The organism is Streptomyces sp. NPDC049040 (genome assembly GCF_043197715.1).
Classification (GTDB): domain Bacteria; phylum Actinomycetota; class Actinomycetes; order Streptomycetales; family Streptomycetaceae; genus Actinacidiphila.
This window is the reverse complement of sequence record NZ_JBICTO010000011.1, coordinates 185553-229489: the sequence shown is the minus strand read 5'-3', so window position 1 is coordinate 229489 and position 43937 is coordinate 185553. Positions and strand designations below refer to the sequence as shown.

Here is a 43937-nt window from a genome sequence, read left to right as displayed (position 1 = left end):
CCTTTTCCCCTACCCACACCCACCCCCCCCCCCAGCCCCGGGTGGGCGGGGGGGGGCGGGCCCCCCCGCCCCCCGCGCCCGGGGCCGCCCCCCCCCCCCCCCCCCCCCCCCCCCCCCCCCCGCTCCTGGTCTGTGGCTTGACGGAGGGTCAGACCTCCACGACCACAGGGAGGATCATCGGGCGCCGGCGATAGGTGTCGGACACCCATTTGCCGACGGACCGTCGGATGAGCTGCTGGATCTGGCGGGTCTCCATCACACCGTCGGAGGCGGACCTGGACAGGCCTTCCTCGATCTTCGGGATGACGGCGGCGAAGGCCTCGTCCTCGATGCCCGAGCCACGCGCGTGGATGTTCGGGCCGCCGACGAGCTTGCCGGTGGTGCTGTCGACCACGACGAAGACCGAGACGATGCCCTCCTCGCCGAGAATGCGCCGGTCCTTCAGCGAGGATTCTGTGATGTCGCCGACCGAGAGGCCGTCGACGTAGACATAGCCGGCCTGCACCTTGCCCGCGATCTTGGCCACGCCGTTGACGAGGTCGACGGCGACGCCGTCCTCGGCGATGACGATGCGGTTCTTGGGGATGCCCGTGAGCTGCCCCAGGTCGGCGTTCGCCCGCAGATGGCGCCATTCCCCGTGGATCGGCATCAGATTGCGCGGCTTGCAGATGTTGTAGAAGTACAGGAGCTCGCCGGCCGAGGCGTGTCCTGAGACATGCACCTTGGCGTTGCCCTTGTGGACGACGTTGGCGCCCCATCGGGTGAGGCCGTTGATGACGCGGTAGACCGCGTTCTCGTTGCCCGGGATGAGGGAGGACGCGAGGACGACGGTGTCGCCCTCCACGATGCGGATCTGGTGGTCGCGGTTCGCCATCCGGGACAGGGCGGCCATCGGCTCGCCCTGGGAGCCGGTGCAGACCAGGACGACCTTCTCGTCCGGCAGGTCGTCGAGGACCTTGACGTCCACGATCAGGCCGCCGGGGACCTTGAGGTAGCCGAGGTCGCGGGCGATGCCCATGTTCCTGACCATCGAGCGGCCGACGAAGGCGACCTTGCGGCCGCGTTCGTGGGCGGCGTCGAGCACCTGCTGGATGCGGTGCACATGGCTGGCGAAGCTGGCGACGATGATGCGCTTGTCGGCCTTGGCGAAGGTCTGCCGCAGCACCTGGGAGATGTCGCGTTCCGGCGGTACGAAGCCGGGCACCTCGGCGTTGGTCGAGTCGGCGAGCAGCAGGTCGATGCCCTCCTCGCCGAGCCGCGCGAAGGTGGGCAGGTCGGTCAGCCGGCCGTCCAGCGGGAGCTGGTCCATCTTGAAGTCGCCGGTGACGACGACCATGCCTGCCGGGGTGCGGATGGCGACGGCGAGCGCGTCGGGGATCGAGTGGTTGACCGCGACGAACTCGCAGTCGAAGGGGCCGATGCGCTCGCGGTCGCCCTCCTTGACCTCCAGGGCGTACGGCCGGATGCGGTGCTCCTGGAGCTTGGCCTCGATGAGCGCGAGGGTGAGCTTGGAGCCGATCAGCGGGATGTCGTCCTTCTCCCTGAGCAGGAAGGGGACGGCGCCGATGTGGTCCTCGTGGCCGTGGGTGAGGATGACGCCGACGACATCGTCGAGGCGGTCCCGGATGGAGCTGAAGTCGGGCAGGATCAGGTCGACGCCCGGCTGCTCCTCCTCGGGGAAGAGGACGCCGCAGTCCACGATCAGCAGCTTGCCGCCGAATTCGAAGACCGTCATGTTGCGGCCGATCTCACCGAGGCCGCCGAGCGGTGTGATGCGCAGGCCGCCTTCGGTGAGAGTCCGCGGGGGGCCGAGTTCAGGGTGCGGATGGCTCAAAAGTTTCTCCCTATCACGCACGCCGGAAGGGCCTTCCTGGGCCGTGGCGCGCGGTACTGTATGTGACTTTTCCGTTGGCGCACCGTCATTCGGGCGGTGCGTATGCGTTCGGGTACTGCGTATTCAGTTGTGAAGTCTGTGTTCAGAGGTGTACCCCGCCGGCGGCGAGATCCTTCCTGAGGCGTTCGGTGGCCTCCGGGCCCAGCTCCGTGAGCGGGAGCCGGAGCGGGCCTGCGGGCAGTCCGCGCAGCGCGAGGGCGGTCTTGGTGGTGATGACGCCCTGGGCGCGGAACATTCCGGTGTACACCGGGAGCAGCCGCTGGTGGATCTCGGCCGCCTTCGCGACGTCGCCGCCGGTGTACGCGTCCAGCAGGGCGCGCAGCTCGGGGGTGACGAGGTGGCCGACGACGGAGACGAAGCCGGTGGCGCCGATGGAGAGCAGCGGCAGGTTGAGCATGTCGTCACCTGAGTACCAGGCCAGGCCGCTGCGGCCGAGTGCCCAGCCGGCCGCACCGAGGTCGCCCTTGGCGTCCTTGTTGGCGACGATCCTGGGGTGCTCGGCCAGCCGGACGATGGTCTCGGTGTCGATGGGGACGCCGCTGCGGCCGGGGATGTCGTAGAGCATGACGGGCAGGCCGGTGGCGTCGGCGATGGTGGTGAAGTGCCGGTACAGGCCCTCCTGCGGCGGCTTGCTGTAGTACGGCGTGACCGTGAGCAGCCCGTGGGCGCCGCCGCGCTCGGCCTGGCGGGCGAGCTCGGTGCTGTGCCGGGTGTCGTTGGTGCCGACGCCCGCGATGACGAAGGCACGGTCGCCGACCGCTTCGACCACAGCCCGTACGAGCTGGTCTTTCTCCGTGTCGCTCGTGGTGGGCGACTCCCCGGTGGTGCCGTTCACGACGAGTCCGTCGTTGCCCGCGTCCACGAGGTGGGTGGCGAGCTGCTGGGCGCCGGCGAGGTCGAGTGCGCCGTCCGTGGTGAACGGCGTGACCATTGCGGTCAGTACCCGCCCGAAGGGGGCCTTGGGGGTGGAGGTCGGAGCCATGGGTCCCACGCTACTCGGTGTGTATGGGGGCACGCAGCCGTGGGACCTGCGCAAAGGACTCCGGCGGTGTCTGCTCGGGGGTTCAGGCACCGCCGGAGTCCGTTTCTGAAGCGTAGATGAACCTCGCGAATGCCTGCAATCCGAACACTTCGGACATTCGGCTGCCGCGAGGCCGGCGGCCGCTCCGCTACGGGGCGACGCGTCCGTTCGCGTTGAAGGCCGCATGGGTGAGCGGCATCAGCTCCGCCCAGGCCGTCTCCATCCGCTCGCCGACCATCTCGATCTCGCGCTGCGGGAAGGACGGCACCGTCGCGAGCTCGTGCTGGGTGCGCAGGCCGAGGAAGTGCATCAGCGAGCGGGCGTTGCAGGTCGCATACATCGACGAGTACAGGCCGACCGGAAGGGTGGCCCTGGCCACCTCGCGGGCGACGCCGTCGGCGAGCAGCGCCTGGTACGAGGCGTACGACTGCGCGTAGGAGTCCTCCATCGCCGCCACGGTCTGCTTGTGCTGCTCCGGTGTGCCGTGCACGAACTCGTACTTCCCGGGACGGCCCTGCTGGACCAGCTTGCGGTCCTGCCCCGGCACGTAGAAGACCGGCTGCAGCTCGCGGTAGCGGCCGGACTCCTCGTTGTAGGACCAGCCGACGCGGTGGCGCATGAACTCCCGGAACACGAAGATCGGCGCGGTGATGAAGAAGGTCATCGAGTTGTGCTCGAAGGGGCTGCCGTGGCGGTCGCGCATCAGGAAGTTGAGCAGTCCCTTGGACCGCTCCGGGTCCTTGGTGAGCTCTTCGAGTGACTGCTCGCCCGCAGTGGAGACCCGAGCCGCCCACAGGACGTCGGAGTCCGACGCGCTGTGCTTGACGAGGTCGACGGTGACGTCGTCCCGGAACTCGACGGGGGCCGGGGAGTCGGGGGTCCCGGTGGGGAAGTCGGTCGGCACCGGAGTGTCCTTCCTGTGGGCGGCATTGCGGCGACCAGCCTAGGCGCTGGCAGGGCCGCTGCCCGGCACCGGATCGGCAAGGGAGACCGGAGCGGCCGGTGGCGGCCGATCGGCCGACCCGAAGTAGCCGTGGGGCCACTGTGGCGGCTAGCCTCACCGGATCGGGGCGCAGCCCGCCCCGCACCACCCCGCCGGAACCGGAAGAGGATTCTCCGCGTGTCCCTGCCCTACAGCTCCGTGACCGACGCGCCCGACGACCTGGCGGGCCCCCGGCCGCTGCCCCATCTCGAGCAGGACCGCTGGGTGCGGCCCTACAGCCTGGGGCCGTGGCGGGTCGCCGCCGCAGCGCTCTCGCTGATGCTGGCGTCGTATCTGCTGTTCGCCGCCCTGATCATGGCCGCCGCGGGCGACACGCAAGGCGGAGGTGTGTGCTTCCTGGTGGCCGTGCTGGTGATAGTCGCCACGCTGCGACTGCTGCGGGTCGGCGTGTGGGTGAGCGGCAAGGGGCTGCGGCAGACCGCCTTCTTCGGCACGGTGACCCTCCCGTGGCGCAAGGTCGGCTCGGTGCGTACGGCGCAGCAGCCGGTCCGGGTGCTGGGGCTGCCGCGCAGCGTCCAGGGGCAGGCACTGATCATCACCCGGAAGAGCGGCGAACCGCTGCGCGCGCAGCTCACCGACCACAGCGCGGACTTCCTCGGCCGGGTCGAGGCGTTCGACCTGGCCGCCGACACCATCGAGGGCTGGGCCGCGGAGCAGCGCTGAGCCGGCCCGTCCCGCGGCCCTGGGCCCCCTACCGCTGGGGCCTGCCGTCGTGCAGGGCGATGGCGCGCTGCATGGCCTTGCGCGCCCGCGGCGTGTCGCGGGCGTCGAAGTAGGCGACGGCCAGCCGGAACCAGTTGCGCCAGTCGTCCGGCGCCGCCTCGGTCTCCGCCTGCCGCTTCGCGAAGACCGCGTCGGCCGAGTCCCGGTCGATACGGCCGCTGGGTGTGCGGACGAGCTCGTCGACCGGCAGCCCGCCCTCGGCCTCCAGCTCCCGGCCGAGGCGCCCGGCGTGCCGGGCGAACTGCGTGGTGTGCCACAGGAACCAGGCACCGATCATCGGGAGCACCAGCACCGCGACGCCGAAGGCGACGGTGACCGGCCGCCCGTCGGCGATCAGCAGCACCCCGCGGTCGCCGACCAGCACGAAGTAGAAGAGCAGCGCGACGGCTGAGGCGGCGTAGCTGATTTTGGAGCGCATGCGGTCAGTCCTCCCGGTGGCCCGGTTCCGTCCCGTCGAGGAAGTTCTCCAGCCCGTAGGTGAGGCCGGGGACCCCGGGAACGGTACGGGCGGCGAGCAGGATGCCCGGCATGAAGCTGCTGTGGTGCAGCGAGTCGTGCCGGATGGTGAGCGTCTCGCCGGTGCCGCCGAACAGCACCTCCTGGTGGGCGAGCAGGCCGCGCAGCCGTACCGAGTGCACCGGCACCCCGTCGACGTCCGCGCCGCGGGCACCGTCGAGGCCGTGGGTCGTCGGGTCGTGCTGCGGGGCCAGGCCGGCCTCGGAGCGGGCGGCGGCGATCAGTTGTGCGGTGCGGGTCGCGGTGCCGCTCGGCGCGTCCGCCTTGTTGTCGTGGTGCAGCTCGATGACCTCTGCCGACTCGAACCAGCGGGCCGCCTGGCGGGCGAACTGCATGGTCAGGACGGCGCCGATGGAGAAGTTCGGAGCGACGAGCACTCCGGTGCCGTCTGCGGCGGCCAGCCAGCCGCGAAGCCGCGCCAGCCGCTCCTCGGTCCACCCGGTGGTGCCGACCACGGCGTGGATGCCGTGCCCGACGCAGAATTCCAGGTTGCCCATGACCGCGTCGGGGTGGGTCAGCTCCACCGCGACCTGGGCGCCGGCCGCGGTCAGCGTGTCCAGCGGGTCGTCGCGGTCGATCGCGGCGACCAGGTCGAGGTCGTCCGCGGCCTCGACGGCGGCGGCCGCCGCCGAGCCGATCCGGCCCTGGGCGCCGATGACGGCCACACGGAGCTTGCTCATCGTTTTCCGGTCCTCCGAGTCGTGCGTGAGAGGTGCTGTGGTGCGGGGCGGCCCTGCGGCCGTCCCCGCTATGCCACGGCTTCGTGCAGGCGGGCGATCTGCTTCTGCTTGAGCGGGCCGATGGCGGCCAGTGAGGGGCGCTGCCCGAGCACGTCACGGGCCACCGCGCGTACCTCGTCGGGCGTCACGGCGGCGATCCTGGCGAGCAGGTCGTCGACCGAGAGCTGGTCGCCCCAGCACAGCTCGCTCTTGCCGATCCGGTTCATCAGTGCGCCGGTGTCCTCGAGGCCGAGGACGGTCGACCCGGACAGCTGGCCGATGGCGCGGCGCAGCTCCTCGTCGGTCAGGCCGTGGTCGGCGACCTGGTTCAGCTCGTCCCGGCAGATCTTGAGCACTTCCTGTACCCGGCCGGGCTGGCAGCCGGCGTAGACGCCGAAGAGGCCGCAGTCGGCGAAGGACGAGGTGTACGAGTACACCGAATAGGCAAGGCCGCGCTTCTCGCGGACCTCCTGGAACAGCCGGGAGCTCATGCCCCCGCCGAGCGCGGTGTTGAGCACGGCGAGCGCCCAGCGGCGCTCGTCGGTGCGGGACAGGCCCGGCATGCCGAGGACGACATGCGCCTGCTCGGTGCGCCGGTCGAGCACCTCGACACGGCCCGCCGCCCGCAGCGTGCGTGCGCCGTTCCGTGGCGGCTGGGGCAGCGCGTCGGGGTCGCGCAGGGCGCCGGCCCTGTCGAAGGCGCGGCGGACCTGCCGTACGACGCTGGCGTGGTCGATGTTGCCCGCCGCGGCGACCACCAGGCGGGTGGGGTCGTAGTGCTTGCGGTAGAAGCGGGCGACCTGGTCGCGGGTGAGCGCGTTGATGGTCTCGACGGTGCCGAGGACGGGACGCCCGAGCGGGGTGTCGCCGAGCATGGCGGTGCCGAAGAGGTCGTGGACCTGGTCGCCCGGGTCGTCCTCGGTCATCGCGATCTCCTCGAGGACGACGCCGCGCTCGGCGTCGATGTCCTCCTGGCGGATCAGCGAGCCGGTGAGCATGTCGCAGACCACGTCGATGGCCAGCGGCAGGTCGGTGTCGAGCACCCGGGCGTAGTAGCAGGTGTACTCCTTCGCGGTGAACGCGTTCATCTCGCCGCCGACGGCGTCGACCGCGGCGGAGATGTCGAGCGCGCTGCGCCGCTGGGTGCCCTTGAAGAGCAGGTGCTCCAGGTAGTGGGTGGCGCCGTTGAGCACCGGGGTCTCGTCGCGGGAGCCGACCGCCGCCCAGATGCCGAAAGTGGCGGAGCGTACGGTCGGCAGCGTCTCGGTGACGACCCGCAGGCCGCCGGGCAGCACGCTGCGGCGTACCGTGCCGACGCCGTCGGAGCCGGGCAGCAGGGTCCGTGTGCGGACGGCCCGCCCCTTGGTGGAGGGGCGGGCCGTCGCAGCGGTGGAGCGAGTCGTCACTTGGCCGACTCGTCCTTCGCGTCCTCGGCGTCGCCGTCCTCGCCCTCGATGACGGGGACGAGCGAGAGCTTGCCGCGCTGGTCGATCTCGGCGATCTCGACCTGCACCTTGGCGCCGACGCCGAGGACGTCCTCGACGTTCTCGACGCGCTTTCCGCCGGCGAGCTTGCGGATCTGCGAGATGTGCAGCAGCCCGTCCTTGCCGGGCATCAGCGACACGAAGGCGCCGAAGGTGGTGGTCTTCACGACCGTGCCCAGGTAACGCTCGCCGACCTCGGGCATGGTCGGGTTGGCGATCTGGTTGATCACCGCACGCGCCGCCTCGGCCTGCGAGCCCTCGGTGGCGCCGATCAGCACCGTGCCGTCGTCCTCGATGGAGATGTCGGCGCCGGTGTCCTCCTGGATCTGGTTGATCATCTTGCCCTTGGGGCCGATGACCTCGCCGATCTTGTCCACCGGGATCTTGATGCTGATGATCCGCGGCGCGTTCGGCGACATCTCGTCCGGGGAGTCGATGGCCTCCATCATCACGTCGAGGATGTGCAGCCGGGCGTCGCGGGCCTGCTTGAGGGCCGCGGCCAGCACGGACGCGGGGATGCCGTCCAGCTTGGTGTCCAGCTGGAGCGCGGTCACGAACTTCTTCGTGCCGGCGACCTTGAAGTCCATGTCGCCGAACGCGTCCTCGGCGCCGAGGATGTCGGTCAGCGCGACGTAGTGCGTCTCGCCCTCGATCTCCTGCGAGATCAGGCCCATGGCGATACCGGCGACCGGGGCCTTGAGCGGCACACCGGCGTTCAGCAGCGACATGGTGGAGGCGCAGACCGAGCCCATCGACGTGGAGCCGTTGGAGCCCAGCGCCTCGGAGACCTGGCGGATCGCGTAGGGGAACTCCTCGCGGGTCGGCAGGACCGGGATCAGGGCGCGCTCGGCGAGGGCGCCGTGGCCGATCTCACGGCGCTTGGGCGAGCCCACGCGGCCGGTCTCGCCCACCGAGTACGGCGGGAAGTTGTAGTTGTGCATGTAGCGCTTGCGGGTCTCCGGCGCCAGGGTGTCGAGCTGCTGCTCCATCCGGAGCATGTTCAGCGTGGTGACACCGAGGATCTGGGTCTCGCCGCGCTCGAAGAGCGCCGAGCCGTGCACCCGCGGGATCGCCTCGACCTCGGCGGCCAGCGTACGGATGTCGGTGACGCCGCGGCCGTCGATGCGGACCTTGTCGCGGATCACGCGCTGGCGGACCAGCTTCTTGGTCAGCGAGCGGTAGGCCGCGGAGATCTCCTTCTCGCGGCCCTCGAACTGCGGCAGCAGCTTCTCGGCGGCCAGGCCCTTGACCCGGTCGAGCTCGGCCTCGCGGGCCTGCTTGCCCGCGATGGTGAGCGCCTTGGCCAGCTCGCCGGTGACAGCGGCCTCGAGAGCCTCGAAGACGTCCTCCTGGTAGTCCAGGAAGATCGGGAACTCGGCGGTGGGCTTGGCGGCCTTGGCCGCGAGCTCGGACTGCGCCTTGCAGAGCACCTTGATGAACGGCTTGGCGGCGTCCAGTCCTGCGGCGACGACCTCCTCGGTCGGCGCCTCGGCGCCGCCCTCGACCAGCTGGATGGTCTTCGCGGTGGCCTCGGCCTCGACCATCATGATCGCGACGTCGCCGTCCTCCAGGGCGCGGCCCGCGACGACCATGTCGAAGACGGCCTCTTCGAGCTCGGTGTGCGTCGGGAAGGCCACCCACTGGCCGCGGATCAGCGCGACGCGGACGCCGCCGATCGGGCCGGAGAAGGGCAGGCCCGCCAGCTGCGTGGAGCAGGAGGCGGCGTTGATGGCGACCACGTCGTAGAGGTGGTCGGGGTTGAGCGCCATGATCGTGCAGACGACCTGGATCTCGTTGCGCAGGCCCTTGACGAAGGACGGGCGCAGCGGGCGGTCGATCAGCCGGCAGGTGAGGATGGCGTCCTCGGACGGGCGGCCCTCGCGGCGGAAGAAGGAACCGGGGATCCGGCCGGCCGCGTACATGCGCTCCTCGACGTCCACCGTGAGGGGGAAGAAGTCGAAGTGCTCCTTGGGCTGCTTGGACGCGCTCGTGGCCGACAGCACCATGGTGTCGTCGTCCAGGTAGGCCACGGCGGAGCCGGCGGCCTGGCGGGCCAGCCGGCCCGTCTCGAAACGGATGGTGCGGGTGCCGAAGGTGCCGTTGTCGATCACGGCTTCGGCGTAGTGGGTCTCGTTCTCCACTATGGGGATTCTCCTCGTCCTTGCCCGCGGGGCGTGTCCTCGCGGGCCATCGGTGGAGGGGCGTCCTGCCGGGGGCCGGTCTTCGATCGAAGCCACCGGGGGTGGAACCACCCGGGGGCCACTACCGAGGACCGGCGTCTGCGGCGGATAGGAGGACGCTCCTCCTCATACGTTGTCAACAGCACCATTGCACCAGACGACGCAGGGGTCGCGCACGTCATGTGTGCGGCTGGTGACCTGGTGCCCGCAACTTCGGTGCATATGGCAAAGGGAGCGGCCCCCGTCGTGCGGGCACCGCTCCCCTCCACGCGTCCCTAGCGAACGCCCGCCGCGCCGGCACGGATGCCGAGGCGCTCGCGGAGCTCACGGAAGCGCGTGATGTCCTTCTTGGCCAGGTACTGCAGCAGACGGCGGCGCTGGCCGACCAGGATCAGCAGACCACGACGCGAGTGGTGGTCGTGCTTGTGGGTCTTGAGGTGCTCGGTCAGGTCCGAGATCCGGCGCGACAGCAGCGCGACCTGGACCTCGGGGGAGCCGGTGTCGCCCTCCTTGGTGCCGAACTCGGCGATGATCTGCTTCTTCGTCTCGACGTCGAGCGACATACGGACTCCTCATGGGGTTCATCGGCCGGCGAGCGTCCCCGGTCTGCATCGCGGGGAAATCTCAGGTGACTCGCACGGCATACGGTCACCGGGCGTGAACACACAGGTGACCGTCAGCCAGGGTACCAGCAGGTCGCCGGGCGGATTACCGGCGGGTCAGCGGCGCCCGCCGCCCGGTGCCGGCCACCCGGCGGCACCCCCGCAGCCTGCCCCGGCCGGGTACGTCAGTCGCTGCTCAGCCCGCGGACGGAGCCGTAGACCTTGAGCACACCCAGGCACAGCGGGACCAGCGACAGCAGGATCGCACCCTCGGCGAGGTCGAGGCTGCGGCCCCAGAACGGGGAGACCCCCTTGCGGGGCACGATCAGCCCGATCGCGACCAGCAGCACCGCGCCGGCCGCGATCGCCGCGGACAGCCACAGCGTGTGCAGGTCGAGCGGTCCGTGGTCGCCCCTGGCCAGGTGGATCAGCAGCGACACGTCGGGGTTCAGCGCGAGCCCGAGGATCAGCAGGGCCACCGCGAGGATGCCCGCCACCACCAGGCTGGCGACCTGGCTGGTGTAGCGGAAGAGCCGGGCGCGCAGCAGCGCCGCCACCCCTGCGGTCAGGGCGAGCACCTGGGCGGGCGCGGAGTCGGAGAAGCTCATCACGGCGGCGGCACCGACGACGGTGGCCGCGCAGCCGCCGACCAGGCCGAGCAGCAGTTCGTGGCCGCGGCGGGCCTGTGCGGCGACCGCCTCGTAGTCGATGGCCTGCTCGGGCTCGCGCCGGTCGCCGTAGCGCTCCATGATCTCGGCGGACGGCTCGGGCGAGCCGAAGCCGATCGGCAGCCGGGCGAAGCGCGCGGACCAGCCGGGCAGGAAGCCCACCAGGGCCACGGCCGCGACGGCGGCGACCGAGGCGACGGCACGCGGCGGGGCGTCGGTGGCGATGGCGGCGTAGGTGGCCAGGGTGCCGGCGGCGGCCAGGAAGGCGGACGCGACGAAGGGCGCGTCACCCGTGGGCAGGACCGCGACCAGGATCGCCGAGGCCAGCAGCACGGTGGCGCAGCCGACCATGAACTGGAGCCGGCCCGGACCTTGCCCGTGGTCGGGGGCGACGATGCCGGAGCCGGCGATCAGCAGGTGCGGCAGCGCGGCGAGGCCGAGGGCGACCGCGGCGGCGCGGTCGCGGTAGATGCGGGCGCGTACGGCGGCGAAGGCGACCAGGACCGTGCCGAGCACCCCGGCGACGACGCCCGGCATCGAGTGCATGTCGTGCCTGACCGGCTCGGCCCACCACAGCACGAAGCCCATCATGACCAGCAGCACCGCGCCGCCGGTCAGGCCGACGACCCGCATCAGGTCGTCGTTCCAGCGGCGGCGGTCGCGCACGACCGCGGTGGCGATGGCGTCGGCCACGTCGTCGTGGACGGCGGGCGGCAGGGACTCCGCGAAGGCCCGCAGCGCGATCAGTTCACCGTCGAGGACGCGCTGGGCGGACAGCGACAGGGAGGGGTCGAGGACGCTGCCGTCCCTGCGGACGAGGTGGAAGCCGGTGGGCTCCTCCTCGGTCTGCACCTGTCCCGACAGCCGCAGGATGTCGGGACGGAGGTCGGCGACCGGCAGGTCGTCCGGCAGTGCCACGTCGATCCTGCTGTCCGGTGCTACGACCGTGACGCGACAGAACCCGGTCGCTGAGATCGTGCTCACCGCGCTGTGCCCCCTCGTGTGCGGAGTTCCGCGAGCAGCCAACTCCCGCCTGGCCGGTGGACGGTGGCTGTAAGTAGTATCTGCGACAAAATATCAATCACAACGGGTCGATGATCCCGGGGGGCGAGCACATCAGTGAGTTCGGTCATCGTCAAGCGTCCGGCGCGGGCATTCCCGCCCGAGATGCCGTCGGAAGAGCTTGAACTGGCGTCACCGCCCGAACTGCAGCGCGGCCAGGACCAGGGCGTGATGATGATGCTGCTGCCCATGCTCGCCATGGGCGGGTCGGCGGCCTACTTCTTCATGCCGGGATCGCAGCCCATCATGAAGGTGATGGGCGGCCTGATGCTCACCTCGATGGTCGCGATGGCGATCGCGCAGGTCGTGCGGACCCGCCAGGGTGCCAGCGGGCACATGGCCGACAGCCGCCGCGACTACCTCAAGTACCTCGCCCAGCAGCGCCGCAAGGCGCGCAAGGTCGCCGACCAGCAGCGCAGCAGCCAGCTCTACACCCACCCCGCACCCGACCAGCTGTGGGCGCTGGCCGCCGAAGGCAAGCGGGTGTGGGAACGCCGCCCGGGCGACGACGACTTCGGGCAGGTACGGGTCGGGCTCGCCCCGCAGCAGCTGGCCACCCCGCTGGTCGCCCCCGACACCGCCCCCGTCGACCAGCTGGAACCCCTCACCGCACACGCCATGCAGCGTTTCATCGCCGCCTACGGCACGGTCGAGGCGCTGCCGCTGGCCGTGTCGCTGCGGGCGTTCTCGCATGTCGCGCTGACCGGTGACCCCGAGGCGGTCTACGGGCAGGCGCGGGCGATGATCGCCCAGCTGTCGACGCTGCACTCACCCGCCGACCTGGCACTCGGCGTGGCCGCCTCGCCGTCGGCGCTGCGCGAGTGGGAGTGGGTCAAGTGGCTGCCGCACACGCAGTCGCCGTCCGAGCTGGACGGTGCGGGCACCCGGCGGCTCGTGGTGGGCGACGTGGGCGAGCTGGAGGAGCTGCTGCACGGCAGGCTGGAGGACCGGCCGCGGTTCCAGCGCGACGCGGCCCCGCTGCTCGACCAGCCGCACGTGGTGGTCTTCGTGGACGGCGGCACGGTCCCGGCCACCTCCGTGCTGGCGGGCGGTGAGGGCCTGCTCGGCGTCACCGTGGTGGAGATGGCGCCCGGCGAGACCGGCGAGCCGCGCGGCGACCTGTGGCTGCGCTGCACCTCCGAGGAGATGCTGCTGCGCTCGGCGGCCGGCGGCGCCTACGGCGGCACCCCCGACCGGCTGAGCGCGATCGAGGCCGAGTCGCTGGCCCGGCAGCTGGCGCCGCTGCGGCCCGCCGACGGCGGCGACGACGAACCGCTGCTGTCCAACCTGGACTTCACCGACCTGATGGGCATCGGCGAGGCCTCCTCCTTCGACGTCGCGCGCGGCTGGGTCCCGCGCAGCCAGCACGAGCGGCTGCGGGTGCCGATCGGTGTGGGCGAGGACGGCGAGCCGGTCCACCTGGACCTGAAGGAGGCCGCGCAGGAGGGCATGGGTCCGCACGGGCTGTGCGTGGGCGCCACCGGCTCCGGCAAGTCCGAGCTGCTGCGCACCCTGGTGCTCGGCCTGGCCGTCACGCACTCCTCCGAGTCGCTGAACTTCGTGCTCGCCGACTTCAAGGGCGGTGCGACCTTCGCCGGGATGAGCGAGATGCCGCACGTCTCGGCCGTCATCACCAACCTCGCGGACGACCTGACCCTGGTCGACCGCATGCGCGACTCGATCACCGGTGAACTCCAGCGCCGCCAGGAGCTGCTGAAGTCCACCGGCAACTACGCCAACATCCACGACTACGAGCGGGCCAGGACCGCGGGCGCGGCACTCGAACCGCTGGCGTCGCTGGTGCTCGTCATCGACGAGTTCAGCGAACTGCTCACCGCCAAGCCCGAGTTCATCGACATGTTCATCCAGATCGGCCGGATCGGCCGATCGCTGGGTGTGCACCTGCTGCTGGCCTCGCAGCGCCTCGAGGAGGGCAGGCTGCGCGGCCTCGACACGTACCTGTCCTACCGCATCGGCCTGCGGACCTTCTCCGCTTCTGAGTCACGGGCCGCGCTCGGCGTGCCCGACGCCTACCACCTGCCGTCGGTGCCGGGTTCCGGCTATCTGAAGTTCGGCACCGACACGATGGTGCGGTTCAAGGCCGCCTACGTGTCGGGCCCGCACCGCAGGGGCCGGGAGGCCGAGGCCGGCGGCGGCGCGCAGGGCGGCCGGCGGGCCGCGCCGTTCACCGCGGCGCCGGTGGCCATGAGCGCCCCCGCGGTGCGGCCGGCCGTGCAGCGGGACGACGCCGTGGCCGACACCGTCCTCGACGTGCTGGTGCGGCGCCTCGAAGGCCGCGGGCCCGAGGCGCACCAGGTGTGGCTGCCGCCGCTGGACGAGGCGCCCAGCCTCGACCGGCTGATGCCGCTCGCGGTGTCGGCGGACCGCGGTCTGCAGGCGACCAGCGGGGTGGCGCTCGGCGGGCTCTCGGTGCCGCTCGGCATCGTGGACAAGCCGTTCGAGCAGCGCCGCGACCCGCTGACGCTGGACTTCAGCGGCGCGGCAGGACACGGTCTGATCGTCGGCGGCCCGCGCAGCGGCAAGTCGACGATGCTGCGCACCCTGGTGGCGTCCTTCGCGCTCACCCACACACCGCACGAGGTGCAGTTCTACTGCCTGGACTTCGGCGGCGGCGCGCTGCGGGCGGTGGACGGCCTGGCCCACGTGGGCGGTGTCGCCGGACGGCTGGAGCCCGACCGGGTGCGCCGTGCGGTCGCCGAGGTCGCGGGGGTGCTGGCCCGGCGCGAGGAGGTCTTCCGCAGCCGCGGCATCGACACGGTGGCGTCGTACCGCAGGCTGCGGGCGACCGGTGAGCTGCCGGACGAGCAGTGGGGCGACGTCTTCCTGCTGATCGACGGCTGGGGGGCGTTCAAGCAGGACAACGAGCGCCTGGAGCCGGTGGTCGCCGACATCGCCGCGCGCGGCCTCGGCTTCGGCGTGCACGTGGTGCTCACGGCGTCGCGCTACATGGAGGTCAGGGCGGCGCTCAAGGACCAGCTGCTGAACCGCCTGGAACTGCGGCTCGGCGACACCATGGACTCGGAGATCAACCGCAAGGTCGCCGCGAACGTGCCGGCCGGTGTGCCCGGCCGGGGCATCACGCCGGCGCAGCTGCATTTCATGGCGGGTCTGCCGCGGATCGACGGCAGTTCGTCGTCCGCCGACCTCACCGAGGGCGGCGCGGGTCTGGTCGAGGCCGTCAACTCGGCCTGGCGCGGGGCGCCCGCGCCAGGCATCCGGATGCTGCCGACGATGCTCACGGCGGAGCAGCTGCCCGACGGTTCGCGCTTCCCGGAGCGCGGGGTCGCCATCGGCATCGACGAGACGGCACTCGCACCGGTCTTCGTGAACTTCGAGACCGACCCGGTGCTGATCATCTTCGGCGACAGCGAGTCGGGCAAGACGGCCGCCCTGCGGCACATCGCCCGGCAGCTCAGCCAGCGCTACACCCCGCAGGAGGCCATGCTGGTGGTCGGCGACTACCGGCGCACCCTGCTGGGCTCGCTGCCCGACAGCCATGTGCTGGAGTACATCGCGGCGTCCGCGGCCATGGAGACGCACATGACCGAGGTGCAGAAGCTGGTCGAGCGGCGTGCGCCCGGCCCGGATGTCACGCCCCGGCAGCTGCGCGACCGCAGCTGGTGGAGCGGCCCGCAGCTGTTCGTGCTGATCGACGACTACGAGCTGGTCGCGGCGGGCAGCAACCCGATGGCGCAGCTGGCCGACAGCCTGCCCTTCGCGCGCGACGTCGGGGTGCGCTTCATCATCGCCCGCAGCAGCGGCGGCGCCGGGCGCTCGATGTACGAGCCGTTCATGCAGCGCGCCAAGGAACTCGCCGCGCAGGGCCTGGTCCTGTCCGGCGACCCGAACGAGGGCGAGCTGATGAGCTCGGTCCGGCCTCGGCAGATGCCACCCGGGCGGGCGATCTTCGCCGCGCGGCGCGGCGGCAGCCGACTGGTACAGCTGGCCTGGACCCCGGAGGGGTGACCGGGAGGGTTGACGGCCGGATTCCGCCGACGGCGCCGCCTGCTAGGTTTTTTGCGGGATGAGTGCGGCCGCCGACCTGCGGCAGCACTGGCGATGGGGGCACGATCATGAAGGCGGACTGGAACCGGCTCTACGGTTCCGGCGGTGACGCGGCGCCCGCCGGGGCAGGCGGCCGGCACCCGGACGGCAGGGGCGCGGGGTCCGCCGCACCGGACGGCGACGGCCCGGCGTGGTCGCGGCTGACGGAGCTGGTGGACGGCGCAGGCGGCAGCCTGCCGGTGCCGGTGGCCGCGGACTTCGGGATGCTGCCGAGCGCCCGGGAGGGCGCCCACGCCGCCCTGGTCTCGGAACTGGCCGACCTGCACGCGGGCAACGGCGACCCCGACGCGCTCCTCGACGCCTTCCGGGCGAGCACCGTGATGGTGCCGACACTCGACGGCGGCGACCTGTGGGCGACGAGCATGGGCGGCGTGCACTGGGTGTACGCGTTCTCCGACGACACCGAGTTGGCGCGCTTCGCGGTGGCGCGGGGAGCGGACGGCTCGGCCGCGGTGGACTACGTGACGGTCCACGGGTGGCGGCTGCTGGACGAGGTGGTGCCCGCGGTCGGCGAACCGGCCGGAGTGGCACTGGACGTGGCGGGCAGCCGGCCGATGATCTTCCCGCCGGTGGCGGGTGTGGTACCTGACGAGGCCGCGGTGGACGCCGCGGCGGTGAACGGGGAGGAACGATGACCGGAGGCGGCGGGAGCGGTTACAACGTCACCGAGACGGCGCTGGCCCAGACGGCGTCCGGGCTCAACGGCGTCATCCACGAACTCCAGTCGATGGGCCAGGAGGCGGCGGCCGATGTCGGCCGCGGCTTCTCCAACCTCAAGCTGACCGGCATGCAGACCGGCCACTCCGGGCTGACGTCGGCCTTCGGCGGCTTCTGCGACCGCTGGGAGTGGGGCGTGCGGACCATCGTCCAGGACGCCGACCAGATCGCCCAGCGGCTGGGCCTGTCGGCGGGCACGTACTACGAGATGGACCAGTACGCCATGAAGACCCTCAAGGTCGTCGTGGCCTCCGACCTCGGCAATCCGAACCTGACCGAGGAGCAGGAGGAGGACATGTCCTGGGGCCAGATCGGCGCCGACAACCCGGTCAACGACTTCCTGCACCCCGACTTCAGCGCCAAGTCCGCGCAGCAGGCGGCGTCCGAGATGGGTCAGACCTGGAAGGACACCGCCCACGACATGAGCCGGTCGATCCCGCTGGAGACCGCGGCGACACTCAGCGGGCACCAGGACGACTACGACCGGACGCTCGACCGGATCTACGGCCCCACCCCTGAGGAACGCGCGCAGGCGCAAGGCGGTGGCTCCGGCAGCGGCGGCTGATGGGCGTCCGCGGGCTGATCGACGCGATCGGCGAAGGCGGCGACCGGCTGCTGCGCTCCGCGGAGCACAAGGCCGGCTCCCTGCTCGACGACAACGCCCACCTGCTGGCCGCGGGGCTCGACGCCGCCGGGCTGCACAGCGCGGCGGAGTGGACCGAGGACACCGGCGACAAGGTCGCCGACTGGCTGGGCGCCCCGGTGGCCGAGCAGGAACTGGGGCAGAGCGAGGACCCCGAGGAGCTGCTGCACGGCGACGCCGGCCGCATCCGCGGCGCGGTCGGCCATCTGCGGCGGCTGCACACCGCCCTGGACACCGGGCGCACGGGCCTGTCCCATCTCGACCCCGGCAACTGGTACGGCGCGGGCGGCGACGCCTTCCGCGCGGCCTTCGCGCCGCAGCCCGGCGCCTGGGGCCGGGCTGCGGCCGCCTGCCAGCAGGCGGCCGACGCGCTGGAGCACTACTCCTTCACCGTGGACTGGGCGCAGGGCCAGGCGAAGGAGGCCGTGCGGCTGTGGAAGCAGGGCACCGAGGCGTGGAAGAAGGCCGCCGCGGCCTACGACGCCGAGGTCGACCGCTACAACGCGGACGTGGCGGCAGGCGGCGGCGAAGGGGCGCCGCCGGGGCCCTTCACCGACCCGGGCGCGGCCGACCGCGGAGCCGCGGTCGAGCTCCTGGACTCGGCGCGTGAGCAGCGCGACGCGGTCGCGTCCGGCGCGGCGGCCGCGGTGCGGTCCGCGACCGGACTCGCCCCCGGGCTGCCGGACTTCACCGACCGGTTGGAGTGCCGCGGGACGGACCTGCTGAGCGCCCTCCCGATCCAGCTCGAGCACTTCGCCGGCGGGCTGATCCGCAGCGGCGCCGACGCGATCCGCTTCACCCGCGGCCTGAACCCGTACGACGCCTACAACCTCACCCATCCGGCGCGGTATCTGACCCATCTCAACGCCACCGCCGCCGGGCTGCTCGACCTCTCCGTGCACACCGAGCGGCTGCCCGCGCTCCTGCTCGGCACCGGCTGGGGCAGCGACGGCGACGAGGCGAGCGGACGGCTCATGGGCAACGTCCTGCTGACCATCGCGACCGACGGCGGCAGCGCCGCCGGGCGCAGCGCCGCCGGCTGGCGCAACGCGGTACCCCCGCGGGGCGCCACGTTGGAGGACATCCGCAGCGCGCTGCGCGGCGGCGACGACGGGCTCCAGCCGGTCGACGAGATCGATCAGCGGGCCCTCGAAAGGGCGGTGCCGCGCAACCGCGACGGCAGCTTCCAGCGGTATCCCGACCCGCGCGAGTCCTGGACGAAGTGGCAGAACGACGGCGGCCCAGGGGTGCCGGGCCGGTCCAACAACTGCGCCGACAACGTACGCGCCGCGCTGGAGACCTGGTACGGCAACCCGCAGGTCGCAGCCGCCCGGACGCTCAGCAGGGACGCGGAGGGCAAGCTCGACGTGCTGACCGCCGAGCGGTTCGGTGTGGAGAACGGCAACGTCTGGGGCGGCACGTCCTTCCACTACGCGGGGCCCGGGGAGGCCGGCTACCAGCGGGTGGCCGACGACGTGCACGCGTCGGGGCACGGGTCGAGTGCCCTCGTCCACATCGAGTGGCCGCGGAAGTCCGACGGTGTGCGCACCGCCCATGTCTTCACCGCGCTGAACCACAACGGCGAGGTGTTCTGGTTCGACCCGCAGTCAGGTGTCGTGAGCAGGGAGCCCATCCACCCGGTGGCGCGGCACGTCTTCCACTACGTCCTCGACCCCGAACGGCGGCCGGTCCCCCGTGCATCGGCCGGAACAGCAGCGCAGGAGTGATCACGTGAACGAAGACGACGCCCGGCGGATCACCGCGGGCCGCTACCGGTGGCCGCTGCCGAACGGTGAGGCCGCCCCGATGAGCGTCACCGAGTTCGACGTCGGATTCATCGTGCTGCCCATCTTCCCGCCGCCCCCGCCGCGGCTTCCCGGGCAGCCCCCGCACATGACGCAGCCGGGCGCGGCCGCCGTCGTGGTCGACAAGCTCACCGGGGAGGCCACAGCGGTGCCCTACCGGGGTGACGAGGCGACGGCCGACTACTACCGCGCCATCCGGACACCGCCCCGGGCCTGATCGGGCGCTCGGCGAGCGACCGCAGCCGCCGCCCCGCCACCGGGTGCGCGCGGCCGGACGCGGCGACCCAAGCGGAAGGCCGGAAACATCCCTTCCGCCGCGCTCTGTCACCCCCTGTGGCCTGGCCGTTCCGCTGCCGAAGATGCGACCCGTGGCTGAAACCTGAAAGGATGTGCCGGATCGTCAACACAGTCACAAGCGGTCCGGCCGCCGAACCGGCACCGCGCAACAGCACCGCGGGGGTGGGCTGATGGGCATCGGAGGCCTGATCGACAAGATCGGCGACGGCGGCGAGAAGCTGCTCGGCAAGGCCAAGCAGAAGACCGGCGAACTGATCGACGACGGCGCCCACCTCCTCGGCGACGGCCTGGACCACGTGGGCCTGCACGACGCCGCGGACTGGGTCGACGACCACGGCGACTCGATCGCCGACCACCTCGGCGCCCACGTCGACGAGCAGCAGCTCGGCCAGACCGAGGACCCCAAGGAACTCATCCACGGGGACTCGGCGAAACTCCGCGAGGTCTCCGGCCACCTGAGCCGCTTCCACTCCGCCTTCGACACCGGCCACACCGGTCTGACCCACCTCGACCCCGGCACCTGGGAGGGCTCGGGAGCCGAGGCGTTCAAGGCGAAGTTCGCCCCGCAGCCGGCGAAGTGGGCCAAGGCGGCGACCGCCTGCCAGGACGCGTCGGACGCGCTGGAGCACTACGCCTTCACCGTCGACTGGGCGCAGGACCAGGCCAAAGAAGCCGTACGGCTGTGGAAGCAGGGCACCGAGGCGCGGAAGAAGGCCGCGGCGGCCTACAACACGAAGGTCGACCAGTACAACGCCGACCTGGACAGCTACAAGAAGCTGGTGGACGGCAACGACGACCCCGGCAAGCCGCCGGTCGCCCCCGACGCGTTCGTCGACCCCGGCGCCGGCGACAAGAACCACGCCAAGGAGATACTCGACGCCGCCCGCAGGCAGCGCGACACGGTCGCGGGCGAGACGGAGGCGAAGGTCCGTACCGCGACCGCGCTCGCACCCGCCAAGCCGGACTTCACCGACCGGATGAAGGGCGACGGCGGCGACTTCCTGAAGTCCGCGCCGATCCAGGCCGAGCACTTCGCCGGCGGGCTGATACGCAGCGGCACCGACATCCTGAAGTTCGCCCGCGGCCTGAACCCTTACGACCCGTACAACCTCACCCACCCGGCGCAGTACCTCACCCACCTCAACGCCACCGCCGCCGGCCTCGTGGACATGACCGCGCACCCCGAGCGGCTCCCCGCCGCGCTGCTCGGCAGCGGATGGGGCTCCGACGGCGACGAGGCGGGAGGCCGCCTCGTCGGCAACATCCTGCTGGCGCTGGCCACCGACGGGGGCAGCGCGGGCGCCAAGGCGGGCGCCGAGAGCGCGGCCAAGGACGCCGCGGAGCAGGCCGCGAAGGACGCGGCCGAGAGCGGCAGCAAGTGGAAGGGCCTCGCCAAGCCCACCGGGGACGTCAAGGGCGCCGCCTTCCACCAGGGTTCGATGACCCCGGCCGAGGAAGCGCAATTCCTGCACGACGAGTACCCGTGGCTCAAGGACGTCAACGACACCGGCAAGCCGGGTTACACCAACAACTGCTCCAAGAACGTCGAAGCGGTCAACGACCGCCTCGACGGCGTGCCCTCCCAGGCCACCCCGCTGAAGGACGCCCAGTGGCCCAGCCCCGCCAAGCTGGGCAACCCGAAGGCCCAATGGGAGGACGTCGGCAGCTACGACGACATCATCAAGGACATGAACGCGCGCGGCGAAGGCTCCCGCGGCGTGGTCTACATCGACCGCGGCACGACCGCGCACGTCTTCAACGTCGTGCGCGACGGCAACGGCGTGGTCTTCCTCGACGGGCAGACCGGCCGATTGGCGAACCTCGAATCGGGCGTGAACATCAAGTACATGCCGTACAAGTAGCCTGGTCGCCCGGCCCGCTCCGGGCACACGGGCAGGACCCGCGTGTGTGACGTACGACGTGGAGAACGACGAAAGGTGCACCCTGTGAAGACCGAGGAGGAGGCGCTCGCCGCCGCCTGGGCGTTCCTTCGGGACCGGTACGGCGACGGGCCGCCGACCATCGTGATCGGGCCGGGGGCCGCCGCGGAGCACCGGCTGGCCTGGACCGTGGGCTTCGACTCGCAGGAGCACATCGACACCGGCGACTTCACCCAGGCGCCGATGGTGCGGCAGCTGGTGGTCTTCAAGGACGGTTCGCTGGTCGACTTCACGCCGAGCGCCCTGACCGCGAGCGAAGCCCAGGCGTGGTTCGAGGACGGGACATGGCCCCAGCGGCTCGAGCAGCTGACCGACCCCCGTGTCTTCGGCACCCAGTGGACCCGGCAGCCGCCCTCCCCGGGGGCCTGAGGACATGACCGACCCCTTCCACCTCGCCCACGAATGGCTGAGCGCCACCTACGACATACCGCTGGAAGTGCACCGCACGCCGGTCGCCGAGACCCCGCAGGCCTGGGTGTTCAGCGCCGCCCCGCGGCCGGCCTCCGGCACCGCCGCGGTCGCACCCATGCTCACCTCCCTGGTGTGCGTGCCGAAGAACGGCATCCCGCCCTTCCATCCGGCCACCGACGACCCGTGGGGCGACCTGGCCGACTTCGAGAACGACCCGCGGCCGCGGGACCCCGCAGAGCAGTCCCGCAGGACCAACGCCAGGGGCGCCGTCCTCGCGGCGCACGCCACCGTCGGCGGGGCGCCCGCGACCGCGCTGCCCTGGCAGTCCGCCCACGAGGGCCCCGGCTGGTGGGACGACTTCCTGCGCCGCTACTTCCCCACGGCCGAGGTCGGCCCGTGCCCTGACTGGGACACGGTGATCGCGGCGGTCGGCGAGCCGGGGCCCGGCACCGCGGGCGTGGTCTGGGTCCGCCGTGAACTGCACGGGGCGGAGGCGACCGGCCACCTGCTCTACGCGCAGAACAAGGACGGCCAGGTCGCACTGCTCGACCCGCAGGCGCGGCGGCTCGCCCGGCTGGAGACCGAGAACGTGCGGCAGATCATGCTGGCCAGGATCCCGCCGCCCGCCGCGACGCCTGCCGCACAGCCCGTGGGCCGGGGCGCCGCGGACCTGACGGGCGCGGTGCGCGCGGCCGAGGCATGGCTCCGGCACGTGCACGGCGACCAGGTCGTCCTGGTGGACCCCTCCCCCGCAGACGAGACCTCCCGCGGCTGGCTGTTCGCCTGCAACACCCGCGCCTTCCTGGCCGACGGCAATCCGCAGCACGCGATGCTCGACGCGGCGCTGGTGGTGCCGAAGGACGGCTCCGTGCCCTTCGGCCTGCCGAACTCCGACCCGTGGGGCTGGCTCGACCGCTGGGACCAGGGCGCGCAACCGGGCGTCGACGGATTCCCGCTGCCGCCCGAACCCGGCCCCGCGGCGTGGTTCGCGCCGACGATGAGCCCGCTCGGCGAGGTGGTCGGCGTGACCGACTTCACCGACTGGCGGACCGTGCTGGCCGAGGTGATGGAGATGCCGGTCGGCTCACGGTCGGTGGTGTGGTTGCGCAGGAACGACCGGCGCGGCCGGGAGTCGGTCGGGCTGCTGTGCGTCGCCGCTCAGACCGGGACCGGCCTCGTCCTCATCGACACGGCCAGGGACGCCCCGGCCGAGCTGGAGAGCGAAGGGGTGCGGTCGCTGCACCTGATCCAGTACCGCTGAGGGTGGCGCCCGGGGCGCCCGAGGGTGTGGTTTCGCGCTCGCGGGTCGGCCGGGCTGAGGCTGTCGCGCGGTCGTCCGCGCCGGTCGGTGGGTGGCTCCGGTCGGTCGGGCCGCGTCAGGCGGTGCGGTTGCCCGCGGGCACGGCGTACGCGGGCACGGCGTACGCGGCCGCCTCGCTGGGCTGCGGCCTCGGCGGACCCGACGGGTCAGGAGCGGCGCTTGCGGTCGCGCAGTGCCACGGTCGTACCGGTGATCAGCAGCAGCGCCACCGCCATCCCGCTCACCACGTACGCCGCGGTGCGCTTCTGCCGCTGCCGCGCGGGGTCGCCGAAGGTGAGGGCGGCGGGTACGACCCGGTCCTGCCCCTTGAGCACTCCGGGATCGGGCGTCGGCGAGTCGATCGGCTTCTCGTCGTCGGTGAGCGCGCGGACCGGGTCCACGACGCCCCAGCCGACCAGCGAGTTGTGGCCGAGCGAGGTGCGCTGTGCGGTCTGCTCGATCTGCGCGATGACCTGCTGCGCCGTCCACTTGGGGTGCTTCGCGCGGATCAGCGTGGCGACCCCGGCGACGTACGGCGCCGCGAAACTGGTGCCGTTGTCGACGCACTGGCCTCCGCCGGGAACGGTGGACAGCATGTCCACGCCGGGCGCGGCCACGCCGACGAAGTCCCCCGCCTGGGAGAAGGAGGCGCGTTCGTTGTTGCGGTCCGATGCGCCGACCGCCAGCACACCGGGGTAGGCGCCGGGATAGGTGGTCCGCGCCTTGCCGTCACCGCCGGCGTTGCCCGCGGAGGCGACGACCACCACATCGGCGCGCACGGCGGCGGCGATGGCGTTCCGCAGATCGGGCGCGTCACCCGGCGTGTCCTGCGAGATGTTGATGACCTGGGCGCCCGCGCTGACGGCCCTCTGCAATGCCGTCACCAGATGCGGCACGGTGCCGGTGCCGTCCTCGCTCGCCTGCCGGATCGAGATGATCGTCGCCTCGGGCGCGAGGCCCACGAAACCGGTGGAGGGCGCGGGACGGGCGGCGATGATGCCCGCCACCTCCGTACCGTGCCCGACGGGGTCGGACGTGCCGTGGCCCTTGGCGTCTATCAGGTCGACGCTCTTCGAGGCGTCGACGGCCTGGGTCAACTGGGGGTTCTTGATGTCCACCCCCGAGTCGATCACCGCGACCTTGACGCCACGGCCCTCGGTGCTCTGCCACAGCTGGTTCATCAGGACGCGCTGCAACGACCAGGGGGTCTGCTTGACCGGCGGAGCGGGAAAGGTGCACTGCCCGTCGCCGTCGAGCGGCTGGGCGGCGTGCGGCGAATCAGGCTGGACGGGAGAGGCGGACGCGGTCGCGGCCGCGCCCAGGATCACTCCCGGCATCAGCACCAGAACTGCCGTGGCAGCGGCCACCGACAGCGCACGCCGACGCGGCGGCCCTGCAACCCTCACGACGCCTCTCCTCGGCCCCTACGCCCCGATGGGCCGGCCTGTCGCGCCGACCCGCCGGTCGGCCATGACGACCAGCCGGTCCGGGTCGGCCGCACGACCGGTTCAGTCTCAGCCGAAGTACGACGCGGCCTTCTTGTCGGCCGCGTTGTAGTGACCGCTCGCGATCTGCACCTTGCTCGCGATCGACTCCAGCACCTCGTGCATGTGGTGGGTACGGTTCGCCCACTCGTTGGCGACCGCGTGGAAGGCGGTCTGCGCGTCGCCCTCCCAGTACGCGGCGACGGCGCGGACACGGGTCAGCAGGTTGTCGAGGTCGGTCTCGAGCTGACCGGCCTGCTGCTTGATCGCGCCTGCGGCCTCGTCGAGCGAGGAATAAGTGACCTTGAGTTCACCGGGATCAGACATGATTACCCCCCATGGAAGTAGGTGATAGGGCTCGTGGCGTGGTGGTCGTCAGAGACCGGCGATGCCGCTGCCCGCAGCACTGCCGTTGATGTCGATGCTCTTCATGTCCTGGAGGACATCCTCATCGGTCGAGCCCGAGGTGAGGTTGGTGTCGTGCACGGCTTCCTTGATCTTGTTGAGCAGGATCGCCAGCACGCGGTGGTCCTCGTTGATCAGGCTCTGCTGTGAGTTGAAGGCATTGGCACCGATACCCCGCCAGTGACCTTCGAGGTTGTCGATCACCGTCTGGAGCGCCTTCACCTGACGGTCCATCGAGCCGACCATGTCGTAGATGTCGGTTTCCAGCTTGGCCAGTGAGGCCGCGGTGACCTTCATTCCGGCAGTCATGATTTCTGCCCCTCCCCCATGCAATCGCGTGTACGTCGTAGCGGGCGAAAATGTTACCCGCTCACTCTAGCCACAACACCTACTGATCCCAACAGGCAACCCGCTGGTCCCAGTTGCGCCCTCAGTACGGCGGCGGTGGTGGAGGCGGCCGGTACCCACCATACGGTGGCGGCTGTTGTGGCGGCAGCGGTGGTTGTAGCGGTTGCGCCACAAAGCCCGGCGCTGCGGCGCGCCGGCGCCGCCCGCGTACCGCCAGCGCCGTACCGCCCGCAGCCAGCACGAGAACGGCCGCACCGGCCGCGATCCACGGCGTCGAACTGCCGCCTCCACCACCCGAGTCGGACCCGCCGGCGATCGCCTTGTCGGACGAGGAAGCCGACGGTGCGGGTGCCGCGGAACCGGTCGCACCGGCTGTCGGCATCGAGGACGGTTCTGCGGACTGCTGCCAGCCTTCGTGCTCCGCCAACGGGTAGACATCGGCGGGTCCGGGGTCCCCCGGCGTCTGAAGGGCAACACGCGGCCGCACAGCGCCGTACCCGATCGAGTCATTCCGCTCCGCCCCGTCGGTGGGCTTCGACGCCGTGTTGAGCAGGACCCGCAGGACCTGGTTGGCGGTCCAGGTGGGATGCGCGGACCAGAGGAGGGCGGCGGAGCCGGATGTGAGCGCCGAGGCGTCACTGGTGCCGCTGCTCGTGTTGACGCAGTGCGCCCGGATTCCGCTTGGGCACGCCTTAGAGATGTTGTCGCCGACAGCAGAGATGTCGACCTCTGGACCCTTGGTGGACAGGGCCAAAGCCTTGCCCTTGCTGTCCAGCGCCCCCACTCCCACAACACCACGGCTGGCCGCGGGGTAAGCAAGAGGGCTGCCTTTTTCTCCGGCGTTACCGGTAGAGGCAAAGATCAACTTCCCCTTGCTCCGCGCGTAATCCACAGCACTCTGAAGCTCCGAGATGTCCTGGGGTCGTAGGGACGAAGCAGGCACGCCCTGGGAGAGGTTGATGACCCTCGCCTGGCTGTCAGCGGCATACCTGAGTGCCTTCTCCAACTCCACCGTGAATGACTCAGCGCTCGCAGCCTCGTTCGTATCACGCGGGTCGTTGAAAACCTGGATCGGGAGGATCTTGGCAGCAGGAGCGACCCCGATAGCGCCAGTGCCCCCCTCGCTAGCTCCGGTGCCAGCGATAAGGCTAGACATCCCCGTCCCGTGACCGTCTTTGTCTTTGTAGGGAGAGCTCGCAGGATAAGTGAAGCTCGTCCCGTCCAACACCTGCCCCCGCAGATCCGGAACCGTGCGATCGACTCCCGTGTCGATCACTGCAACTGTGATGTTGGCGCCCTTGCTGATCTTCCAAGCCTCAGGCAATCGCATCGCATCAACGTGCCATTGCAATTGACGTACGGTCTGCGCCTGCGCGGGCAGCGCCCCGAAGCCCAGCACCAAGGCACCGCTCGCGGCGACGACGGCCAGGGCACGCTGTACCCGGGTACGTGCCCGGCGTTTCATCGCTCTTCTCCTCGCAGCGGTACGGCTCGTTCGGGTCGCCCCTGTGTCAGTCGATCACGGGCGGTGCGACGTCGTCGCGGGTCGGGATCCAGTCGTCGTCTTCGATCAGGTGATCGGGACGACGGGTTTTGCGGCGCCGCTCCCGGTCTGAGTTGGTTGATCCGGGAGCGAACTGACCGGCCGGGGTTCGGCCCACGACGCCGCCGGGCTCGCTCGCCAACCGGCCCGCGCTGCCGCGGTTCATGGCGCTACGACCGCCCATACCGGGACTGCCGCCCTCCGCCATGCCACCAGCAGGCATCCGTGCAGCTGCCCCTCGGCCACCGATGACGCTGCCGCGAGGGACCTGCCCCTGGGTGCGACCACCGAGCATCTCCGCTTCGGTGTTCGGGCGGCCGCCATAGATGCCGTTGGCCGTGCTGCGTCGCATAGGCGGTGCGCCGCCGATCTCCTCAGCGGGAGCATTCGCCATATTGCGGGGGTTGAAAGGGCCGCGGGAGCCACGCCCGCCGGCGGTGTTGATGGGCTCGCCGTCGCGCAGCTGGTCCGGAACCGTCGGCCCCGTGCCGCCGATCCGCTGACTCTGGTTGGGCATCGGCTGGAAGGGATTGCCGAGGTTCGGCCCGCCGAGGACCGGGCCGCCGCCACCGCCGGTGTTCGGTGTCACCGGGCTCGGCTGTGTGGTTGTGAGCGGGGACAGGGTGCTGGTCGACTGGATGTGCGTGACCGGCACAGCGCTGTTGTCCGGGGCCGTGGCCACCGGCGATCCGATGGTGGACACATGCGAGGCGTCACTGCTGAACGACGCCTTCTGCACGCCACTGTGCTCCGCGGGGGCCACCGAGTGCCCTGAACTGGTGCTGCCACTCGATGTGTGCGAAACGGGTGACCCCGTCGTTGAGCTGTAGTGCGACGGGTCGTAGTCACGTACATCACTCGGCGGCACGAAAGTCGTAGGCATCGGCGGATACGTCGGCGGCTGCGCGTTGTTGATGATCGCCGCCGAGAACGAGTACGACTGCGCCAGCTTGTGCATCTGGTCGGCCGCCTGGATGCGGGCGGTCTCCAGCTGCGTGTGCGCCTGCGAGATTTCCTTCTGGCCGTCGGGGTCGTGGCGGGCCGCGGGGTCGGCGTGCAGGGCGTCGTATGTGGCCTTCGGGCCGGCCGGGACCTTCGGGATGTCGCGCTTGACCGTGCGCAGCGTGTCGGCGGCCGCCGTGAGCGCCTTGCCGGTGGAGTCGGCGTAGTCGCCGAGCGCCAGCGTGGACTTGGCGACGTTCTTGCCCCAGTCCTTGAAGGCGGCGCCGGACGTGCCCTCCCAGTCGACGTACGCGATGTGGTCGTTGAGGTCGGTGCCGATCTGGTTGATCTTGGTGACGGCCGTGGTGAGGCGGTCACCGAAGCCGGCGAGGGCTTCGGGGTCGGCGTCCTGGACCATGTCCAGCAGTGCCTCGTGCGAGAACGACTCGAAGTCCGTCCGGGAGAAGTCGAGCGCCTTCTCGATCGTCTTCACCACATTGCCGAACAGCCCGCCGGAGGTGCTCCCTGACTGACCGGTCATGTCCTGCCCCCGTCTTCCGTTCCGTTGTTCGTGCGGTCGGCCGTCCGGCTCATCCGACGCCTCCGCTGCCTGCCTGCGAGCCGCTGTCGCTGTTCGGGGTGGAGGAAGTGGTGGCGGGTTGGGCGGCGGAGGCCTTGTTCGGTGCGTTCGGGTCCAGCTTCGGGTCGTAGGCCTGGACGATCTGGTCGTTCAGGTCGAGGAGCTTGCGCTGGGTGCCGAGGTCGACGTTCTTGAAGGTCGAGTGCCCGATGTGCAGCGAGAGACTCATGGCCTCGATCTGGTTGGCCAGGGTCAGTGACAGCTGCTCCAGCTGGTTGTGGACGTAGTTGTACGCCTTCATCAGGTCGTTGGCCTCGCCGAAACCGCTGCCGATCTGGGCGGACTTGACCCGCTCCTGACCGATCTTCTTCGGCGCCACGACTGAACCGTCCAACTCGTCGAGCAGTCCGTCCACACGCGTCTTGAAGCTGCGCAGGTCCTCCAGCGCAACGTGCAGACTGCCGCCACCGCCGCCTACTGGTGCTTCCATCCGAACGTCGTCCCTCCCCCGTGACCCCGGTGGCCACAGACACCACCTGTGTCGAGGTTACCTGTTTCTCGGTCAGTGGTGCGATCAGGATCCCTGCGGTTGTGCCGCGCTTGCGGTGTCCAACGCGGGGCCTTTCGGTAGAAGTTCGGACCAGCGAGACGGGATCGACATCGGCTTGACGTCCTGGTACCCGAGCCGCACCGAGGCCTGGTTGGTCTCCTGCTTGGAGTCGGAGGCCTTGTTGGCGGCGCCGCTGTCGTTGTTGCGCGAGACCGCGTACCGCAGTCCGGTGTCGGTGACCAGGAACAACGTGCCGCCGCTGGTGTCGGTGCCGCTGACCTCCTGGTAGAGCAGGCCGCTGCCGGGCGTGACGTAGGCGCTGCTCGCGCCCTCGACGATCTGCTCGGGGTAGTCCTTGCCCGCCCACATGGTGAGCTTCGGCCCTTCCTGCGCGGTCGCGCCGCCGTGCAGGACGCTGCACGAGACGTCACGGGGTGAATCGCCGTCCGAGGTGTTGACCTGGCTCGGGTCACCCGCCGGCCAGTCGTCGGGAAGGAAGGACGATTGCGTGTCGGCGGGGATTGCGGTCTGCACAGGGGCGGTCTGGATGTTCGCCTGGAGCAGCAGCAGCGCGGCGAATTGGGTGATCGGCGCGACGCCGTCCTTGGTGATGACGTAGTACTCGTAGCCCTTCGCGGATTGGGCCTTGAGAACGGTGCCGACCTTGGCGCTCGCCGCGGGCACGCCGACCACCTGCTCGGTGTCGCCCCGGCCGGCGATGTCAGGGAACCAGATGGGTGTCCCGGTGCCGAGTGAGTCGAGCCAGGTGTCGGAGACGGTCTGCGGCTGCGGGTTCTCGCCGAAGAGCGTGCGCAGCAGCACGCTCATGTCTTCCGGCTTGCGGATCTTCGGGTCGGGGCCGCCCAGTTCGAACTTGGTGCCGTGACTGTCGACGAGGTACTGCACCGCGTCCTCGCCCTGCCCCTGGACGTAGAGGACCTGGTCGGAGCCGAGTCGGGACGACCCGCTCATGGCGTTGGCCTCGTCGCCGCCGAGCACGAACACCGCCTGCTGGACTGCATGGCCGGTACCGCCGCCGGGCCGGTCGCAGACCGCCCAGACCTTCGCCTTGGCCGCGTCGGCCGCACTGGGCAGCCGGTCGGGCGCGTAGGGGATGCCTATGGTGGCGCCGTGCTTGAGCCCGCTGTGGTCGAGCACGGACTCCTTGACCTTGATGACGTCGTAGGCCCCAGGGTCGAGCAGCAGCCGCGCGGACGCCATGTTGAGCACCGGGTGCAGCACGGGCTTGTGGGTGTCCGCATCGTTCAGTACGACGTAGCGCGTGGTGGACTCGTCCGCGACGATCACATGCTTGCCCGGCTCGTCCCAGCCGTGCGGCACCGAGGGGCTTATCAGCCCCCAGGCACCGAAGCCCGCCAGGAGTACGGCGCCGACGACGATGCCGGGCATCAGCGTGCGCAGCGGTCGCGGTGCCCCCTCGTCGGAGCCTGCGGGGCTGGGTTGGAGAAAGGCCGCCACCACGCGTTTGCGCGCGAAGGTGTAGGCGTTGAGCTGTTCCTTGCGTGAGGCCATCGTTCCGCTTTCCCCCCGGGTGACGTCCGCTCGAACCCGCTGCCTCCAGGCACCGTGCCGTCGCGTGGGCAGGGTCGGTCCCCTACTATGCCGGGTGCGCCGCATGTCCTATGACACCGGTACGGTGTGCGGACATCATGACGCCGCACGACGGAGGGCGCAGGGGGATGAGCACCGCAAGCACGACACGCCGTGATCGCAGGCATGGTCCGGCACCGGCCGCGCTGCATCTGAGTTCGCGGCCCGGACGGATCGGTGTGCTCCGCCTGCACCAACTGGCCCTGGTCGAGGTGGCCGCGGCGCTGGTGCTCGTCGGTGCGGCTGCCGGGCGGGCGGTCATGGTGCCCTGCGCGGTGGTGGCGGCCGTGCTGGTGGCCGCGGCGGTGCTGCGCCGCAGGGGCAGGCCGCTGCCCGAGTGGCTGACCAGTGTGATGGCGATGCGGCGCAGGCAGCGTGACGCGGCCAGGGACGCCGCGCGGGAGGCGGGCACCCCGGGCGCCGCCGCGAGTCAGGCGGCCTCCGGGCTCATCGATCCGGCTCTTGCCCCGATCACCGAGTGCGACCCGGCGCTGCGTACGTACACGTTCTCCGGGCGGCGGCGGGAGCGCAGCGTCGGGATGGTGGGCGACGGCTCCTTCCTGACGGCGGTGCTGCTGGTGCAGTCGCGGGACGAACCGCTGCGTACCGCGAGGCCGATGCCGCTGGGGCTGCTCTACGACGCCCTGGAGGTCGACGACATATCCCTTGCGTCGGTCCAGGTGGTGCAGCACGTCCAGCCCGCCCCGGCCCCGCACCTGCCCGCCCAGGCGGTGGCGGCCGTGTCGTACGGACCGCTTCAGGCGCAGTACGGGACGCCGGCGATCCGGGTGACCTGGGTCGCGCTCAAGCTGGACCCCGAGTTGTGCCCGGAGGCCGTGCTGGCCCGCGGTGGCGGTCTCGGCGGTGCCCAGAGGGCGGTGCTGAGGGCCGCGGACCACCTGGCCAGCAGGCTGGCGGGGGCCGGGTTCGAGGCGTCGGTGCTGGACGAGGAGGAGCTGACCGCGGCACTCGCCACCTCGGCGGGTGTCAATCCGCTGGCGACGGCGCTGGCCGGCCGGATCGGCTCGGGACAGCGCAGGACGCTGGAGCGCAGCCGCGCCTGGCGCTGCGACGACCGCTGGCACACCACGTACTGGGTGGGGCGCTGGCCGCAGGGCGGTGGCGCGCTGCCCACGGCCCGGACGATCACCGCGCTCACCGCGGTGCCCGCGATGGCCGGAAGCTTCGCCCTGACGCTGAGCCGTGGCACCGGGCAGACCCCGGCACTGACCGCGTACGTACGGATCACCGCCAGGGACGACCGCCAGCTCACTTCTGCGCGCCGGGAATTGGAACGGGTGGCACGCCAGCACAAGGTCGGACTCGTGCGGCTCGACCGCGAGCAGTTGCCTGGTGTGCTGGCCACGCTGCCGCTGGGGGGTACCAGCTGATGAGCTCTCAGCCGATGCAGCAGGGGCTGCGCGCGGGGATGCGCCCTGCCGGCGAGCCCGACCAGAGCGTGCCGCAGGAACGCCGCAAGGCCAGGCCCGGGTTCGGGTTGCGCGGCCCGCGGCGGGACCGGCACGGGCTGTCGGCGGGGCAACTCGACAGCATGTCGCTGCCGCTGGGCGACGACGGCGTGGTGTCGGGCATCGACGAGGCCGGCAATCCCGCGGTCCTGGGACTCTTCCGGCCCGCGCAGCTGGACGTCGTGGTGATCGGCAGCGTGTGGACCGCCCAGGTGCTGGCGCTGCGCGCGGTCGGCACCGGTGCGCGGGTCGCGGTGGAGTCGGCGCGGCCCCAGGTGTGGACTCCGCTGGCGCAGGCCGCCGGCGGTGGGCAGCAGTGCATGACAGTGCACGACGTGAAGGAACTCCCCTCACAGGGGCCGACGGTGTCCAGCCCGGTGCTCGTCGTACGGGACTGCGGTACGTATCCGCCGCGCAGCCGCCTCGCGAAGGCGCCGTGGCAGGCCGTACTGACGCTGCTGCCCTTCCTGGGACCGCAGGCGCCGAGGCTGCTGGGCGAGGCGGGTCTTGTGGGGATCCAGCGGGTCTCCCCGCAGGAGGCCGAGGTGTTGACCAAGGTGCTGCGGCTGACCCGCGAGGAGGCGGCCGCGCTGCCCGCGCTGGGTGACGGCGTCATGCTCTGGGGCACCCCGCAGCACCGGCAGTTCGTGCTGATACAACCGACCGACGCGGAGGTGGGCCTCCTGGGTGAGGCCCGTCGTATCGACTGAGTTCGTCGTGTGCGGGAGGCCGGCGGGCGCCGGGCAAGGTGCTTTTGCCGCCGTGCAGTTGCTGCTTTTGTCTACCTGACTCGATGCGCCGACGCTTGTCGGTCGCCGGGCCCCTGCGCTTTCCGGTCGCCGCGCGCCGCCTTGGTGGTCGCCTTCGGCAGCGTCGGGTCCTGATGCCGCGTTCCTGAGGCTGCGTTCGGTGGCGCGCGCGGGCACGGCGGGTCGTACTGTGGGAGGACCCGCACCGTCCCGCGGATGCGGGCCCGCCGGAGCAAGCCGTATGGCGGCTCCGGCCGCATGGCCTGCCGCCGAGCCTGCCGGCGGCAGGCTCGGCCGCGGGAATGAGGGAAGCGGACGGCCTGACGGTGGACACGTCCCGGCGATTAGGCTGTCAGTCGAGAGCGGCAGGACAGTGGCGGAAGGGCGCTTGCCCTGCGGCGCACGGGGCGGGGAGCCGGCTACGGATGACTCCCCGACGCAGACCGGGAGGCACAGTGAACAGCGATCGGGACGACAACCGCGCGGGCGGGGCCGCCCCTGTCGAGGAACCGGCCGAAGGCGACGTGACGGGCGAGTACCGCTTCGACTTCACCCCGCCGGCCTGGTACATGCAGAACGGCAGCGGAAGCGGTGGTGAGAGCGAAGGCTCCGACGCGTCGGCTCCGCAGCGGCCGCAACAGCCGCAGCCCGAGCCGGCCGAGGCGCCGGCTCCCGTGGCAGCCGAGCCGCCGGCGGCGCAGCAGCCGGTGGGCCCTGCGGCCGAGGACGTGACGACGCGGGTGCCGGTGTGGGAGATGTTGCCGCCGCGCGCGCCGCAGGAACCCGCGGCGGAGGCCGCCCCGTTGGCCGGCGGCGCACCCTGGTCGGCGGCAGCCGTACCGCCTGCCCACATTCCGCAGCCGCCCCAGGCTCCGGAAGCGGAGGCACCCGAGGCGGAGCCCGAGGCGCCGGACCCGGCACCGGCGCAACCCGTCTGGTCCGGCACCCCGGTGACACCCGCCGTGACCGAATCCGCCGCCGTGGCACCCGAGCCCGTCTCCGTCCCCGAGCCGCAGCCGGAACCGGCGGCACAGGCGCAGCCGGAATCAGCGGGGCAGGCGCAGCCGGAGTCCGAGCCGGACTGGGGATCGGGTCCGGAATCGGAAGCGCCTCCCGAGTTCGGGTCGGCGGAGCATGACGAAGACGCGGACGCCGAGGCCCGGGGCGACCTGGTGGCCCGCGAGACCGTGCGCTTCTCCGCCGCCGCCATACGGCAGGAGATCGAGGAGCGGGCCGGGGTGCGGATCGAGGAGGTCGGCCAGGCGGACCCGCGCCCGCCGCAGCCGCCGGTTCAGGAGCCGGAGGACGCCAGGCCCGCGGCAGCGCAGGAGGAGGTGCGCCCGGAACCGGAGGACGCCAGGCCGGCGCAGATGCCGCCGCAGGACGCGGTACCCCAGGACGCGCCGCCCGCGAACCGGCCTCCCGTGTGGACACCGCTGCCGCAGGCGCCGTCCGTTGCCGAGTCGGCGCCTTGGGCGCCCGCCGCCCCGCAGAGTGCGGTGCCGCCGTTGCCGCCGCACTTCGAGCGTGCAGAACCGCAGTATCCGACCCCGGAGAGCTCCCAGGCCTTCCCCTCCCCCGCCGCGCCACAGGGCGGCCAGGCCGGCCCGCCGCAGGGTCCGCCCGCCGCCTATCCCCCGCCGGTCCCGGCCGCGCCCACCCCGTTCGCGGGGACCGGCCATCCGGCCCCTGATGCGCATGCTCCGGCCCCGCCCAACCCCCAAGGGGGGTACGGCTTCCCGCAGCCGCAGCCGCCGGCGCCGAACGCGCCCGCGGCTCCCGCGGTCGCCGCCCAGCCCGAGCCCCAGGGCGGGTACGGCTTCCCGCAACCTCCCGCGCCGCAGCAGGGCGGCTACGGCTTCCCGCAAGCACCCGCACCCCAGCAGGGCGGCTACGGCTTTCCGCAGCAGCAACCGCCTGCGCCCGCGCCGCAGCACGAGGACAGCCCGGTACCGACCGGGCTGCCGCATCAGCCGGCCCCGTTGGGGGGCAGCGGTCCGCCCGCACAGGGGGGTTACGGTTTTCCGCAGTCACCGCAGCCCGGCTACCCACAGGACGTGGGCGCGGCGCACGAGGTGGCAGGTCCGCTGGCGCCGCTTCCCGCGCAGGGCGGTTACGGCTTCCCGCAGCAGCCGCCGGCGCAGAACCTGCCGGCTCCCTACGCCCATCCGCAGCAGGCCCTGCAGCCGCAGCAACCGCCGCATGAGCAGCATGAGCAGGGGCTGCCAGGCCAGCAGACGCAACAGCCGCCGCATGGCCAGGGAATCGATCCCCGGCAGGCCGGCGGAGGTCCGGGGGCACCCGCGGCGCATCCGGGCCCCGTGGACCCGCGGTCCGGCGGCTGGCCCACGGTGACGCCTGATCAGCGGCAGCGCACGACGCAGGGTGGCGCCCCGCTGGGTTACACCGCGGCCGTCGAGCTGTCCTCCGATCGGCTGCTGCGCAACCAGCCGAAACCGAAGAAGCCGGGCGCCAACGCGCAGCCGAGCAGGTTCAAGATCGGCGGCAAGAAGGAGGAGGCGGAGCGGCAGCGGAAGTTGGAGCTGATCCGCACGCCGGTCCTTTCGTGCTACCGGATCGCGGTGATCAGCCTCAAGGGCGGTGTCGGCAAGACGACGACCACGACCGCGCTGGGTTCGACCCTCGCCAACGAGCGGCAGGACAAGATCCTGGCGATCGACGCCAACCCCGACGCCGGCACGCTCGGCCGCCGGGTGCGCAGGGAGACCGGTGCGACGATCCGCGACCTGGTCCAGGCGATCCCGTATCTGAACAGCTACATGGACATCCGCCGCTTCACCTCGCAGGCGCCCTCGGGGCTCGAGATCATCGCGAACGACGTGGACCCCGCGGTGTCGACGGCGTTCAGCGACGAGGACTACCGGCGGGCGATCGACGTGCTCGGCCGGCAGTATCCGGTCATCCTCACCGACTCGGGCACGGGCCTGCTCTACAGCGCGATGCGCGGGGTGCTGGACCTGGCCGACCAGCTGATCATCGTGTCGACGCCGTCGGTGGACGGCGCGTCGAGTGCGAGTACGACGCTGGACTGGCTGTCGGCGCACGGCTACGCCGATCTGGTGGCGCGCAGCATCACAGTGATCTCGGGGGTCCGCGAGACCGGGAAGATGATCAAGGTCGAAGACATCGTGTCGCACTTCCAGACCCGCTGCCGCGGGGTTCAGGTCGTGCCCTTCGACGAGCATCTGGCGGCGGGCGCCGAGGTGGACCTCGACATGATGCGGCCGAAGACCCGGGAGGCGTACTTCCACCTCGCCGCGATGGTCGCCGAGGACTTCATCCGCGCCCAGCAGGCGCAGGGTCTCTGGACCGCGGACGGCCAGAACCAGCCGCCGCACCAGGCCCCGCCGATGCCGGGTCCCTACGGGGCCCCGGGGCCGTACGGCGGCGCACCGGCCGGCTACCCGGCACCCGGACAGCCGGGACAGCAGGGACAACCCGGTCAGCCCATGCAGCCCGGCCAACCTGGCCAGCCCCCGTACGGGCAACCCGGTCAGCCCGGTCAGCCCGGCCAACCCGGTCAGCCCGGCCAGCACCCTTACGGGCAGCCGCCGTACGGGCAGCCGATGCAGCCAGGCCAGGCCCCGCCCGCTCAGTACGGGGGCCCTCCGCAGGCGCCACAGCCCTATCAGCAGGCAGGTCCCGGCGGGCAGCCGCCGGCGCCGCAGCCCTTCCAGCCGCAGTCGCCGCAGCCACAGGCACCCCAGTCGCAGCAGGGCTGGCCGGTGCCACAGCAGCAGCCGGAGCAGCAGCCGGAGCAGCAGGGGTACGGCTACCCGCCTCCCCCTCCTCCGCAGCAGTAGCAGTAGGGGCGGAAAGCACCGAGCGGGCGTCGGGCCGCAGCCGTGGTTCTCCATGGCTGCGGCCCTTGGCGTGCAAGGGGCCCAACGAGCTGTGTACCTCGCCGGTCGTACGCGGAGTCCCCCCGGGGATGCAGTCGCGGCGGTACGGAATCCGCCCGTGGGCCGTCGCGCGAGGGCGGCCGGGAACGCACGATGGAAACATCCTGATCGCTCCCCTCCGACGCACGTCAAGAGGTCAGTCCCATGATCGAAGCCCACGCCCTGACCAAACGCTACGGCGAGCGCGCCGCGGTGACCGAGCTGAGTTTCACGGTCCGGCCCGGCGCTGTCACCGGCTTCCTCGGGCCGAACGGCGCCGGGAAGTCGACCACGATGCGGATGATCCTCGGGCTCGACGCACCGACCTCCGGCCAGGTGTCGGTCAACGGGAAGCGGTACGCGCAGCACCGGGCGCCGCTGCACGAGGTCGGCGCGATGCTGGAGGCGCGGGCGGTCCACACCGGCCGGAGCGCGTACAACCATCTGCTGGCCTTGGCCGCCACCACCGGGATACCGCGCCGCCGGGTGGACGAGGTCGTGGACATCGTCGGGCTGCGCGAGGTGGCGCGGAAGCGGGCGGGCGGCTTCTCCCTGGGCATGGGCCAGCGGCTCGGTATCGCCAGTGCGCTGCTCGGGGACCCGGCCACCCTGGTCCTCGACGAGCCGGTGAACGGCCTAGATCCCGAGGGCATCCTGTGGATCCGCAATCTGCTCAAGGATCTGGCCGCCGAGGGCCGCACGGTGCTGCTGTCGTCGCATCTGATGTCCGAGATGGCGCTGACCGCCGAGCATCTGATCGTCATAGGCCGCGGCCGGCTGATGGCCGACACCTCTGTTGCGGAGTTCGTCCGGGCCGCGGCGGGCACCTCGGTGCGGGTGCGGACCGACGAGGCGGACCGGCTGCGCCAGCTGCTGGCCGGGCCGGACGTGGCGGTGAGCTCCACCGAGCGCGAGGTGCTCGAGGTGACCGGGCTGAGCAGCGACCGGATCGGGCGCATCGCCGCGGACGCCCGGATAGCCCTGGCCGAGCTGACGCCGCAGCAGGCGTCCTTGGAGGAGGCGTTCATGGAGATGACCAAGGATGCCGTGGAGTATCAGTCCCCGGCGCGCGAGCGGGAAGGACAGCCGGCATGAGCACGACCACCAGTACGGTCATGACGGGCGGCGCCGTGCCACCGTCCGCGACGGCGGCGCCGCGCGGCCAGGTCACCCAGCTGCGGGTGCTGCGCTCCGAGTGGATCAAGATGCGCAGCCTGCGGTCCACCTTCTACACCTTGTTCGCCGCGGTGGTGGCACTGATCGGGCTCGGGGCGCTGTTCTCGACCTTCACAGCGGGTCACTGGGCCCATATGAATCCGCATGAGCGGGCCGATTTCGAACCGGGCCTGACGAGCCTTCGCGGCTTCTTCCTCGCCCAGCTCGCGGTCGGCGTGCTCGGTGTGCTGATGATCAGCGGGGAGTATGCGACCGGGATGATCCGGGCGTCGCTCACCGCGGTGCCGGGCAGGCTGCCGGTGCTGTGGGCGAAGGCGGCGCTGTACGCGGTGGTCACCTGGGTGCTGATGACGGCGGGCGCGCTCGTTGCCTTCCTCATCGGCCAGGGGGTGATGTCGTCGAAGCACATAGGGACCTCGCTGGGCGACCCCGGCGTGCTGCGCCAGGTGATGGGAGTGGGCCTGTATCTCACCGTGGTGGGGCTGCTCGGGGTGGCGATAGGCGCACTGATCAGGAACACGGCGGGCGGTATCGCCGCGGTGTTCGGGCTGCTGCTGGTGGTGCCGGTGCTCGCGGAGGCGCTGCCCGCGTCGTGGGCGAACCATGTCAACCAGTGGCTGCCGAGCAACGCGGGCCAGTCCTTGATCTCCCTGCACCGGGAGGCGCATACGCTGGCGCCATGGACGGGGTTCGCGGTGTTCTGCCTCTACGCGGTGGTGGCACTGGCGGCGGCCGCGGTGCTGCTCAAGCGACGCGACGCGTGACGGTGGCGACGTGACGTTCGCGCTGCCGTCGTCCGGAGGGCCGTCCGCGGAAGCGGCCGAGGTCCCTGGTGCCGCGGGGGTCCCAGGAACCGTGGTCGTCCCTGGTGCCGCGGGGATCCCAGGAACCGCGGGCGTCCCAGGAACCGCGGGGGTCCCGAGGGCCGTGGGCGCCGCGGGATCCGATCCGGCTGTCCAGGAGCCGCATTCCGGCGGCGGGACAACGGTCCCCGGGCCGGGGACGCGAGCGGAGATGTGGGCCGAACGGGTGACCAGGGCAGGCTACGCCCGGGTCGCGGGGCGGCTGCGGCTGTCACCGCCCGCGGTGGACGCGGTGTTCGCGGTGGGAGTGTTCCTGGCCGCGGGGGCCGCGCTGCGCGGGCCCATCAAGCACGATCCGCTGCTGCTGCCGGTGCATGCGGCTCTCGTGCTGCCGTTGATCTGGCGGCGGCGGGCACCGATGGCGGTGTTCTGCGCCATCGCGACCACGGCCCTGGTCCAGTGGAGCCTCGATCTGCGGATCCCGACCGATGTCGCTTTGCTGATCGCCCTGTACGCGGTGGCCGCCTACAGCAGCAGGCGCCGCACGCTGCTCGCCTTCGCCGTGCTGGAGGGGGGCGTCCTGCTGGCGACACTGCGGTGGTCGGTGCACGAGCGGGGTTCGGGGACGTTCGTGTCGCTTTCGGCGATGGCGACCGCGGCCATGGTGCTCGGGCTGAACATGCGCAGCCGGCGGGACCGGCTGGCCACGCTCGAGGACCGGGCGGTGCGGCTGGAGCGGGAACGCGACCAGCAGGCGCAGCTTGCGGTGGCAGGCGAGCGGGCCAGGATCGCCCGTGAGATGCATGACATCGTGACGCACAACCTGTCGGTGATGGTGGCGCTGGCGGACGGTGCGGTCTTCGCCCAGCGGCGGTCACCGGAAAGGGCGGCCACCGCGATGCGGCAGGTGTCGGCGACCGGGCGGCAGGCCATCACGGACATGCGGCGTTTCCTCGGGGTGCTGCGGGCCGACGAGCCGGACGCGCTGCGCCATCCGATGCCCGGTATCGGTCAGCTCGCCGCGCTGGTCGAGCAGGTGCGGGCGGCGGGACTGCCGACCCGGCTGGAGGTGGCGGGCGATCCGGCGGCCGTGCCGGCCGCGGCGCAGCTGACCGTCTACCGGCTGGTGCAGGAGGCGTTGACCAACACCCTCAAACACGCGCCCGCGGGGGCCAAGGCCGATGTGCGGGTCGGCTGCGCGGCGGACGCGGTGGGTGTCACCGTGACCGACGACGGCAGCGGGTCGGTGGTGCCCGGCGATCCCACCGGATCCGCCGGGCACGGGCTGCCCGGCATGCGGGAGCGCGCCGCTGCCTACGGGGGCACCCTGACGGCAGGACCGCTGCCTGGCGGTGGCTGGCAGGTGGCCGCCGTTCTCACTCTGACGACTCCGGAGCCGCTGTGACCGCAGAATCCGCACCGTCCGCCTCCCGGCCCGCGGGCGGTTCCCTGCCAGGGCGGGCGATCCCGCGCAGGCCGGCGGCGCCGGTGATCCGGGTGTTGCTGGTCGATGACGAGCCGCTGCTGCGGATGGCCTTCACGATGGTGCTGGACGCGCAGGCGGACATGCAGCCGGTGGGTGAGGCGGGTGACGGCGCGCAGGCGGTACGGCTCGCCAGGGAGTTGCGGCCCGACGTGGTGCTGATGGACGTCCGGATGCCGGGGACCGACGGCATCGAGGCGACGGCCCGGATCATCGAGAGCTGCCCGCAGTCGAAGGTGCTGATCCTGACGACGTTCGACCTGGACGAGTACGCGTTCGCCGGGCTGCGGGCCGGGGCGTCGGGCTTCCTGCTGAAGAACGCGCTGCCCGAGGAGTTGCTGACGGCGATCCGTTCGGTGGCAGCGGGGGACGCGGTGGTGGCGCCCCGGATCACCCGGCGGCTGCTGGAGAATTTCGCGCACCAGTTGCCGGCCTCGGGCGGCGCGGAGGGCCCGGAGGCGGACGAGCGGATGGCACGGCTGACGGCCCGCGAGCGCGAGGTGCTGGTCGAGGTGGGCCGCGGGCTGTCGAATGCCGAGATCGCGGCGTCGCTGCACCTGGCGGAGGCCACCGTGAAGACCCACTTCAGCAGGGTCCTGGTCAAGCTCGAACTGCGCGACCGGGTCCAGGCGGTGGTCTTCGCCTACGAGACCCGGCTGGTCCGCCCGGCCTGAGGCCCGTCCGGCCGGGCGCGACCCGCCCGCGAGGCCGCACCGGCGCACGCGGGGAGCCTCCGGGGCACGGGGGGGGAACAGCGCCCCGATCCCTCAGCCGTCGGAGCGCGTCGGCTGCTCGGCCGCCCCGATGAGGTCCCTGGCCCGCTTCACGTCGTCGGCCATCCGCTCCAGCAGCGCGTCGACCGTGTCGAACTTCTCCATCCCGCGCAGGTACGCCAGGAAGTCCACGGCCACGTGCAGCCCGTAGAGGTCCAGGTCGACCCGGTCGATGGCGTAGGCCTCGACCGTCCTCGCGGTCCCGTCGAAGGTCGGGTTGGTGCCGACCGAGATCGCCGCCGGCATGGCCTCGTCCCCGACGTGCAGCCAGCCGGCGTAGACGCCGTCGGCGGGGATGGCGGTGTGCGGCAGCGTCTCGACGTTGGCCGTCGGGTAGCCCAGCTCCCGGCCGCGCTGGGCGCCGCGGACGACGACGCCCTCGACCCGGTGCGGTCGGCCGAGCACCTCCGCGGCGCCCTCCACGTCACCCACGCCGATCAGCCGCCGGGTCAGGCTGGAGGAGAACGGCTCGCCGCCGCCCGCCGCGCCGCTCATGAAGAGGTCCACGACATCGAGGTCGTAGTCGTACTTCAGGCCGAGTGCGGAGAGGAAGTCGACGTCGCCGGCCGCCTTGTGGCCGAAGCGGAAGTTCGGGCCCTCCACCACGAGCTTGGCGTGCAGGCCGTCCACCAGGACGGTGCGGACGAACTCGCTCGGTGAGAGCTTCGAGAACTCGCTGGTGAAGGGGATGATCAGCAGTGCGTCCACACCGAGTGCGGCGACCAGTTCCGCGCGGTGGTGGTGGGCGGAAAGCAGCGGGGGGTGGCTGCCGGGCCTGACGACCTCGCTCGGGTGCGGGTCGAAGGTCACGACCACCGACGGCAGCCCCAGTTCGCGGGCCCGCTCCACCGCACGGCCCATGATCAGCTGGTGGCCCCGGTGGACGCCGTCGTAGGAGCCGATGGTGACGACGCAGCGTCCCCAGTCACCGGGAACGTCATCCAAGCCCCGCCAGCGCTGCACCTTGACGCTCCGCTTCCTCGCCGAATCTCTGACATTCGCTTTTCTGCAGAGCCAAGACTGCCATGCCCGTGCCCGGGGGCGCGCCCCTGGGCTGGTCGGGGCCGCCGCCGCGCCGGACTCCGCCCCCGCGCCGCGGGGCCGCCGGAGCCCGCAGGAAAAGGCTCACGCCCCGCGGCAGAGGCGGTGCCGGGCGCTGGGGCCGAGGAGGGGGTCCCAGGTGGTCGTGTCGGTGAGCCAGGTCAGCAGAAGGCGGGCGAAGTCGGGGGTGGCGGCGGCGAGGTCGACGATGCGGCGGTCGAAGCGGGCGGCGCCCTCGGGGGTGCGGCCCAGGAGCAGGCCGAGGCGGCGGACCAGGTCGTGGGTCAGGGGCGGCGGGCGGCGGCCGGCGCCGTCGGCCGCCGCGGTGAGCAGGGCGTCCAGCACGTCGGGGTCGGATTCGGTCTCCAGCGCCGCGTCCAGCAGTTCCTGGCGCAGCGGCCGCGACAGATGGCTCCCGGGGGCGGCCAGCACCGCGGCGATGGCGGCGCGGACCTGCGGCGGGTGGTCGCGCAGGAGCGCTGCGGTGAGCGGCAGCACGACGGCCCGCGCCGCCGGGCCCTGTTCGAGTCTCAGATCGAGGAAGCGGGCGACGCCGGCGGCGCCGGCCGGGTGGTGCCGCAGGTGTTCCTCGACCAGTGCGGCGGTCCTGCGGGCGAGTGCGGGGGTGGTGACTCCGGCCATTTCCGCGAGCAGGTCGCCGTGGTCCGCCCCGGGGTCCGCGCACCGCAGCCGGGCCTGGAAGGCGGCCAGTACCGGTTCCGGATGCGTGCCGAGGGCGGCTGCCAGAGCCCCCGGCGGCAGCCGGGCGTCGCCGGCGGCGAACCGGTCGAGTGCGGCGGGCAGATGGCGGCCGCGGGTGGCGGGGTCGCGGACGAGCATGCCGAGGGCCGCGCCGTGCAGCGAGCAGTCGCCGGGGCGGGCGAGCATCACCAGGGCGGCGTAGCGGAGCAGTTCGCGGTCGGCGTCGGTGCGGGCGAAGAGCGCGGCGCGCGGGCCGTACGCGGCTGCCGCGACATGGCGCGCCGGGCGCGGGTCGTGCGCCCAGCGGTCGACGGCACGGCACACCGCCGAGGGTTCGTCCTCCGCCAGCGCGGCGAGCAGCTCGTCGGCGCTCGGGTGCGCCGCCGCGACCAGGGCCTCGGTCAGGTCGTCGACGGCGAGCCCGCGGTGGGTGTGCAGCAGGGCCTGCGCGGCCGAGGCGACGGTCAGCCGCGGCCCGGCGGGGCCCGGCGGGGCCTGGAGCGGCCGGTCGTCGTCGAACCAGCCGCACACCGCGGGCAGTGCCTCGGCGGGGAATTCGCACAGCAGGTCGGCGGCGGCGGCGAGGAAGCGCCCGGCGGAGTCCTGCCCGCCTGGCGGGCCGTCGGCGGGCAGCAGCAGCCGCAGCAGTTCGAGGCGCTCGGCGACCGGCAGCCGCACCCGGCGCCAGAACCACGGTCCGAAGTCCCCGAGGCCTCCCATGCCCTCAGGCGTGAAGCCGCCGCGCTCCACGGCCCGCACCGCCGTCCTGGCCGCCAGGTCGCGCAGGACCCCGCGGCAGACGGTCGCGTCGGGCAGCCGCAGCAGTACCTCGCGCAGCAGGTGGGCCGCCCACCACAGGGCGTCGCCGCGCCGCTCGGCAGGGCCCGGCAGGGCGGGCCTGCCGGCGACGGAGACGGTGTCGGGCCAGCCCCCGTCGTCCGGGTCCCGCGGTTGCGCCACGGCGGCCGCGGCCGCCGGGTGTGCGGCTCTGCGGGTGCGTGGGTTGGGCACCGTGTCGGCGTCCAGGTCGGCCGGGGGCGGCGGTGCGGGGACCTTGCGCGGGGTGCAGCGGGTGGGCGGCGGCGTCCTGTGGTCGAGGGCCGCTGCCAGGTCCGCAAGCTGCTCGGCCAGGACTTCGGGCGGCGCCGCCAGCAGTGCCTGGACGACGGGCCCTGCGCGGTGCCGGGGCACCGGAAGCGACCGGGGGCCCGACGCCGGGGCGACAGGGGGCGCCTGCGGGACCGGTGGCGGCTGGCCCGCGCGGGCGGCGGGGCGGGACGGCAGGCGTACGGGGGCGTCCGCGGC

The 43937-nt window shown here is 72.1% G+C and carries 34 protein-coding genes (1 of these 34 only partly in view); 16 read left to right on the top strand and 18 right to left on the bottom strand.

What is annotated here, in order from left to right; genetic code table 11:
* Positions 1–148: 148 nt before the first annotated feature.
* The 3 genes from ACGFMP_RS26095 to thyX form a co-directional block, all read right to left on the bottom strand.
* Positions 149–1834: a ribonuclease J gene (locus ACGFMP_RS26095; protein ID WP_393675409.1), complete on the bottom strand. Its 1686-nt coding sequence runs from the start codon at positions 1832–1834 to the stop codon at positions 149–151.
* Between the two features lie 142 nt (positions 1835–1976).
* Positions 1977–2876: a 4-hydroxy-tetrahydrodipicolinate synthase gene (gene dapA, locus ACGFMP_RS26090; RefSeq protein WP_393675408.1), complete on the bottom strand. Its 900-nt coding sequence runs from the start codon at positions 2874–2876 to the stop codon at positions 1977–1979.
* Between the two features lie 187 nt (positions 2877–3063).
* Positions 3064–3819 (bottom strand): FAD-dependent thymidylate synthase, encoded by a 756-nt coding sequence (thyX, locus tag ACGFMP_RS26085; RefSeq protein WP_393675407.1) that lies wholly within the window; start codon positions 3817–3819, stop codon positions 3064–3066.
* A 216-nt stretch (positions 3820–4035) separates the two neighbouring features.
* Between thyX and ACGFMP_RS26080 the strand changes: the two genes are divergently transcribed.
* Positions 4036–4581, top strand: a complete 546-nt coding sequence (locus ACGFMP_RS26080) for a hypothetical protein (protein WP_393675406.1) — start codon at positions 4036–4038, stop codon at positions 4579–4581.
* Between the two features lie 28 nt (positions 4582–4609).
* Here the strand turns inward: ACGFMP_RS26080 and ACGFMP_RS26075 are convergent, their stop codons facing one another.
* From ACGFMP_RS26075 to eccD, 6 genes are all read right to left on the bottom strand, one after another.
* On the bottom strand, positions 4610–5059 hold the full coding sequence (locus ACGFMP_RS26075) for a hypothetical protein (protein WP_393675405.1): 450 nt from the start codon (positions 5057–5059) through the stop codon (positions 4610–4612).
* Between the two features lie 4 nt (positions 5060–5063).
* Positions 5064–5837, bottom strand: a complete 774-nt coding sequence (gene dapB, locus ACGFMP_RS26070) for a 4-hydroxy-tetrahydrodipicolinate reductase (protein ID WP_393675404.1) — start codon at positions 5835–5837, stop codon at positions 5064–5066.
* A gap of 68 nt (positions 5838–5905) precedes the next feature.
* Complete coding sequence (locus ACGFMP_RS26065; protein WP_393675403.1) at positions 5906–7282, bottom strand: M16 family metallopeptidase; 1377 nt, start codon at positions 7280–7282, stop codon at positions 5906–5908.
* On the bottom strand, positions 7279–9501 hold the full coding sequence (locus ACGFMP_RS26060) for a polyribonucleotide nucleotidyltransferase (protein ID WP_393675402.1): 2223 nt from the start codon (positions 9499–9501) through the stop codon (positions 7279–7281). Before ACGFMP_RS26060 ends, ACGFMP_RS26065 begins: the two co-directional genes overlap by 4 nt.
* Positions 9502–9815: 314 nt before the next feature.
* On the bottom strand, positions 9816–10103 hold the full coding sequence (gene rpsO, locus ACGFMP_RS26055; protein WP_033173003.1) for a 30S ribosomal protein S15: 288 nt from the start codon (positions 10101–10103) through the stop codon (positions 9816–9818).
* Positions 10104–10327: 224 nt separating this feature from the next.
* Positions 10328–11794, bottom strand: coding sequence for a type VII secretion integral membrane protein EccD (gene eccD, locus ACGFMP_RS26050; protein ID WP_393675401.1), 1467 nt, complete (start codon positions 11792–11794; stop codon positions 10328–10330).
* Positions 11795–11929: 135 nt separating this feature from the next.
* On the opposite strand from eccD, the gene eccCa reads away from it, so the two are divergent.
* The 8 genes from eccCa to ACGFMP_RS26010 all read left to right on the top strand — a co-directional run bounded on the left by eccCa (position 11930) and on the right by ACGFMP_RS26010 (position 23032).
* Positions 11930–15859 carry a type VII secretion protein EccCa gene (gene eccCa / locus ACGFMP_RS26045; protein WP_393675400.1) on the top strand — a complete coding sequence of 1310 codons (3930 nt, stop codon included), beginning with the start codon at positions 11930–11932 and terminating at the stop codon, positions 15857–15859.
* Positions 15860–15966: 107 nt separating this feature from the next.
* A complete protein-coding gene (locus ACGFMP_RS26040; protein ID WP_393675399.1) occupies positions 15967–16593 on the top strand; it encodes a hypothetical protein in 627 nt (208 codons plus the stop codon).
* Positions 16590–17240, top strand: a complete 651-nt coding sequence (locus ACGFMP_RS26035; RefSeq protein WP_393675398.1) for a hypothetical protein — start codon at positions 16590–16592, stop codon at positions 17238–17240. The genes ACGFMP_RS26040 and ACGFMP_RS26035 overlap by 4 nt, the downstream gene beginning before the upstream one ends.
* Entirely contained in the window at positions 17240–19045 is a 1806-nt protein-coding gene (locus tag ACGFMP_RS26030) for a putative T7SS-secreted protein (RefSeq protein WP_393675397.1), read from the top strand. Before ACGFMP_RS26035 ends, ACGFMP_RS26030 begins: the two co-directional genes overlap by 1 nt.
* A gap of 4 nt (positions 19046–19049) precedes the next feature.
* Positions 19050–19340: a hypothetical protein gene (locus ACGFMP_RS26025; RefSeq protein ID WP_393675396.1), complete on the top strand. Its 291-nt coding sequence runs from the start codon at positions 19050–19052 to the stop codon at positions 19338–19340.
* Positions 19341–19590: 250 nt separating this feature from the next.
* Positions 19591–21282 carry a putative T7SS-secreted protein gene (locus ACGFMP_RS26020; RefSeq protein ID WP_393675395.1) on the top strand — a complete coding sequence of 564 codons (1692 nt, stop codon included), beginning with the start codon at positions 19591–19593 and terminating at the stop codon, positions 21280–21282.
* An 84-nt stretch (positions 21283–21366) separates the two neighbouring features.
* On the top strand, positions 21367–21729 hold the full coding sequence (locus ACGFMP_RS26015; protein ID WP_393675394.1) for a YrhB domain-containing protein: 363 nt from the start codon (positions 21367–21369) through the stop codon (positions 21727–21729).
* A 4-nt stretch (positions 21730–21733) separates the two neighbouring features.
* Positions 21734–23032: a YrhB domain-containing protein gene (locus ACGFMP_RS26010; protein WP_393675393.1), complete on the top strand. Its 1299-nt coding sequence runs from the start codon at positions 21734–21736 to the stop codon at positions 23030–23032.
* A gap of 206 nt (positions 23033–23238) precedes the next feature.
* Here the strand turns inward: ACGFMP_RS26010 and mycP (ACGFMP_RS26005) are convergent, their stop codons facing one another.
* The 7 genes from mycP (ACGFMP_RS26005) to eccB all read right to left on the bottom strand — a co-directional run bounded on the left by mycP (ACGFMP_RS26005) (position 23239) and on the right by eccB (position 30456).
* Positions 23239–24408, bottom strand: a complete 1170-nt coding sequence (gene mycP / locus ACGFMP_RS26005) for a type VII secretion-associated serine protease mycosin (RefSeq protein WP_393675421.1) — start codon at positions 24406–24408, stop codon at positions 23239–23241.
* A gap of 177 nt (positions 24409–24585) precedes the next feature.
* Positions 24586–24882 (bottom strand): WXG100 family type VII secretion target, encoded by a 297-nt coding sequence (locus tag ACGFMP_RS26000; RefSeq protein ID WP_073500333.1) that lies wholly within the window; start codon positions 24880–24882, stop codon positions 24586–24588.
* A 48-nt stretch (positions 24883–24930) separates the two neighbouring features.
* Positions 24931–25269, bottom strand: a complete 339-nt coding sequence (locus ACGFMP_RS25995; RefSeq protein WP_393675392.1) for a WXG100 family type VII secretion target — start codon at positions 25267–25269, stop codon at positions 24931–24933.
* A 121-nt stretch (positions 25270–25390) separates the two neighbouring features.
* On the bottom strand, positions 25391–26773 hold the full coding sequence (gene mycP / locus ACGFMP_RS25990) for a type VII secretion-associated serine protease mycosin (RefSeq protein ID WP_393675391.1): 1383 nt from the start codon (positions 26771–26773) through the stop codon (positions 25391–25393).
* A gap of 46 nt (positions 26774–26819) precedes the next feature.
* Positions 26820–28334: a WXG100 family type VII secretion target gene (locus ACGFMP_RS25985; protein ID WP_393675390.1), complete on the bottom strand. Its 1515-nt coding sequence runs from the start codon at positions 28332–28334 to the stop codon at positions 26820–26822.
* Between the two features lie 49 nt (positions 28335–28383).
* Positions 28384–28863, bottom strand: a complete 480-nt coding sequence (locus ACGFMP_RS25980; protein WP_393675389.1) for a hypothetical protein — start codon at positions 28861–28863, stop codon at positions 28384–28386.
* 84 nt (positions 28864–28947) lie between these two features.
* The gene (gene eccB, locus ACGFMP_RS25975) at positions 28948–30456 is read right to left on the bottom strand and encodes a type VII secretion protein EccB (RefSeq protein WP_393675388.1); all 1509 of its coding nucleotides are present in this window, start codon (positions 30454–30456) and stop codon (positions 28948–28950) included.
* Between the two features lie 167 nt (positions 30457–30623).
* On the opposite strand from eccB, the gene eccE reads away from it, so the two are divergent.
* From eccE to ACGFMP_RS25940, 7 genes are all read left to right on the top strand, one after another.
* Positions 30624–31925 (top strand): type VII secretion protein EccE, encoded by a 1302-nt coding sequence (gene eccE, locus ACGFMP_RS25970; RefSeq protein ID WP_393675387.1) that lies wholly within the window; start codon positions 30624–30626, stop codon positions 31923–31925.
* The gene (locus ACGFMP_RS25965) at positions 31925–32713 is read left to right on the top strand and encodes a hypothetical protein (RefSeq protein ID WP_393675386.1); all 789 of its coding nucleotides are present in this window, start codon (positions 31925–31927) and stop codon (positions 32711–32713) included. Before eccE ends, ACGFMP_RS25965 begins: the two co-directional genes overlap by 1 nt.
* Positions 32714–33207: 494 nt before the next feature.
* Complete coding sequence (locus tag ACGFMP_RS25960) at positions 33208–36576, top strand: SCO5717 family growth-regulating ATPase (RefSeq protein WP_393675385.1); 3369 nt, start codon at positions 33208–33210, stop codon at positions 36574–36576.
* 243 nt (positions 36577–36819) lie between these two features.
* Positions 36820–37749: an ATP-binding cassette domain-containing protein gene (locus ACGFMP_RS25955; protein WP_393675384.1), complete on the top strand. Its 930-nt coding sequence runs from the start codon at positions 36820–36822 to the stop codon at positions 37747–37749.
* Positions 37746–38594 (top strand): ABC transporter permease, encoded by an 849-nt coding sequence (locus ACGFMP_RS25950; protein ID WP_393675383.1) that lies wholly within the window; start codon positions 37746–37748, stop codon positions 38592–38594. The genes ACGFMP_RS25955 and ACGFMP_RS25950 overlap by 4 nt, the downstream gene beginning before the upstream one ends.
* A gap of 265 nt (positions 38595–38859) precedes the next feature.
* Positions 38860–40038: a sensor histidine kinase gene (locus ACGFMP_RS25945; RefSeq protein WP_393675382.1), complete on the top strand. Its 1179-nt coding sequence runs from the start codon at positions 38860–38862 to the stop codon at positions 40036–40038.
* An 83-nt stretch (positions 40039–40121) separates the two neighbouring features.
* A complete protein-coding gene (locus ACGFMP_RS25940) occupies positions 40122–40790 on the top strand; it encodes a response regulator (protein WP_393675420.1) in 669 nt (222 codons plus the stop codon).
* A 93-nt stretch (positions 40791–40883) separates the two neighbouring features.
* Here the strand turns inward: ACGFMP_RS25940 and ACGFMP_RS25935 are convergent, their stop codons facing one another.
* Together ACGFMP_RS25935 and ACGFMP_RS25930 are read right to left on the bottom strand one after the other, a co-directional pair.
* Entirely contained in the window at positions 40884–41852 is a 969-nt protein-coding gene (locus ACGFMP_RS25935) for a bifunctional riboflavin kinase/FAD synthetase (protein WP_393675381.1), read from the bottom strand.
* 162 nt (positions 41853–42014) lie between these two features.
* Positions 42015–43937, bottom strand: the 3' portion of a protein-coding gene (locus ACGFMP_RS25930) for a trypsin-like peptidase domain-containing protein (protein ID WP_393675380.1). Its footprint extends 1827 nt past the window's final position; the window shows 1923 of its 3750 coding nt (coding positions 1828–3750); the start codon falls outside the window, past its right edge; the stop codon is at positions 42015–42017.

What these genes read in the sequence shown, in the direction of transcription:
- ACGFMP_RS26020 (WP_393675395.1), top strand. Translation starts at nt 19,591, where the DNA reads ATGGGCATCGGAGGCCTGATCGACAAGATCGGCGACGGCGGCGAGAAG.
- rpsO (WP_033173003.1), bottom strand. Translation starts at nt 10,103, where the DNA reads ATGTCGCTCGACGTCGAGACGAAGAAGCAGATCATCGCCGAGTTCGGC.
- ACGFMP_RS25980 (WP_393675389.1), bottom strand. Translation starts at nt 28,863, where the DNA reads ATGGAAGCACCAGTAGGCGGCGGTGGCGGCAGTCTGCACGTTGCGCTG.
- eccE (WP_393675387.1), top strand. Translation starts at nt 30,624, where the DNA reads ATGAGCACCGCAAGCACGACACGCCGTGATCGCAGGCATGGTCCGGCA.
- ACGFMP_RS26010 (WP_393675393.1), top strand. Translation starts at nt 21,734, where the DNA reads ATGACCGACCCCTTCCACCTCGCCCACGAATGGCTGAGCGCCACCTAC.
- ACGFMP_RS26000 (WP_073500333.1), bottom strand. Translation starts at nt 24,882, where the DNA reads ATGTCTGATCCCGGTGAACTCAAGGTCACTTATTCCTCGCTCGACGAG.
- dapB (WP_393675404.1), bottom strand. Translation starts at nt 5,837, where the DNA reads ATGAGCAAGCTCCGTGTGGCCGTCATCGGCGCCCAGGGCCGGATCGGC.
- ACGFMP_RS26030 (WP_393675397.1), top strand. Translation starts at nt 17,240, where the DNA reads ATGGGCGTCCGCGGGCTGATCGACGCGATCGGCGAAGGCGGCGACCGG.
- mycP (WP_393675391.1), bottom strand. Translation starts at nt 26,773, where the DNA reads ATGAAACGCCGGGCACGTACCCGGGTACAGCGTGCCCTGGCCGTCGTC.
- ACGFMP_RS26040 (WP_393675399.1), top strand. Translation starts at nt 15,967, where the DNA reads ATGAAGGCGGACTGGAACCGGCTCTACGGTTCCGGCGGTGACGCGGCG.
- ACGFMP_RS25995 (WP_393675392.1), bottom strand. Translation starts at nt 25,269, where the DNA reads ATGACTGCCGGAATGAAGGTCACCGCGGCCTCACTGGCCAAGCTGGAA.
- dapA (WP_393675408.1), bottom strand. Translation starts at nt 2,876, where the DNA reads ATGGCTCCGACCTCCACCCCCAAGGCCCCCTTCGGGCGGGTACTGACC.
- ACGFMP_RS25950 (WP_393675383.1), top strand. Translation starts at nt 37,746, where the DNA reads ATGAGCACGACCACCAGTACGGTCATGACGGGCGGCGCCGTGCCACCG.
- ACGFMP_RS26075 (WP_393675405.1), bottom strand. Translation starts at nt 5,059, where the DNA reads ATGCGCTCCAAAATCAGCTACGCCGCCTCAGCCGTCGCGCTGCTCTTC.
- eccB (WP_393675388.1), bottom strand. Translation starts at nt 30,456, where the DNA reads ATGGCCTCACGCAAGGAACAGCTCAACGCCTACACCTTCGCGCGCAAA.
- mycP (WP_393675421.1), bottom strand. Translation starts at nt 24,408, where the DNA reads ATGCCGGGAGTGATCCTGGGCGCGGCCGCGACCGCGTCCGCCTCTCCC.
- ACGFMP_RS26035 (WP_393675398.1), top strand. Translation starts at nt 16,590, where the DNA reads ATGACCGGAGGCGGCGGGAGCGGTTACAACGTCACCGAGACGGCGCTG.
- ACGFMP_RS25955 (WP_393675384.1), top strand. Translation starts at nt 36,820, where the DNA reads ATGATCGAAGCCCACGCCCTGACCAAACGCTACGGCGAGCGCGCCGCG.
- ACGFMP_RS25965 (WP_393675386.1), top strand. Translation starts at nt 31,925, where the DNA reads ATGAGCTCTCAGCCGATGCAGCAGGGGCTGCGCGCGGGGATGCGCCCT.
- ACGFMP_RS25985 (WP_393675390.1), bottom strand. Translation starts at nt 28,334, where the DNA reads ATGACCGGTCAGTCAGGGAGCACCTCCGGCGGGCTGTTCGGCAATGTG.